Source organism: Pseudomonas sp. UBA5706, assembly GCF_002419965.1.
GTDB lineage: Bacteria > Pseudomonadota > Gammaproteobacteria > Pseudomonadales > Pseudomonadaceae > Aquipseudomonas.
This window is the reverse complement of the sequence record NZ_DIHC01000011.1, coordinates 226,493-283,643: the sequence shown is the minus strand read 5'-3', so window position 1 is coordinate 283,643 and position 57,151 is coordinate 226,493. Positions and strand designations below refer to the sequence as shown.

General features: G+C 60.8%; 53 protein-coding genes (2 of these 53 cut by a window edge). 33 read left to right on the top strand and 20 right to left on the bottom strand.

Going from position 1 to position 57,151, the window contains the following annotated elements:
• On the top strand, window positions 1–159 hold the 3' end of the coding sequence (locus B3I26_RS07045; RefSeq protein ID WP_296256417.1) for a transglycosylase SLT domain-containing protein. 1,263 nt of this gene lie to the left of the window's left edge; the window shows 159 of its 1,422 coding nt (coding positions 1,264–1,422); its start codon lies off the left edge, out of view; it ends in the stop codon at window positions 157–159.
• A gap of 320 nt (window positions 160–479) precedes the next feature.
• Window positions 480–797, top strand: a complete 318-nt coding sequence (locus B3I26_RS07040; protein WP_296256415.1) for a class I SAM-dependent methyltransferase — start codon at window positions 480–482, stop codon at window positions 795–797.
• Window position 798: 1 nt separating this feature from the next.
• Here B3I26_RS07040 and B3I26_RS07035 read toward each other — a convergent pair whose 3' ends face one another.
• Entirely contained in the window at window positions 799–1,722 is a 924-nt protein-coding gene (locus B3I26_RS07035) for a hypothetical protein (RefSeq protein ID WP_296256413.1), read from the bottom strand.
• Between the two features lie 403 nt (window positions 1,723–2,125).
• Between B3I26_RS07035 and B3I26_RS07030 the strand changes: the two genes are divergently transcribed.
• On the top strand, window positions 2,126–2,596 hold the full coding sequence (locus tag B3I26_RS07030) for a RidA family protein (protein ID WP_296256411.1): 471 nt from the start codon (window positions 2,126–2,128) through the stop codon (window positions 2,594–2,596).
• Window positions 2,597–2,628: 32 nt separating this feature from the next.
• On the opposite strand, the gene B3I26_RS07025 is transcribed toward B3I26_RS07030, so the two are convergent.
• Window positions 2,629–3,531, bottom strand: coding sequence for a LysR family transcriptional regulator (locus B3I26_RS07025; RefSeq protein ID WP_296256409.1), 903 nt, complete (start codon window positions 3,529–3,531; stop codon window positions 2,629–2,631).
• Between the two features lie 98 nt (window positions 3,532–3,629).
• Between B3I26_RS07025 and B3I26_RS07020 the strand changes: the two genes are divergently transcribed.
• On the top strand, window positions 3,630–4,811 hold the full coding sequence (locus B3I26_RS07020) for an aspartate aminotransferase family protein (protein WP_296256408.1): 1,182 nt from the start codon (window positions 3,630–3,632) through the stop codon (window positions 4,809–4,811).
• Between the two features lie 105 nt (window positions 4,812–4,916).
• Here the strand turns inward: B3I26_RS07020 and B3I26_RS07015 are convergent, their stop codons facing one another.
• On the bottom strand, window positions 4,917–6,155 hold the full coding sequence (locus tag B3I26_RS07015) for a M20/M25/M40 family metallo-hydrolase (RefSeq protein ID WP_296256406.1): 1,239 nt from the start codon (window positions 6,153–6,155) through the stop codon (window positions 4,917–4,919).
• Window positions 6,156–6,333: 178 nt separating this feature from the next.
• Between B3I26_RS07015 and B3I26_RS07010 the strand changes: the two genes are divergently transcribed.
• The 7 genes from B3I26_RS07010 to xylB all read left to right on the top strand — a co-directional run bounded on the left by B3I26_RS07010 (window position 6,334) and on the right by xylB (window position 16,427).
• Window positions 6,334–8,697, top strand: coding sequence for a DNA polymerase II (locus tag B3I26_RS07010; RefSeq protein ID WP_296256405.1), 2,364 nt, complete (start codon window positions 6,334–6,336; stop codon window positions 8,695–8,697).
• Between the two features lie 345 nt (window positions 8,698–9,042).
• Window positions 9,043–9,843, top strand: coding sequence for a class D beta-lactamase (gene blaOXA / locus B3I26_RS07005; protein WP_296256402.1), 801 nt, complete (start codon window positions 9,043–9,045; stop codon window positions 9,841–9,843).
• Between the two features lie 381 nt (window positions 9,844–10,224).
• The gene (locus B3I26_RS07000) at window positions 10,225–11,787 is read left to right on the top strand and encodes a sugar ABC transporter ATP-binding protein (RefSeq protein WP_296256400.1); all 1,563 of its coding nucleotides are present in this window, start codon (window positions 10,225–10,227) and stop codon (window positions 11,785–11,787) included.
• 113 nt (window positions 11,788–11,900) lie between these two features.
• Complete coding sequence (locus B3I26_RS06995; protein ID WP_296256399.1) at window positions 11,901–12,893, top strand: ABC transporter permease subunit; 993 nt, start codon at window positions 11,901–11,903, stop codon at window positions 12,891–12,893.
• Between the two features lie 54 nt (window positions 12,894–12,947).
• Window positions 12,948–13,889 carry an ABC transporter substrate-binding protein gene (locus tag B3I26_RS06990; protein ID WP_296256397.1) on the top strand — a complete coding sequence of 314 codons (942 nt, stop codon included), beginning with the start codon at window positions 12,948–12,950 and terminating at the stop codon, window positions 13,887–13,889.
• Window positions 13,890–13,915: 26 nt separating this feature from the next.
• A complete protein-coding gene (locus B3I26_RS06985; protein WP_296256396.1) occupies window positions 13,916–14,914 on the top strand; it encodes a LacI family DNA-binding transcriptional regulator in 999 nt (332 codons plus the stop codon).
• A 28-nt stretch (window positions 14,915–14,942) separates the two neighbouring features.
• Window positions 14,943–16,427 carry a xylulokinase gene (gene xylB, locus B3I26_RS06980; protein WP_296256394.1) on the top strand — a complete coding sequence of 495 codons (1,485 nt, stop codon included), beginning with the start codon at window positions 14,943–14,945 and terminating at the stop codon, window positions 16,425–16,427.
• Window positions 16,428–16,572: 145 nt separating this feature from the next.
• On the opposite strand, the gene B3I26_RS06975 is transcribed toward xylB, so the two are convergent.
• The 3 genes from B3I26_RS06975 to B3I26_RS06965 form a co-directional block, all read right to left on the bottom strand.
• A complete protein-coding gene (locus B3I26_RS06975) occupies window positions 16,573–16,836 on the bottom strand; it encodes a hypothetical protein (protein WP_296256392.1) in 264 nt (87 codons plus the stop codon).
• A 324-nt stretch (window positions 16,837–17,160) separates the two neighbouring features.
• On the bottom strand, window positions 17,161–17,505 hold the full coding sequence (locus tag B3I26_RS06970) for a hypothetical protein (protein WP_296256391.1): 345 nt from the start codon (window positions 17,503–17,505) through the stop codon (window positions 17,161–17,163).
• 78 nt (window positions 17,506–17,583) lie between these two features.
• Complete coding sequence (locus B3I26_RS06965) at window positions 17,584–18,489, bottom strand: LysR substrate-binding domain-containing protein (RefSeq protein WP_296256389.1); 906 nt, start codon at window positions 18,487–18,489, stop codon at window positions 17,584–17,586.
• 121 nt (window positions 18,490–18,610) lie between these two features.
• On the opposite strand from B3I26_RS06965, the gene B3I26_RS06960 reads away from it, so the two are divergent.
• The 5 genes from B3I26_RS06960 (at window position 18,611) to B3I26_RS06940 (ending at window position 22,732) form a co-directional block, all read left to right on the top strand.
• A complete protein-coding gene (locus B3I26_RS06960) occupies window positions 18,611–19,735 on the top strand; it encodes an NAD(P)/FAD-dependent oxidoreductase (RefSeq protein ID WP_296256387.1) in 1,125 nt (374 codons plus the stop codon).
• Window positions 19,725–20,051: a (2Fe-2S)-binding protein gene (locus B3I26_RS06955; RefSeq protein ID WP_296256385.1), complete on the top strand. Its 327-nt coding sequence runs from the start codon at window positions 19,725–19,727 to the stop codon at window positions 20,049–20,051. The genes B3I26_RS06960 and B3I26_RS06955 overlap by 11 nt, the downstream gene beginning before the upstream one ends.
• On the top strand, window positions 20,044–21,468 hold the full coding sequence (locus B3I26_RS06950; RefSeq protein WP_296256383.1) for an NAD(P)/FAD-dependent oxidoreductase: 1,425 nt from the start codon (window positions 20,044–20,046) through the stop codon (window positions 21,466–21,468). The genes B3I26_RS06955 and B3I26_RS06950 overlap by 8 nt, the downstream gene beginning before the upstream one ends.
• Complete coding sequence (locus B3I26_RS06945) at window positions 21,465–21,821, top strand: RidA family protein (protein ID WP_296256381.1); 357 nt, start codon at window positions 21,465–21,467, stop codon at window positions 21,819–21,821. The genes B3I26_RS06950 and B3I26_RS06945 overlap by 4 nt, the downstream gene beginning before the upstream one ends.
• A gap of 134 nt (window positions 21,822–21,955) precedes the next feature.
• Window positions 21,956–22,732: an ABC transporter substrate-binding protein gene (locus tag B3I26_RS06940; protein ID WP_296256379.1), complete on the top strand. Its 777-nt coding sequence runs from the start codon at window positions 21,956–21,958 to the stop codon at window positions 22,730–22,732.
• Between the two features lie 200 nt (window positions 22,733–22,932).
• Here the strand turns inward: B3I26_RS06940 and B3I26_RS06935 are convergent, their stop codons facing one another.
• On the bottom strand, window positions 22,933–23,613 hold the full coding sequence (locus B3I26_RS06935; protein ID WP_296256378.1) for a GntR family transcriptional regulator: 681 nt from the start codon (window positions 23,611–23,613) through the stop codon (window positions 22,933–22,935).
• A 283-nt stretch (window positions 23,614–23,896) separates the two neighbouring features.
• Between B3I26_RS06935 and B3I26_RS06930 the strand changes: the two genes are divergently transcribed.
• From B3I26_RS06930 to pstB, 7 genes are all read left to right on the top strand, one after another.
• A complete protein-coding gene (locus B3I26_RS06930) occupies window positions 23,897–24,721 on the top strand; it encodes an enoyl-CoA hydratase/isomerase family protein (RefSeq protein ID WP_296256376.1) in 825 nt (274 codons plus the stop codon).
• Window position 24,722: 1 nt separating this feature from the next.
• Window positions 24,723–25,916, top strand: coding sequence for a CaiB/BaiF CoA transferase family protein (locus B3I26_RS06925; RefSeq protein ID WP_296256374.1), 1,194 nt, complete (start codon window positions 24,723–24,725; stop codon window positions 25,914–25,916).
• 62 nt (window positions 25,917–25,978) lie between these two features.
• Complete coding sequence (locus B3I26_RS06920) at window positions 25,979–27,286, top strand: MFS transporter (RefSeq protein ID WP_296256372.1); 1,308 nt, start codon at window positions 25,979–25,981, stop codon at window positions 27,284–27,286.
• Between the two features lie 323 nt (window positions 27,287–27,609).
• Window positions 27,610–28,629, top strand: coding sequence for a phosphate ABC transporter substrate-binding protein PstS (gene pstS, locus B3I26_RS06915; protein WP_296256371.1), 1,020 nt, complete (start codon window positions 27,610–27,612; stop codon window positions 28,627–28,629).
• Window positions 28,630–28,696: 67 nt separating this feature from the next.
• A complete protein-coding gene (gene pstC, locus B3I26_RS06910; protein WP_296256370.1) occupies window positions 28,697–29,692 on the top strand; it encodes a phosphate ABC transporter permease subunit PstC in 996 nt (331 codons plus the stop codon).
• Window positions 29,689–30,567, top strand: a complete 879-nt coding sequence (pstA, locus tag B3I26_RS06905; protein ID WP_296256368.1) for a phosphate ABC transporter permease PstA — start codon at window positions 29,689–29,691, stop codon at window positions 30,565–30,567. Before pstC ends, pstA begins: the two co-directional genes overlap by 4 nt.
• Window positions 30,567–31,346, top strand: a complete 780-nt coding sequence (gene pstB / locus B3I26_RS06900) for a phosphate ABC transporter ATP-binding protein PstB (RefSeq protein WP_296256366.1) — start codon at window positions 30,567–30,569, stop codon at window positions 31,344–31,346. The genes pstA and pstB overlap by 1 nt, the downstream gene beginning before the upstream one ends.
• 131 nt (window positions 31,347–31,477) lie before the next feature.
• Here pstB and B3I26_RS06895 read toward each other — a convergent pair whose 3' ends face one another.
• The gene (locus B3I26_RS06895) at window positions 31,478–32,407 is read right to left on the bottom strand and encodes a LysR family transcriptional regulator (protein WP_296256365.1); all 930 of its coding nucleotides are present in this window, start codon (window positions 32,405–32,407) and stop codon (window positions 31,478–31,480) included.
• A gap of 312 nt (window positions 32,408–32,719) precedes the next feature.
• Between B3I26_RS06895 and B3I26_RS06890 the strand changes: the two genes are divergently transcribed.
• The 4 genes from B3I26_RS06890 to B3I26_RS06875 all read left to right on the top strand — a co-directional run bounded on the left by B3I26_RS06890 (window position 32,720) and on the right by B3I26_RS06875 (window position 36,684).
• Window positions 32,720–33,520, top strand: a complete 801-nt coding sequence (locus tag B3I26_RS06890; protein ID WP_296256363.1) for an SDR family oxidoreductase — start codon at window positions 32,720–32,722, stop codon at window positions 33,518–33,520.
• 22 nt (window positions 33,521–33,542) lie between these two features.
• Window positions 33,543–35,363, top strand: coding sequence for a glycoside hydrolase family 15 protein (locus tag B3I26_RS06885; protein ID WP_296256491.1), 1,821 nt, complete (start codon window positions 33,543–33,545; stop codon window positions 35,361–35,363).
• Between the two features lie 14 nt (window positions 35,364–35,377).
• A complete protein-coding gene (locus B3I26_RS06880; RefSeq protein WP_296256361.1) occupies window positions 35,378–35,587 on the top strand; it encodes a DUF2945 domain-containing protein in 210 nt (69 codons plus the stop codon).
• 365 nt (window positions 35,588–35,952) lie between these two features.
• Complete coding sequence (locus B3I26_RS06875; RefSeq protein WP_296256359.1) at window positions 35,953–36,684, top strand: Ig-like domain-containing protein; 732 nt, start codon at window positions 35,953–35,955, stop codon at window positions 36,682–36,684.
• Window positions 36,685–36,905: 221 nt separating this feature from the next.
• Here the strand turns inward: B3I26_RS06875 and B3I26_RS06870 are convergent, their stop codons facing one another.
• The 5 genes from B3I26_RS06870 to B3I26_RS06850 all read right to left on the bottom strand — a co-directional run bounded on the left by B3I26_RS06870 (window position 36,906) and on the right by B3I26_RS06850 (window position 42,923).
• Window positions 36,906–38,333 (bottom strand): DUF2723 domain-containing protein, encoded by a 1,428-nt coding sequence (locus B3I26_RS06870; RefSeq protein ID WP_296256357.1) that lies wholly within the window; start codon window positions 38,331–38,333, stop codon window positions 36,906–36,908.
• A gap of 75 nt (window positions 38,334–38,408) precedes the next feature.
• Window positions 38,409–39,395, bottom strand: coding sequence for a lysylphosphatidylglycerol synthase transmembrane domain-containing protein (locus B3I26_RS06865; RefSeq protein ID WP_296256355.1), 987 nt, complete (start codon window positions 39,393–39,395; stop codon window positions 38,409–38,411).
• On the bottom strand, window positions 39,392–40,132 hold the full coding sequence (locus tag B3I26_RS06860) for an SDR family oxidoreductase (RefSeq protein WP_296256489.1): 741 nt from the start codon (window positions 40,130–40,132) through the stop codon (window positions 39,392–39,394). The genes B3I26_RS06865 and B3I26_RS06860 overlap by 4 nt, the downstream gene beginning before the upstream one ends.
• Before the next feature lie 11 nt (window positions 40,133–40,143).
• On the bottom strand, window positions 40,144–41,460 hold the full coding sequence (locus B3I26_RS06855) for an FAD-binding oxidoreductase (RefSeq protein WP_296256353.1): 1,317 nt from the start codon (window positions 41,458–41,460) through the stop codon (window positions 40,144–40,146).
• The gene (locus tag B3I26_RS06850) at window positions 41,457–42,923 is read right to left on the bottom strand and encodes a UbiA family prenyltransferase (RefSeq protein WP_296256351.1); all 1,467 of its coding nucleotides are present in this window, start codon (window positions 42,921–42,923) and stop codon (window positions 41,457–41,459) included. Before B3I26_RS06850 ends, B3I26_RS06855 begins: the two co-directional genes overlap by 4 nt.
• A 307-nt stretch (window positions 42,924–43,230) precedes the next feature.
• Here B3I26_RS06850 and norR point away from each other — a divergent pair, with 307 nt between their 5' ends.
• Window positions 43,231–44,790 (top strand): nitric oxide reductase transcriptional regulator NorR, encoded by a 1,560-nt coding sequence (gene norR / locus B3I26_RS06845; protein WP_296256349.1) that lies wholly within the window; start codon window positions 43,231–43,233, stop codon window positions 44,788–44,790.
• A 130-nt stretch (window positions 44,791–44,920) separates the two neighbouring features.
• Here the strand turns inward: norR and B3I26_RS06840 are convergent, their stop codons facing one another.
• Entirely contained in the window at window positions 44,921–46,357 is a 1,437-nt protein-coding gene (locus B3I26_RS06840; RefSeq protein WP_296256347.1) for an MFS transporter, read from the bottom strand.
• 114 nt (window positions 46,358–46,471) lie between these two features.
• Here B3I26_RS06840 and B3I26_RS06835 point away from each other — a divergent pair, with 114 nt between their 5' ends.
• Complete coding sequence (locus B3I26_RS06835) at window positions 46,472–47,791, top strand: Nramp family divalent metal transporter (protein ID WP_296256345.1); 1,320 nt, start codon at window positions 46,472–46,474, stop codon at window positions 47,789–47,791.
• Between the two features lie 132 nt (window positions 47,792–47,923).
• Here B3I26_RS06835 and B3I26_RS06830 read toward each other — a convergent pair whose 3' ends face one another.
• Window positions 47,924–48,382, bottom strand: a complete 459-nt coding sequence (locus B3I26_RS06830) for a DUF2214 family protein (protein ID WP_296256344.1) — start codon at window positions 48,380–48,382, stop codon at window positions 47,924–47,926.
• Between the two features lie 183 nt (window positions 48,383–48,565).
• Window positions 48,566–49,507, bottom strand: coding sequence for a D-alanyl-D-alanine endopeptidase (pbpG, locus tag B3I26_RS06825; protein WP_296256342.1), 942 nt, complete (start codon window positions 49,505–49,507; stop codon window positions 48,566–48,568).
• Between the two features lie 278 nt (window positions 49,508–49,785).
• Here pbpG and B3I26_RS06820 point away from each other — a divergent pair, with 278 nt between their 5' ends.
• Window positions 49,786–50,346, top strand: a complete 561-nt coding sequence (locus tag B3I26_RS06820; protein ID WP_296256341.1) for a hypothetical protein — start codon at window positions 49,786–49,788, stop codon at window positions 50,344–50,346.
• Between the two features lie 133 nt (window positions 50,347–50,479).
• On the opposite strand, the gene B3I26_RS06815 is transcribed toward B3I26_RS06820, so the two are convergent.
• Both B3I26_RS06815 and B3I26_RS06810 read right to left on the bottom strand, forming a co-directional pair.
• Window positions 50,480–50,662: a hypothetical protein gene (locus B3I26_RS06815; RefSeq protein ID WP_296256339.1), complete on the bottom strand. Its 183-nt coding sequence runs from the start codon at window positions 50,660–50,662 to the stop codon at window positions 50,480–50,482.
• Window positions 50,663–50,991: 329 nt separating this feature from the next.
• Window positions 50,992–51,336, bottom strand: coding sequence for a hypothetical protein (locus B3I26_RS06810; protein ID WP_166595264.1), 345 nt, complete (start codon window positions 51,334–51,336; stop codon window positions 50,992–50,994).
• A gap of 224 nt (window positions 51,337–51,560) precedes the next feature.
• Between B3I26_RS06810 and B3I26_RS06805 the strand changes: the two genes are divergently transcribed.
• Complete coding sequence (locus tag B3I26_RS06805) at window positions 51,561–52,373, top strand: shikimate 5-dehydrogenase (RefSeq protein ID WP_296256336.1); 813 nt, start codon at window positions 51,561–51,563, stop codon at window positions 52,371–52,373.
• 1,246 nt (window positions 52,374–53,619) lie between these two features.
• Here the strand turns inward: B3I26_RS06805 and B3I26_RS06800 are convergent.
• A complete protein-coding gene (locus tag B3I26_RS06800; protein WP_296256334.1) occupies window positions 53,620–54,297 on the bottom strand; it encodes a YceH family protein in 678 nt (225 codons plus the stop codon).
• Window positions 54,298–54,414: 117 nt separating this feature from the next.
• On the opposite strand from B3I26_RS06800, the gene B3I26_RS06795 reads away from it, so the two are divergent.
• Together B3I26_RS06795 and B3I26_RS06790 are read left to right on the top strand one after the other, a co-directional pair.
• The gene (locus B3I26_RS06795) at window positions 54,415–54,924 is read left to right on the top strand and encodes a DUF1993 domain-containing protein (protein WP_296256332.1); all 510 of its coding nucleotides are present in this window, start codon (window positions 54,415–54,417) and stop codon (window positions 54,922–54,924) included.
• Between the two features lie 206 nt (window positions 54,925–55,130).
• Complete coding sequence (locus B3I26_RS06790; RefSeq protein ID WP_296256330.1) at window positions 55,131–56,294, top strand: MFS transporter; 1,164 nt, start codon at window positions 55,131–55,133, stop codon at window positions 56,292–56,294.
• Here B3I26_RS06790 and nhaR read toward each other — a convergent pair.
• Window positions 56,284–57,151: the 3' portion of a transcriptional activator NhaR gene (nhaR, locus tag B3I26_RS06785; RefSeq protein WP_296256487.1), read on the bottom strand. It continues 29 nt past the right edge of the window; 868 of the gene's 897 nt are visible here — the last part of the coding sequence; the start codon falls outside the window, past its right edge — the gene reads right to left on this strand; its stop codon occupies window positions 56,284–56,286. The genes B3I26_RS06790 and nhaR overlap by 11 nt on opposite strands.

Below are 57,151 nucleotides of genomic sequence, written 5' to 3'. Positions count from 1 at the left end.
AATCAGTGGTTCTTTCAGGTCGAACGCGTGGCGATGGAGCAGGCGGGGATGAACGTGGTCAGCTACGTGAACAGTGTGAACAAGTATTATCTGGCGTACGACCAGGAGCGCAGTTCACTGGAGAGTCCTTCGACACGCAAGGTGGCCTCAAGAGATTGATCGATGCTTTCCGGGCATTCCCTGCAGCGCACCAATGCCTGACGGGTGCCCGACGCGTCAATGACGCATAGCGGTCGAGCACCGGCTTATCCCATATGGCGCAAGAATGATCATCCGCTGCTGTCGCTTGGCGGACGATCACCCCGCCAATTGACAATTCCCCTTCGGCTTCTCTACGATGCCGCTCATGCGCCGATTTAAACAGCTACTTGCGGGGCGCCGGATGTCGTCGAGAACGTCACCGAAATACCGCTAAAGCGCTGGTTCGGTGTTGCCTCTCGCCGCTGCCCAGCGCAACACTGAGGCAGAGAAAACGCACTATGAGCAGCAACCCCAGTCCGCGCCCCCTCGTTCGTCTGGCTCCCATTGCCAGTCAATTCAACCGTAGCAACCCGAAAATTCTCCTGGGCGGTGCCCATCAGCCGACGCTGCTGCGCTATCTCGACGGTTGGCCCCGCCGCCAGCACGGTCCTCATGCGTTCCTCATCCGGTTCATCGATGTCGACGAATCCCTTGCCGGCTTTGCCAACGACCAGTTTGACCTGGCTGTGATCCAGGCGCCGTCCGCCGAGCATGCCGAAGGGGTGATCCGGCACCTGACGCGCATCGCACGCCAGGGTTTGATCACCCGTTGCTAAATCAGCGGCGTGTCGGTTGCAGGTGTTCGTCAGGATGGCTTAGCTTGCGAGCGCCTCGAAGCTCGTTGGCATGTCGACAATTGGCGATCAAATGGCTGCGCAGTGACCAGTCGGTATTGATGATGTAGAAATTCTGGATATAGCTGTTCTCGTCGACCGATTCGAACCATTGATCAATCTTATGACTCAAGTCGCTCGGGGTATGGAAGGGCAGCGAATATTTCGCGCACTGCACCGCCTGCAGGTAAAAAGGCGCTTTGTGTTCTTTGGACACGTCATCGACGAAGGTTTTGAGGGTGTTGGTATTGAACAGGTTCTCGCCGGGCCAGCGCTGGGTGACGCCGTCCCACCCCAGCTCTTCGACGCTGCTGGAGTTGTAAGCGACCACCACATTTCTGCCCGGCTGATGCTCCCAGATCTGCCCGAGCGTCCAGTGATGCATGTCAAACGGAATGACCCGGCCTCCTAGTTCATTGAACACCTGCGCCTGCAGTTGCGCATGGGCCTGATCGGTGAACCCCTCGAACTGATGAAAATCCAGAATAAGAATTTCCCGGGCCGCGGTGCCGTCGCTTTCCAGTTCAGCGAAAAACGCCCGAACGGCTTCGACGATGTCGACCGCGACCGTTCTGCCAGAGCTTGTCAGGTGGAAGAGTTGGAAGCGGGCGGGGTCGCCTTCCGGATAGTTTTCGTCAACGGCGATTCGCAGGTCGAGCACCCGGATGCCGTGACGAAGTTGCTCCAGTGGCGAAACGTCCTGAGCGTACTCTTGAGGTACGCCGAAGTTGGGCGATTGCTTGTCGCTGCCCGAGTTGTGTGAGCCTGGCAGGATCAGTTCGTCAATCCGCAGATGCTCAAGGTTAGGGGTCTGGGCCATCCATTGAAGATGAACGGGCGCGTCGGTGTTGCCTTGAAAGGTAGTCATTTAGTCAGTCCTTGACGTAGTGAAGGCGCGTCGCTGCAAGCGTGCGCCGGGCATTCCTTGCCCTGAAACTCGTGGAACAGAGTTGCCTCAACTCCGCCTGGGGTCAACTCGATATCGCAACACGCATCGTTACTGGATGTTGTGTAGCGGCCTTTGCGCAAACCTCCTGTGGGATGAGCCGTTTGCCCCTGGCCGCTGAGCCCAACGGCTTGTCCAAGGGGTTGTCATTCGCGAGCGCCGGGCATGTCCAACTTCAACGCATTTGATTAGGGTCAATGACTTTACACAGGAGGCGTTAGGCGCTATCTGTGTCTGCCAATACCCTCCAGCCCGTTACGGATTACGGTGTAGGAATCTCTGGGCGTGAATTCCTCAGTTCACGCCCTCAATGCAAGGGCCGGCTATGTCGTGTGATTTACGTTTCAAACAGGCGTGTGAGCAGTCTGGTTATGACGTTGATGGCGAGATCAAGATCGGCGGCAACTATGTGCCCCTGGTTCGCCACGAAGATCAGGTCTACATCAGCGGCCAGATTCCGCGAGTGGGCGACACCGTCGTGGTCACCGGGCGCGCAGGTGCCGATGTGTCTCTGCAGCAGGCGCAATTGGGCGCAAAAATCAGTGCGCTACGCGCCCTTGCCTTGTTGCAACGCAGCCTGGGCAGCCTCGACAGGGTCAAGCGAGTGCTGCGCATGACGCTGTTCGTGCAGTGCACCGACAGCTTCACCCAGCAGAGCGAAGTCGCGGATGGCGCCTCTGAGTTGCTGTTTTTCGTGTTCGGCGAGGTCGGGGCTCATACCCGTAGCTCGGTAGGGGTGTACCAGTTACCGAAAAATGCGACGGTGGAGCTGGATCTGATTGCGGTGGCTGGGTAGAAGCGGCCGCGTAGTGCGGCGCAGCAGCACGGTCATTTTCCCCAGGCTGCCAACGCGCTCTGCACAAAGTGACGGACCTTGGGCAACCGGTAACGATCCTGCGGGTATAGCAGCCACATGGGTCGACTGGGAGGCTGGTAATCCTGCAGCAGTGGCACCAGGAGCCCGGCCTTTAGATCCTCGCTGATCAGCACATCCGGCAACATTGCCACGCCCATGCCCGCCAGTGCTGCCTGCCGCAGTGCTGGCGAACTGTTGACGATCATCGGGCCGGACACCGGAATTTCCGTCACGCCTTGTGGACCGGTCAGCTTCCATAGCTTGTCGGCGGCCCGCCAGTCGTCGCCTGCGGAGTAGGCGAAGGCCAGGCAATGGTGATCGCGCAGATCATCGGCGATTCGCGGTGTGCCGCGACGTTTGAGGTAATCCGGGGAGGCGCAGATGGTCAGGGTGTAGTCCTGCAACGGCCTGGCAATCAGCGCCGACGGCTCGGGAATCCCCAGGCGGATCGCCGCATCGAAGCCGTGCTCGATCAGGTCCATCAATTGATTGCTCAGCACCACCTCGACCTTGAGTTCTGGATAGCGCTGGGTGAAGTCGCTGAGCATGGGCGCCAGGCGTTCGGCGCCGAATGCAGGCGGCGCGGTGAGGCGCAGGGTGCCGCTGGGTTGGGTCTGGGCGTGTTCTGCCATGCGCTGCGCATCGTTGACCAGCCCCAAGACTTCGACACAGCGGCGATAGTACTGCAGGCCGAACTCCGTCAGGTTCTGGCGACGCGTCGTACGCTGTAACAGGCTCACGCCCAGACGTTGCTCCAACGCCTTGAGGTGGTTGCCGACCATGGTTGTCGACATTTCACACTGGCGTGCGGCGGCGGTCAGGCTGCCGGTTTCCACTACTTTCACAAACACCGCCATTGCCTGAAAAACGTCCATTATCAAGCTCTGCTTTAAAGTCACTGAAGAAAGTCGATCTTTATACAGTAAAAGCCGTTAACCATACTGCTGCCATACCCTGTGATGGAACTACGGACATGACCGCTGCCTGCCTGATGAATACCTACATACCGCTGCCCTTGAGTTTCGTCAGAGGCGAAGGTATGCAGCTTTGGGACGAAACCGGGCGTCAGTACCTGGACGCGGTGGCGGGGATCGCGGTAACGGGCGTCGGTCACAGCCACCCGTGGATCGTCTCGGCGATCACCGAGCAGGCCGGGTTGCTGTTGCACACTTCCAACCACTACCGGATCGACTGGCAACAGCAGCTGGCGGGCAAGTTGACGCGGTTGTCGGGGCTGGAGCAGGCGTTCTTCAATAATTCCGGTGCCGAAGCCAACGAAACGGCGCTTAAACTCGCGCGGCTGTACGGCTGGGCCAAAGGCATCGAGCGACCGCTGGTAGTGGTCATGGAGAATGCGTTTCACGGTCGCACCCTCGGCACACTTTCGGCCAGCGACAACGGGACCGTGCGCCTGGGTTACCAAGCGATGACCGAAGCATTCGTCAAAGTGCCGTTCGGCGACATGGATGCCATCAAGCAGGCAACCCAGGCCCATGGCGAGCGCATCGTCGCGGTGATGCTTGAGCCGGTTCAGGGCGAAGGGGGCGTGAGCGTACCGCCAGCCGGTTACCTGAAGGCGTTGCGTGCGCATTGCAGCGCCAATGCCTGGTTGATGATGCTCGACGAAATCCAGACCGGCATCGGTCGCACCGGGCGCTGGTTCGCATTCCAGCACGAGGGCATCGTACCGGACGTCATGACCCTGGCCAAGGCGCTGGGTAATGGCATCCCGATCGGCGCATGCCTGGCATCGGCCGAAGTGGCGCGGTTATTTACCCCTGGCAGCCATGGCAGCACTTTCGGCGGTAATCCGCTGGCGTGCCGGGTGGCCTGTACGGTGCTGGATATCGTTGAACGACAGGGCCTGCTGAACAACGCTGCAGCGCAGGGCGAACGGCTCCTGACACGCCTGCGCGATGAACTGGCCGGGCATCCGGACGTGGTGCAGATTCGTGGGCTGGGGTTGATGGTCGGCATCGAGCTGATCAGGCCGATTCGCGACCTGTGCCTGGCGGCTGCACGGGACCATGGCGTGCTGATCAACATCACGCGGGGTCAGACGATCAGGTTGCTGCCGCCGTTGATCATCGGGGAGAAAGATGTCGAACGGATCGTGAATGCGGTAGTGGGCGTGTTGGGCAACAGGGTGACATGATAATCCCCGTTACCTTCCTGCCTGCCGGCGGTTGCGATGCTCATAACATCACCGCCGGCCAGCCATGCTGATGCAGTAGACCGCTTTGCGCATGGCCTCATCCGTTCACTTTGAACCCGACAACTGCATGATCATCGCCACCGTCAGGTACAACCTCGGCGCAATACTCGACAGTTCCGCGTATTCATCATCGGCGTGCAGCCCGGCGCCGACCACGCCCATGGTTTCCAGCACGGCGGGTTTCTGGCTGTCCGGCACATAGGCGTAGCCCGCGTCAGTGCCGAAGCGCATGGCGATCGGTTCGAGGCGGCGGCCAATCTTGCCGTAGAGGGCCTGCGCGGTTTTGGCGAGATCTTCGGTGGCCGGATTTCTTACCAGCGGCGGACGGCCCTTGTCGAGGCGGAAGGTCACCTCGGTGCCATCGATCAGCTTGTTTTGCACGATACGCTGACCGTCGGCCAGCACCCGGTTCGACTCGCTGAGGTCCGAATAGCGCATATCGCCTTCGGCCGCAGCGCTGGCCGGGATGATGTTGCGCTTTTCGCCGCCCTTGAGCAGGGTCCAGTTCACCGTCGTACCTTTGGCCTGGCTCCCCAGATTCTTGAGCTGAACCAGTTGGTGCGCCAGTTCCATGGCGGCGTTCCTGCCAGCTTCCGGGGCGGAGCCTGCATGGGAGGACTTGCCCTTGACGTCGACGAACACCCCATTGATGCCGTTGGTGGCGACGGTCACGGCGTCCTTGTCCGGCGGCTCGTAAGAAAAAACGTAATCATGCTTGCGCGCAAGCTCGGCGATGATGCTCTTTGAACCTGCAGAACCGGTTTCCTCATCCGGGTTGAACAGCACCGTGATGGTGCCGAAATCCTTGAATTCCTGATCCTGCAGCAGTTTCAGCGCGTGCAGCACCATCGCCACGCCACCCTTGGCATCTGCTACGCCGGGGCCGTAAGCGCGATCACCCTCCACGCGCCAGGGCCGCTTGGCAGCGGTACCCGGGCCGAACACCGTGTCGTAGTGAATCATCAGCAGGAAGGTCTTGGTGCCATTGCCCTTGATCGTGCCGACGATGTTGTCCCCCGCCGATGGCGTGGCCGGGGTGGTTTCCACTGTCGCCCCCAAGGCCTTCAGACGCTCGACCAACACTTCGCTCACGGTCTTGAGTCCCGGCGCCTGACCGGTGCCGGTGTCGATGTCCACCAGTTGCTTGACCGTGGCCAGATACGGCTTCTGTTCGGCTTCGGCTTGTTTGAGCAATTGTTCGGCGGGCAGTTCGGCCGAGACGGCCAGTGAGCAGAAGAACGCGGCGGCAACGGCGGTCGCCAGGGAAGTACGTCGAACGAGCATGCTGGATCCCTCAGAAGGTGTGCGAGTGATGTTCTGATAGTCGACGAGTTGGCATGGTTCCCCCAAGCGCTGTCTTCAGTCTTTCCTTCGGTGTGGTCAGGTGCAGCAGACAGCGGGCTTTCCCACGCCGATCGCCGTAGAATCGTGCCTTGAAAAACGAGTTTTCGAGGTTGCAGCGGTGGATTTACAGCAGGGTTTTGTCCTGACCCGACATTGGCGAGACACGCAAGCGGGCACCGAGGTCGACTTCTGGTTGGCGACCGACGACGGCCCGCGGCACGTGCGCCTGCCATTGCAGATATCCACGGCGTTCATTCCGGCGCAGCACCGCGAGCGCGCCGAAGCGGTGCTGCGTCAAGAGAAGGGCGTGGAACTCAAGACGCTGCAGCTGTGTGACTTCCGTCACCGACCCGTGCTGGGCCTTTACACTCATCAGCACCGCCAGTTGATGAACCTGGAAAAGGACCTGCGTCAGGCCAGTGTCGATGTCTATGAAGCCGACGTGCGTCCGCCTGAGCGCTACCTGATGGAACGTTTCATCACCGCGCCGGTGTATTTCAGCGGCACGCCGGATGCCAGCGGCGTGTGGCTGGACGCGCAAATGAAGCCTGCTCCGGGCTATCGTCCGCAGCTTAAACTGGTCTCCCTGGACATCGAAACCACCGAACGTGGCGAGCTGTATTCCATCGCCCTGCAAGGCTGTGGCGAACGCCAGGTGTACATGCTCGGGCCGGCCAATGGTGACGCCTCACAGGTCGACTTCAAGTTCGACTACTGCGACAGCCGCGGACAGTTGCTGCAAAGGCTCAACGAATGGATGGCGCTGCACGACCCCGATGCGATCATCGGCTGGAATGTGGTGCAGTTCGACCTGCGCGTCCTGCACGAGCATTCCCGGCGGCTGAACATCCCGTTGCAGTTAGGGCGCGATGGCGAGGCGATGGGCTGGCGCGAGCACGGGGCCCGCAATAGCCATTTCTTCGCATCGGTCGCCGGGCGCTTGATCATCGACGGCATCGAGGCCCTGCGTTCGGCCACCTGGAGTTTCCCCTCGTTCAGCCTGGAAAACGTCTCGCAGACTTTGCTGGGCGAAGGCAAGGCCATCGACAATCCTTACCAGCGCATGGACGAAATCAACCGCATGTTCGCCGAGGACAAGCCCGCGCTGGCGCGCTACAACCTAAAGGACTGCGAGCTGGTCACGCGGATCTTCGCCAGGACCGAACTGCTGACCTTCCTCCTCGAACGCGCCACCGTCACCGGTCTGCCAGCGGATAGAAGCGGTGGCTCGGTGGCAGCGTTCGAGCATCTGTACATGCCGCTGATGCATCGCAAGGGGTTCGTCGCGCCTAACCTGGGCGAGCGCATGCCTGAGGCCAGCCCTGGCGGTTTCGTCATGGATTCGCGTCCGGGGCTATACGAATCGGTGCTGGTGCTGGACTACAAAAGCCTGTACCCGTCGATCATCCGCAGCTTTCTCATCGATCCGGTGGGGCTGATCGAAGGGCTCAGGCACCCGGATGACAGCGAGTCGGTGGAAGGCTTTCGTGGCGCACGTTTCTCCCGTACCCGTCACTGCCTGCCGGCCATCGTCGCGCGGGTGGCGCAAGGGCGCGAGGTAGCCAAGCGCGACGGCAATGCACCGCTGTCCCAGGCGTTGAAGATCATCATGAACGCCTTCTACGGCGTGCTGGGCTCCAGCGGCTGCCGCTTCTTCGATACGCGGCTGGCGTCGTCCATCACCCTGCGCGGGCATCAGATCATGCGCCAGACCCGCCAACTCATCGAAGCCCAAGGTTACGAGGTGATTTACGGCGATACCGATTCCACGTTCGTTTGGCTCAAACGGCCCCATGGCCAGCAAGAGGCCGCGCAGCTCGGCAAGGCGTTGGTCAAAGGCGTCAACGACTGGTGGCGTGAGCACATACGTGACGACTATGGCTTGGAGAGTGCACTGGAATTGCAATTTGAAACCCACTTCAAACGCTTCCTGATGCCGACCATCCGCGGCGCCGAGGAGGGCAGCAAAAAGCGCTACGCCGGGTTGGTCACCCGCGCCAATGGCGAAGATGAAATGGTCTACAAGGGCCTGGAAGTGGTACGCACCGACTGGTCGCCACTGGCGCAGGATTTCCAAAAGGAATTGTACCTGCGCATCTTCAATAACCGGCCCTACCAGGATTACGTGCGCGACTATGTGCGTCGCACCCTGGCCGGGGAAATGGACGACCAGCTCATCTACCGCAAACGCCTGCGCCGGCCGTTGGACGACTACGAGCGCAACGTTCCGCCCCATGTGCGCGCCGCACGCATCGCCGACGACTACAACCGCCAGCACGGCCGCCCGCTGCAGTACCAGAATCGCGGCTGGATCAGCTACGTGATCAGCGTGGTCGGCCCCGAACCTCTGGAAGTGCGCAGCGCCCCCATCGACTATGACCATTACATCAGCCGGCAACTGCAACCGATCGCCGACGCGATCCTGCCGTTTGTGCAGGACGATTTCGGCACGTTGATTGGCGGGCAGATGGGGCTGTTTTGAGCCAGCTTGGTAATGGAACAGGGCGTCCGACCGGCACCTCACACCCCTACGCTTCCTGGCACCGGCAGTGTCTGGCAAGGCCGTCGGCGGGCATCAGGGCGGACAGGCTTGCGACGTATGCGTTAGCAGAGCGGCAGTGATTAACATTGACGTCCACTCCACACGCAGGAATAGGCACGATCCGTATGTCTATGCGATGGACATGCTGACGCGGTTGGCGAATCAGATCATGGAACTGCGGCGGCCTGATTGGACGCCCGCTTAACGACGCAAGGCGTGTTTGGTGTGATGAGCCCGTGGATACTGCGGGACCATTGACGACCCAATCTGAAAGGACCCGAATGAATGTGGATATATAAATCGCTCGTCGTCATCGGTTTGCTGGGGTCGTTGCTACCCCGTGCGCAGGCTGCTCCAGTTTGCACGCTGGTCAGCAACGTGAAAACAGGCGTTATTCTTCAGCAGGTTGGCACCTGCTCACAGCGGGTAACACTTGCTTCTACGTTTAAGCTGGCGATCAGCTTGATGGGGTTCGATTCCGGTTTTCTCCAGGATAAGCACACGCCCGTCCTGGAATATAAAGCCGGCGAGCCAGACTGGGGCGGTGCGAACTGGCGACAGCCAACCGATCCTGCGAGATGGATAAAATATTCGGTTGTCTGGTATTCGGGACGAATCACGCATGCGCTGGGAGCCCTGCGGGTAGAAAAGTACGCGCGTTCATTCGAGTTTGGTAATGCGGATCTATCAGGTGATCCAGGCAAATCCAACGGGCTTGATCGCGCGTGGATCAGCTCCTCGTTGAAAATCTCCCCGCTGGAGCAACTTCGCTTCCAGGAGAAATTGGCCAGAGGTGACCTGCCAGTCAGTGCCAAAGCGCTCGCAATGACATCCCATATATTCCTGGTCGATGCCCGCCCGGAGGGATGGGAAATTCACGGGAAAACGGGCACTGCCTTTCCCCGAAATGCTGACGGTGTAAGTGATGAGGCGCACGGGTACGGTTGGTTTGTAGGATGGGCAAAAAAAGGAGATCGCGTCTTGGCCTTTGTTCAGCTTGAGCAAGACGATGAGCCTCATAGCGTGGCTGCGGGGGTGCGAGTAAGAGACAAGTTCCTCAGTGAATTTCCTCAATTGGCGCAATGAGGCCCTTGTGAATTTACCTGCTCACTCTGCGTCCAGGATTAAGCCTTGTCTGTGCGGACGGCCAGCGGCGATCAGGCGCCATGGCGCTGGAACTGCCGACCCTCGTTGATCAATACGGTCTGAGATTACGGCCCGGCACTGGAAAGAGTCTGCGGATCGACGTTTTGTCGGGTTTGCGTCGGCGCAAAAAGCAAGCGCTTGCGTGAATCGATTCAGCTGGTCTAGAGTGTTTCACAGCATTTCCCGAGCGTCGCCCGCAACGAGGCGACCCCAACATAAGAACAAGAACTCGGAGATACCCATGCACAGCTCATCCGCTGTACCGTCCCCTGTTTTTCCTGTGCCCGGCGCGCCACGCCTTGCCGCTTCGGACACTCTTCGATGAGTGCCGCCCTTGCCGAACACCCCTTGCCCGTGCTGGAAATGAACGCTATTTCCAAGACCTTCAATGGCCTGCGCGTGCTGAAAAATGTTGCCCTGAAAGTGTATGCCGGTGAAGTCCATGCGCTGATGGGTGAGAACGGCGCCGGCAAATCGACGCTGATGAAAATTCTGTCGGGTGCGTATCAGGCCGATGCCGGGGGCGAGATTCTCATCGGTGGGAAAAGGCTGGTGGCGTTCGATCCGCTGACGGCGAAAGCCGAGGGCATCGCGGTGATTTATCAGGAGTTAAGCCTGTGCCCGAATCTCAGCGTTGCCGAGAACATTTATTTGGGCCGCGAGCTGCGGCGCGGCTGGAGCATCGATCGCAAGGCGATGGAAGCCGGTTGTGTCGAGGTGCTCGTGCGTCTGGGGGCGGATTTCAGACCATCGACCAAGGTCAGCGTGCTGTCGATCGCTGAGCGCCAACTGGTGGAAATTGCCCGCGCGTTGCACGCCAGGGCGAAGATCCTGGTGATGGACGAGCCGACCACACCGCTGTCATCAAGAGAGACCGACCGGCTGTTCGCATTGATCAAGCAGTTGCGAGACCAGGGTTTGGCGATCATTTACATCAGTCACCGCATGGCGGAAATCTATGAGTTGTCCGACCGGGTATCGGTGCTGCGCGACGGCGAATACGTCGGCATGTTGCAACGCGACGGACTGTCGGCGGATGCGTTGGTGAAGATGATGGTTGGCCGCGACCTGTCCGGGTTCTACAAGAAGGAGCACGCGCCTTACGACCCCGGCGCGGTGGTGATGCGCGTGCAGAACATGGCCGATGGCAAACGAGTCAGACCTTGCAGCTTCGAGCTGCATGCCGGCGAAGTGTTGGGCATCGCCGGGTTGGTCGGGGCAGGGCGGACCGAACTGGCGCGGCTGATTTTCGCGGCCGACCCGCGCACCTCCGGAACCCTGGAGGTGGCTGGCAAAACCGTTTCCGAACTGCGCAGCCCGACCGACGCCATCGCTGCGGGGGTGGTTTACCTGACTGAAGATCGCAAGGCTCAGGGCCTGTTTCTCGACATGAGTGTGCGCGACAACATCAACGTTTGTGCCTGTGTGCCGGACGCCCGTGCCGGTGGTGTGCTGGACCGTGTTCGTGGCGCGCAGCGGGCCGTGCAGGCGATTCGTTCGCTGTCGATTCGCGTCGCCTCGGGCAAGGTCAACGTCGGCGCGCTGTCCGGTGGTAACCAGCAGAAAGTCCTTTTGGCGCGTTTGCTGGAGGTCAAGCCTCATGTGCTGATCCTCGACGAGCCCACTCGTGGTGTGGACATCGGCTCGAAGTCCGAGATTTACCGGATCATCAACGAGTTGGCCAAGGCCGGCGTCGGCATCGTGGTGATTTCCAGCGAGTTGCCGGAAATCATCGGCACCTGCGATCGCGTGCTGATCATGCGCGAAGGGCAATTGGTGGCCGAGGTCGGCGGGGCGTCGGGGCAGGCGATTTCCCAGGAGCGGATCATCGATCTGGCGACGGGGGGCGCGCAGGCGCAGTCTCTGGCGTTCGGGGCTTCGTAGCGGTTCGGCTTGCTGGCGGTGGCCTGTTCAGCGTCGCCATTGTCGGCGGGCCGGACTGCTACAGGAATCATCCGAGCACTTTTTTTCAATAACAAAAACAAGGACCTCAGGTCATGAGTCTGCCCCTGGAAAACTCGCCCACCGTGGCCGTCGTCAGCAAGCGCGAGCGTGTACGTGAACTGATGCGCACCATCGGCATGCTGCCCGTTCTGATTCTGTTGCTGGTGGGTTTTGCGCTGATGACCGACAGCTTCATGAGCTGGCAGAACCTGTCGATCATCACCCAGCAAGCCTCGGTCAATGTGGTGCTCGCCGCCGGCATGACCTTCGTGATTCTGACTGCGGGCATCGACCTGTCTGTGGGGGCGATTCTCGCCGCCTCCGCCGTGGTGGCCTTGCAGGCCTCGATGTCACCGCAATGGGGCATGCTCGGCATCGCCGCCGGGGTCGGTTTCGGGTTGTTGCTGGGCCTGGTCAATGGCGGTTTGATCGCCTTCATGCGCCTGCCACCGTTCATCGTCACCCTCGGCGCGCTGACGGCGATGCGCGGGTTGGCGCGTTTACTGGCCGACGACAAAACCGTGTTCAACCCCGACCTGCCCTTTGCCTTCATCGGTAACGATTCGGTGCTCGGCGTGCCGTGGCTGGTGATCATCGCCGTGGCCGTCATTGCAGTGTCCTGGTTCATCCTGCGCCGCACCGTCATGGGGGTACAGATCTATTCGGTGGGCGGTAACCCGGAAGCCGCGCGCCTGTCCGGGATCAAGGTGTGGAAAGTGCTGCTGTTCGTCTATGCCGTTTCCGGTGCGCTGGCGGGATTGGGCGCGGTGATGAGTGCGTCACGGCTGTTTGCGGCCAACGGCTTGCAGTTGGGGCAGTCATACGAACTGGACGCCATCGCGGCGGTAATTCTGGGCGGCACGAGTTTCACCGGGGGTGTCGGCACCATCGGCGGCACCCTGATCGGCGCCCTGATCATTGCGGTGTTGACCAATGGCCTGGTGCTGCTCGGCGTCTCGGACATCTGGCAGTACATCATCAAGGGCATCGTGATCATCGGCGCGGTGGCGCTGGATCGGTATCGTCAGTCAGGTGCACGCACTTGAGTGGGGTCTCGTGTTTCAAATAATCGCTCAAACAATAATCACAAGAGAGAAAGCATGAACGTTAAACGCACATTTCCTGTTGCGGTATCCCTGTGCCTGGCGGCGCTGTTGTCCCAAGGCGTGGCGGCCCGTGAACTGAAAGCGGTGGGCATCAGCCTCGGTTCGCTTGGCAACCCGTATTTCGTGACCCTGGCCGACGGCGCCAAGGCTAAGGCACTGGAAATCAACCCCAATGCCAAGGTCACCTCGGTGTCCGCCGATTACGACCTGAGCAAACAGTTTTCGCAGATCGACAACTTCATCGCCGCCGGCGTGGACCTGATCCTGATCAACGCCGTGGACCCGAAAGCCATCGCCTCGGCGATCAGGAAAGCCCAGGCCGCAGGCATCAAGGTAGTCGCGGTCGATGTCAGCGCCGCTGGCGTGGATGCAACCGTGCAGACCGATAACGTCGAAGCCGGCAGGCTGGCGTGTCAGTTCATCGTCGACAAGCTTTCCGGCACGGGCAACGTAATCATCGAAAACGGCCCGCAGGTGACGGCGGTAACCGATCGGGTGACGGGCTGCAAAACGGCCTTCGCTGCGGCGCCGCAGATCAAGGTGTTGTCCGACGATCAGGACGCCAAGGGTTCGCGCGACGGCGGCCTGAATGCGATGCAGGGCTACCTGACACGCTTCCCGAAAATCGACGGCCTGTTCGCAATCAACGACCCGCAGGCCATCGGCAGCGACCTGGCGGCCAGACAGCTCAAGCGCAGCGGCATCGTGATGACCTCGGTCGACGGCGCGCCGGACATCGAGCATGCCTTGAAATCCGAATCCTCGATTCAGGCTTCGGCCAGTCAGGATCCGTGGGCCATGGCCCAGCAAGCGGTGGTGATCGGCAATGACCTGCTCAATGACAAGAAACCGGCCGAGGCGGTGACTCAGCTCACGCCCAAACTGATCACCCGCGACAATATCGGCTCCTATACCGGCTGGTCGAGCAAACACTGAAACGCAGGGAAGGAGGCGTAAACGCGGTGGTCAAGATGGAGGACGTGGCGCGACGGGCGCATGTATCGACGTCAACGGTGTCCCATGTGCTCAACGGCACGCGTAATGTCAGTCCGCAGACCCTTGAAGCCGTGCAGCAGGCGGTCAGGGAGCTGGGTTATATCCCCAACACCCTGGCGCGCTCGCTCGCCCGTTCGCGCACCAACACCATCGGCGTGGCGATTTCGGCGTTATCCAACCACTACTTCAGCGAGACCGTTCACGCCATTGAAACCGAGTGTGCGCGCCACGGCATCATGATGTTGTTCGTTGATACCCACGATGATCCCGAACAGGAACTGCGAGTGGTCCGGGCCCTGCACCACCGGCGGGTCGATGGTATTTTGCTGGCCCCTTCCAGCGACCCCGAACGGACGGCGCTGGCCTACCTGCAGGCCAACGCCATCCCCACGGTGCTGGTGGACCGGCTGGCAGCGGACGGCTTCGATCAGGTGGGGGTGGAAAACCGCGAATCGACCCGGCAATTGGTCGCCCACCTGATCGGCCACGGCCATCGGCGGATCGGCATGATCGCCGGGCGTCGGGGTTTGAGCACCACCGAAGAACGCATCGAGGGCTACCGGCAGGCGTTATCACAGGCAGCGCTGGTGTTCGACCCGGCGCTGTTGGTCCACGGTGAGTCCAACAGCGAGTTGGCGCGGCTGGCCGCTTCCACGCTGTTGGCGTTGCCGAACCCACCCGGCGCGATCCTGGCGGCCAACAACCTGATGACCATCGGCGCCATGCAAGCGTTGCGAGAGGCCAGCGTTGCCGTGCCGGAGCAGATGGCCCTGGTGGGTTTCGACGATTTCGACTGGGCGGATTTTTTCCTGCCGCGGCTCAGTGTGGTCGCCCAACCGGTGCAGGCGCTGGGTGCGCGCGCAGTGCAATTGTTGCTGCAGCGTATCGCCAGCCCCGACGGAACACGGCAATCCGAGCGACTGGCGGCTACATTGCGCATACGAAATTCATGTGGATGCCCGTGAAGGGCTTGCTGACAGGAATCCAAGCGATATGAGCCAAGCTGTTTCCCTGGGCATCGACCTGGGCACCTCGGAACTTAAAACCATTTTGCTCGACGCAGCAGGCACGGTGCTGGCCCAGGCCGGGGCGCGGCTGACGGTTTCGCGTCGGCAGCCCGGTTGGTCCGAGCAGAATCCTGCCGACTGGTGGCGGGCCTGCGCAGACGCGCTGGGGCAGTTGCGCAGCGAGCACCCGCAGGCCTGGAAGCGTATCCAATGCCTGGGCTTATCCGGGCAAATGCACGGCGCCGTGCTGTTGAATGGCGCGGGGCAGATTCTGTATCCGGCCATCCTTTGGGACGATTCGCGGGCGGTAGCGCAGGCTGAACAGTTGAATCGCGACTTCCCTGATTACCCCCGGATCACTGGCAGCTTGGCAATGGCCGGGCTGACGGCGCCGAAGCTGTTATGGCTTCAGCAACACGAGCCTGAAGTGTTTGCCGGAATCGACTGCGTGCTGTCGCCCAAGGACTACTTGCGGCTGCTGCTGACTGGCGAGCGGATCAGCGACATGTCCGATGCCGCCGGTACGCTGTGGCTGGATGTGGCGCGGCGTCAGTGGTACGAGCCGATGCTGCGCGCCACCGGGTTGCACCTGGGACAGATGCCCAGGTTGCAGGAGGCCGACCAACTGTCCGGCAGCCTGATCACAGGGGTCGCGCAGTTGCTCGGGTTGCCTGCGGGCCTGCCCGTTGCTGCCGGTGGCGGCGACAATCCGGTGTCAGCGGTGGGCATCGGCGCGGTCAATGCAGGCGATGCATTCGTGACGCTGGGCACCAGCGCGGCCATCGTCGCGATCACTGATCATCCGGCGGGCAATCCGTCCAGTGCGGTGCATGGGTTTTGTCACGCGTTGCCTGAGCGCTGGTACACCATGGGCGCGATGCTCGCAGGGGCCAGTTGCTTGCGCTGGGTGTCGCGGCTGTTGGGGCAAACGGATGAGCAGGCACTGCTGGACCTGGTGTGCAGGGCGCTGCCGCCCGACCAGCCTGTCGCCACGACCCTGCCGTTGTTTTTGCCCTATCTGGCCGGCGAAAGAACCCCGCACAATGACCCTCAACTGCGCGGTGGATTCATGGGTCTTGGCCACGACAGTACGCCCGCGATGCTCGGCTATGCAGTGCTGGAGGGCGTGGGCTTCGGCTTGCTGGATGCCATGAACGCCGTGCTCTCGGCCGGGGCCAGGGTCAACGCCTGCGCGCTGGTGGGCGGCGGCGCCCGCAGTGAATATTGGGCGCAGTTGCTGGCCAACATTCTGGATCGCGAAGTCTATACGTTGCAAGGCAGTGAGCTGAGCGCCTGCATCGGCGCGGCAAAACTGGGGCTGATGGCCATCGATCAGGGGCAGGGTGTATGGCCCCACGGGATGCCGATCAAGGCGCGGTATCAACCGATGGCATCAATGCAACCGGGCTTGCAGGTGCGCTACGCGAAGTTTCGAGGGCTGTTGTCAGCCGCGCAAGGGTTGCACGGCTAAGCAGCGTCAACGCCACGGGTGCCTGGCGTTGCCGGACAGCTCACAGGCTTCGCCGCGTTGACCAGCAGCGCCTCCAACGTTATAGCTCCAGGCGAGTCGAAAAAGCGCCGGCCTTGGACATCCATCAGCCATAGAGGTCGATCGATCAATGCACAGCCCATGAGCGTGGTGCCGGGGTATGGCTGAATTTGGAAATGCCCTTGACCCAGAAGCGCCGATGGGAGGTCTGATCCGGTGGTAGCAAGGGTTTGCTGGACCACTGGTGATGACGCTTGGACTCTTCGCGATACGCCTTCCATTCCATCGCCTCGGCCGTGTCCTTGGCTGCGCGTTCATTGTCAAACCAGCCGAGAACGGAAACTTCGCCCTGATCGCGGCCATGCTCTACCAGCAGAAAAATGTTGTACATACCTGCGCCTTTCGTTCATCGATTTCGGCCCGAGCGTGGGACCTTACTGATGGCTTATCGGCAGTTTGCGGGGATAATTTAGCGTCCTGCAGGCATGCGTTAATCAAGGGCGCCGAATTCCAGAGCGGCAGCCGCCTGGGGGCGAGGTAACGAGTCAAGAGGCGGGTTTACGCAGGACGGGAGCAGCAGGGCATCGATGATCGAAACGCCTCAGGCTGATGAAGGGCAATGTTGGGTTCACAAATGACTGCGGGAGCGAATTCGATCGCTCCCGCAGTAAAGGCTTTGGTTCTAACCGGGTGGGGTCAGGCCACCTCTATGCGATTATTTACTACCGCTGGACCCACCCGCACCGCCGGCGCCGGCGCCTTCGCCACCGCCGCCACTGCCGCCCATCCCTTTACTGTTGCTCATACCGCCGCCTTCAGCAGAAGACCCATTGCCATTGGCGCTACCCATGCCTTCGGTGCCTGGGAGGGAGCTGCTGCCTGCGCCGGTTTTCGGGGTGCCGTCAGTGTTCGGGCCCTGGCTGCTGTTACGCGGGCCGGTGGTGTTGGAGCTGTTGGTGCCGACTGGATCGGTCGGGCCGGTTGAACCTGCGAATGCGGAGCCAGTGGCTACAGCAAGCAGGCTGGCTAGAGTCAGGGCAGTCAATTTCTTAGTGATCATGATGTGAATCCCTTTTCTGTCGTGGATACACATTGGTCCGCCAGCCTGGGGAACTGGTGCCCTCTTACCGACAGACGGTCAAAAGCGATAGGCGTCGGGCACGTGGCGGGCGATGAACGCCTGGGTGTGTTCGAGAAAGGCCACCTGCAGCTTCGAAGCAGGTCCATGCACCGGCAACAGCATGCTGAAGTCCATTTCGATCGCAGGCTCGAAAGCCTTGAAAACGAGCCCGGTGCCGCGATGGTTGACCGCGCTCAGCACATCCACCAGCGCCACGCCCAAGCCATGTTCGACGAATTCGCACATGGGTTGCGACAGCTGGGTTTCCAGGCGCAATTCCCGCTCGACGCCATGGGCCGCGAATAGCGTATCGATCTGCTGCCGTGAGCCGATCGAGTGCGGGTAGGAAATGAACGCTTCATCGCGCAGGTCTTCGGGCACGATGACCGGTTTCTCGCACAACCGGTGACCCGCAGGCAGTGCGCACAGCATGCGGGTTGCCAGCAGCTTTTCCGAACGCGGGCTGGGGTAGGTGTTGGGCAGCACGATGATGCCCAGGTCACAGCGCTGGCCCACCACCAGATCGATGACTTCCGAGGACGAATGCACCACGAGCGAGATCTGCACGCCGTCATGCTCAGCCATGAACGCGGCGATCACTCGAGGCATGAACACCAATCCCATGGCCGGGGCGCAGGCGATTTGCAGCGACCCTCGCTTGAGGCTGCGGATGTCCTGCGCGGTCCGCGCGATGCGCTCGACCCCCACCAGCGAACGCTGCACTTCCTGATACAGCGTCATTGCTTCGGCCGTGGGCTGCAGTCGACCTTTGACCCGGTCGAAGAGGGTAAAGCCTATGTCCTCTTCAAGGCTGGCAATCAGCCGCGTCGCTGCCGGTTGCGAGATGTGCAGCATTTCAGCGGCGCGAGTAACGGTCTGGCCGAGAATGACGGCCCTGAAGGCTTCGAGCTGGCGCAGATTCATTTAGCGATTCCATAACAAAAAGACATGGCTGACAGAAAATAAAGCATTTTTCACAGCCGCGACAGAGCCACTAGCATCGAAGTTATCGGGGCTTATTGGGCGGCAGGCCAAGAAATGAATTATGCACAAGACTGATTTGATTGTGGTTGGCGGCGGCTTGGTAGGTATGTCCATTGCGTATGGGCTGGCCATGCAGGGGCGTCAGGTGACGGTGCTCGACGAAGGGGACGATGCCCTGCGCGCTGCTCGCGGTAACTTCGGCCTGCTCTGGGTGCAGGGCAAAGGCTATGGCAATGCACCTTACGCCAGTTGGACTCGACGGTCCGTGGCGCTGTGGCCGCAATTCAACGCTTTGCTGCAAGCCGACACTGGTATCGATGTGCATCTGCGCCAACCCGGCGGGTTTCAGTTGTGCCTGAGCGATGAAGAACTGGCCGAAGAAACCCGCCGCTTGGCCTGGCTGCACGAGGCGTTCGACGGTGACTATCCCTACCAGCTGCTTGACCCCGAGCAGCTCAAGGCGCGCCTTCCGGGCGTTGGTCCGGGTGTGGTCGGCGCCTGCTACACGCCGATGGATGGCCATGTCAATCCGCTCAAGCTGCTGCGCGCGCTGTACGCCGCTTGTCAATCGCGCGGGGTCGAGATCGTCAACGGCTTGCGCGTCGAGACAATCGACCGGCGCGCCAGTGGCTTCGAGCTGCGGGCCGGGGCACAGCGCTTCAGTGCCGGACACCTGGTGCTGGCTGCGGGGCTGGGCAACCGCCCGCTCGGCGCGATGCTGGGTCTGGACGTGCCGGTGCGGCCCAATCGCGGTCAGATTCTGGTCACTGAGCGGCTGCAACCGTTTTTGCATTACCCAACCACTTACGTGCGCCAGACCGACGAAGGCACGGTGCAACTGGGCGACTCGCTGGAGGCCGTGGGGTTCGACGATCGCACCAGCGGTGCGGTGATGTCCGAAATCGCCGCTCGCGCCGTGCAGTGCTTTCCGCGTCTGGGCGAGGTGCGCATGGTGCGTGCCTGGGGCGCATTGCGTGTGCTCAGCGCCGATGGCTACCCGGTCTACGAGGCCGTCCAGGACAGTCCCGGCGCGTTCGTCGTCACCTGCCACAGCGGCGTTACGCTGGCGGCTGCCCACGCATTGCGTCTGGCGCCGTGGATCGCCGGGCAGGCGGAAGAACCCGGGATAAAAACATTCAACCTGGCCCGGTTCGACGGCAAGAGCGAGGTGGCCTATGCCCACTGAAGCGCTGTTCCGACCTTTGCAACGGGCACAGCATGACGTGCAGATCGAATTTGAAGGTGCGCCGCTGACGGTACCCGCTGGCGTCTCACTGGCGGCTGCCTTAATGACCCATGACCTTGGGCATACCCGTGAAAGCCCGGTCAGCGGCAGGCCTGGCGCGGCCTACTGCATGATGGGCGTGTGCTTCGAATGCCTGGTGGAGGTCGACGGTCAGGCCAATTGCCAGGCGTGTCTGATTCAGGTCGCCGAAGGCATGCGTGTTCGGCGTCAGCGCGGTGCGCGGGATCTGTTGAGGGGAGGGCAGGCCGATGAATGACTCGCGGGTTGACGTGATCATCATTGGCGCTGGCCCCGCAGGCATCAGTGCAGCGCTGCAAGCCTCGTCCCTTGGACTGGCGGTGGTGCTGCTGGACGAGCAGAGCAGCCCCGGCGGGCAGATCTGGCGCAATGTCGCCCAGGCAGACGCACGCACTCGCCAGGTGCTGGGCAGCGACTACACCGCAGGGCAAAAGCTGGTCGAAGCGCTGCTTGCCAGCGACGTGCGCTATCAGCCCAATGCGGCGGTCTGGCAGGTGACCGAGGAGTGCCGCGTGCACTTTTTGCTTGAGGGCAAGGCGCGTGTGCTGCAGGGGCGTCAGTTGCTCATCGCCACAGGTGCCATGGAGCGTCCGATGCCGATCCCCGGCTGGACGCTGCCGGGTGTAATGACCGCAGGCGCGGGTCAGATCCTGCTCAAGGGTGCCGCGCTGGTGCCACAGGGCCCGGTGATCCTGGCCGGGTGCGGGCCATTGCTGTACCTCTTGGCGGTGCAATACCTGCGTGCCGGAATTCGCGTCCAGGCGTTGGTCGACACCGGCGCGCTGCGTGACCTGTTCAGCCATTGGCGTCAACTGCGCCAGGCACTTGCGGGCTGGCGAGACCTGCTCAAGGGTGTGTCGTTGCTGGCAACGCTCAAGCGGGCTGGCGTCAGGCATTACCGCGGCGCGCGCCAGCTGCGGGTGCAAGGTGGGCAACGTGCCGAAGCGTTGTGCTTTGACAGCGAAGGCCGGTCGCACACGCTCGGGGCTGCGCTGATCCTGCTGCATCAGGGCGTCGTGCCGAGCACCCACATCAGCCAGGCCCTGCGTGCCGAGCACCAGTGGAGCGAGCAACAGTTGTGCTGGGTTGCCCGCCGCGACAGTTGGGGCGAAACCAGCCTGCCGGGGATTTTCATCGCCGGTGATGGTGGCGCAATCGGCGGCGCCAATGCCGCCGCGACCGAAGGGCGTCTGGCGGCGCTGGCGATCGCTCGTCGATTGCAGAAAATCGATGATTCAAGCCTGCAAACCCTTGCCAAGCCTTGGCGCCGCCTGCTGCGCAAACAATGTGCGGCGCGGCCGCTGATCGACGCGCTGTACCGTCCCCACGCGCAGAATCGCGTCCCCGAGGACGGCACCATCGTCTGCCGCTGCGAGGAAGTGAGCGCCGGGGCCATTCGCGGTTACGTCGACCTCGGCTGCCTGGGCCCCAATCAGACCAAGGCCTTTGGTCGCTGCGGCATGGGGCCGTGTCAGGGCCGTCAGTGCGGTCTGAGCGTCACGGAAATCATCGCCGAGCATCGCAATGTCCCGCCGGCGCAGGTCGGCTACTACCGCATTCGCCCACCGCTCAAGCCGATCACCCTGGCGCAGCTGGCCAGCGAACTTGAGTTTGAGTCATCCACATCCTCAACCCCTCAAAGGAGCCCGACATGAGCACCTCGATCCACCGTATCGAAAGCAACCCGCGCCTGAGCCGCAGCGTGGTTCACAACGGCGTGGCCTGGCTGGCGGGTATCGTCGCCGCCGATTGCACCCAGGACATTCGTGGCCAGACCCGTCAGGTGCTGCAACGTGTCGACGAACTGCTGGCCGCCTCAGGCAGCGACAAGGGCCGGCTGCTCAGCGTGCAGATCTGGATGAAGGACATGACCGCCGATTTCGCCGGCATGAATGAAACCTGGACCGCCTGGGTCGATGCCGCGCAAACCCCGGCACGCGCCACCTGCCAGGTGATGTTCGATGACCCTGAAATCCTGGTGGAGATCATCGTCACCGCCGCCGTCTGATTTTTGCTGCAAGGGCAGGGCGCCGTTCGCCTGCGCATAGAGCGCCCACCCGCTGTTCACATTGCTGCTGCCATAACGGGCGCGACCCTTATGAGGGGTTCGCCCGACTTGAACAACATCGTCCGGAGCCATGCATGAACATCAGAAATCTCGTCACTACGTTGGGCCTGGCCACAGCGCTTGCCTTTAACGCTCATGCCGCCGATGCGCCGCTGAAGCTAGGCATTGAAGCCGCTTACCCACCCTTCGCCTCGAAAACCGCGGACAACCGCATCGTCGGTTTCGATTACGACATCGGCCAGGCGCTCTGCGCTGAAATGAACGTGCAGTGCGTCTGGAAGGAGAACGAGTTCGACGGCCTGATTCCGGCGCTCAAGGTGAAGAAGGTCGATGCGATCATCTCGTCGATGTCGATCACCCCAGAGCGCATGAAATCGGTTGACTTCACCCACCGCTACTACCGCATTCCGGCCCGCCTGGTGGTGCGCAAGAGCAGTGGCATCAGCGACATTCCCGCGCAGCTCAAAGGCTTGCGCATCGGCGTGCAGCGCGCGACCAACTTCGAGCGTTACGTCACCGACAAATTCGTCCCGGCGGGTGCGCAGATCGTCAGCTATGGCTCGCAAAACGAAGTATTCCTTGACCTGCTCGGCGGGCGGATCGACGCAACCATGGCCAGCTCCGTAGCCATCGACGAAGGCCTGCTGAAAAAGCCGGAAGGCAAGGACTACGCCTTCGTGGGGCCGGCATTCACTGAAGAGCAATATTTCGGCACCGGGATCGGCGTGGCCGTGCGCAAGGGCGACCCGTTGCAGGAGCGCTTCAACCAGGCGCTGGCGGCGATTCGGGCCAACGGCACCTACGAGCAGATCGAGCGCAAGTACTTCGATTTCGATATCTACGGGGACTAATCAAACGCTGCCGCTGCGGGGCGGAGGTTTCTCCGTGGGTGGGAGGCCAGCGTGCTGACGACCGGTCGGGTACCGGCACCAAAACCAGGCACCTTGGTAGACCCGACAGACCGCGTGCCTGGTTTCGCCTGCGCTTCGCACCAGGTCGGCGGCGTGCCAAGCTCCTACGCCCTGTGGGCGAACGCTGGACCGTGCAGCCCTCACGCCGAGCGCTGCACGCTCACGATCCCGTGCTCCAGCATTGTCGCCAGGAATACGTCGATCTTGTTACGCAGGTGGTCCTCCATCAGCGCACGCAGTTTTTTGCTCTCGCCTTTTTTCAGATAGACCAGCATCTGTTCGTGTTCGGTCACCGCTTGCAACCAGCGACCGGGGGTTGGCGTCAGGCGCTTGCGTACGTGGCGCAGGCGGGCGTTAAGGTTGCCGAACATCTCCGACAGGACCTGATTGTCGGCCACGGCGAGGATTTTCAGATGTATGGCCTGGTTCAACTCGAAATAACCCGGCAGATCCCGCTGTTCGTAGCTTTGGCGCATTGCTGCCTGAAGCCGTTCGAGTTCGGCAATGTCCGAGCCGGAAATCTTCTGGCAGGCCTGCTCACCCGATAATCCCTCCAGGGCGGCCAGCAAGGTGAGCATGTTTGCGGCCTCATGGAGCGTGACGCTGGCCACCTTCGCGCGTCGGGTCGCGGAAATTTCCACCAGTCCTTCACGGGCCAGCATCTTGATCGCTTCACGCAAGGGTGTGCGTGACACCGCCAGTGCTTCGCAGAGGGCGCGTTCGGACAGCGGAGCGCCGGGTGCCAGTTCGCCGCTGATGATCCGCTCGCGCAGTGCGGCGTAGGCCGCTTCGTTAATATTCGTTGCAGTGATCTCGGACATCCTTAAATCCCCATCGGTATCCCATAAGAAGCGCGTAAGCCTCCTATCGTCGTAGATGCGATTATCCGTGGGATCGTCATTTTTATCCATTGGCGCACCCAGCATGCGACGTCCTCCTTTAAAAACAGCCTATTTCACTGGTTACGGAACGTCGCGCATGCCTTCCCGGAATCGGTCATACCTTAAAAAAATCTTGCATGGAATCTCGCGATCGCTATATTTGGGATTCCAAAAATATAAAACGGTATCCCAAATACCGTTCATAACAAGAGAAGGAACAGCCATGAACACCCCCGCGTCATCCGCCATCGCCCCCGCCGCAGCGCACCCGGCACCGCCGGTGTTGCTCGAACGCGACGGTGCGCTCGCCATTGTCATTCTTAACCGGCCCCACAAGCTCAATGCGACCACGATGCCCATGTGGCAACTGCTGGAAGACACTATCAGCGCGTTGGACGCCGATGACTCGGTGCGCTGCATCATCATTCGTGGCGCGGGCACCAAAGCCTTTGGTCCGGGCAACGACATTTCCGAATTCGAAACCCATCGCAGCAATGTCGAACAGGCGCGGCAGTACGGACCCGTCATGCACGGCGCACTGCGCGCGATCGCACGATGCCGGCATCCGCTGGTGGCGATGATTCATGGCATTTGCGTTGGCGGCGGGCTGGGAATCGCATCACTTTGCGATATTCGTATCTGCGGGGAGTCCAGCCGTTTCGGCGTGCCGGTCAGCAAGCTGGGGCTGGCGATGTCCCACGATGAAATGAGTGGACTGATGCGCATCGCCGGCCCCGACGTCACGTTGGAGATTTTGCTGGAGGGACGCGTATTCGACGCCGCCGAAGCGCTGCATAAACGCATCGTCAGCCGCGTGGTGAGCGATGCCCGGGTAGAGGAGCAGGCGATGATCAGCGCGCGTCGTATCGCCGACGGCGCGCCGCTGGTGGCGCGCTGGCACAAACGCTTCGTGCAGCGCTGCATCGACCCCACACCCTTGAGTGCCAACGAGTACGACGAGGCGTTCGATTGCTTCGGCACCGAGGATTTCCAGATCGGCTATCAGGCCTTTCTCGCCAAACGCACACCTGTTTTTGGAGGCAACTGATATGGCTGGTCCACTGCAAGGCATGAAGGTCATCGAGCTGTCGCACATCATGTCCGGCCCCATCTGCGGAATGATGCTGGCTGACATGGGCGCCGACGTGATCAAGGTCGAGAAAATGGATGGCGATGACTGCCGCCGATTCGCGCCGATCCTGGAGCACGGTGAATCCGCCTCGTTCATGATCCTCAACCGCAACAAGCGCGACATCGCCCTGAACCTCAAGACCGACGCAGGCAAGGACGTGCTGCGACGCATGCTGGCTGACGCCGATGTAGTCACCGAAAACTACCGTAAAGGCACCATGGAAAAGCTCGGGCTGGGCTACGACGCGCTGAAGGAGCTCAACCCCGGGCTGATTTACTGTTCCGTGTCCGGTTATGGACGCACCGGCCCTTATGCCGACAAGGGCGGTTTTGACCTGATTGCCCAGGGTCTTTCAGGTCTTATGAGCTCCACCGGCGAGCCGGGGCAGGCCCCGATCAAGGCCGGTTCACCGATTGCCGACATCAACGCCGGAATTCTCGCAGCGCTGGGTATCGCGGCAGCGTACGCCCACAAGCAGAAGACCGGGCTGGGGCAGGTGGTCGACACCTCGTTGCTGGAAGCAGGCTTCCAACAGATGTACTGGCCCGCCGCGAACTATTTTTCCGAAGGCGTGATCCTGCCGAAGATGGGCTCGGCCAACTCCACCAGCACACCGTATCAGGCGTTCAGGACCCAGGACGGCTGGATCAATATCGGCGCCGCCAATCAGGGCAACTACGAACGCCTGTTGCAGGTGCTGGACGCGCCGCACATCAGCGACGACCCGCGCTTCGCCAGCAATGTGCTGCGCATGAACAATCGCCAGGCGCTGGTTGAGCTGATCACCGAATGCCTGGTGCAGGACACCACCGATAACTGGGTCGCACGGCTGGACGTCGCCGGGCTGCCGGTGGGCGCAGTGCTGGATATTTCCCAGGCGGTCGAGCACCCGCAGATTCTGGAACGGGAAATGATCGTCGAGACGCATCACCCGGTCACGGGTTCGGCACGCAGCATCGCCTTGCCGATTCATTTTTCCGAAACCCCGAAACAGGTCAATCGCCCGTCGCCCCTGCTGGGCGAGCACACCCTGGAAATCCTCGCCGAGTATGGATATGACGCCACGCAGATCAGCGAGCTGCGGCGTGAGGGCGCGATTCTGGCACTGTGACCCCAAGCCTCATCCAGCGCATTAGTGAACAACTACAAAAAAAGACACTGAGGACCGCAACCATGAAAGGGCTAAAGATCAAGGCGACCACCACCGTGCTGGTGATGCTGTGCCTGATGTACTTCATCACCTATGTCGACCGGGTCAACATCAGCACCGCGGCCAGTCAATTCAGCGCCGAACTGGGGCTGAGCAATACGCAGCTGGGCTTTATCTTCTCTGCGTTCGCCTATCCCTACGTGATCTTCCAGTTCATTGGCGGCTGGGTGAGCGACCGCTTCGGTGCCAAGCGTACGCTGGTGGCGTGTGCCTTTATATGGGCCATCGCGACGGCGCTTACCGGCATGGCGGGCGGCTTCGTGTCGCTGGTGCTGGCGCGCTTGCTGCTGGGGTTGGGGGAGGGCGCGACCTTTCCTGCGGCAACCAGCGCGATGGCGTCATGGGTGGCCAAGGACAAACGTGGCATGGCACAAGGCATCACGCATTCGGCGGCGCGCCTGGGCAATGCCGTGGCGCCGGTGCTGGTGATGGCGTTGATGAGCGCCTACGACTGGCGTTTCGCGTTTTACCTGCTGGGTGCACTGAGTTTCGGCTGGCTGGTGCTGTGGTGCGTCACGTACACCGAGAAACCGGCCGATCATCCGCGCATCACCCAGGACGAATTGCGCACGTTACCCGCGCCGAAGATTCACCCCAAGGACATTCCCGGCACATGGGCACGCCTGTACAAACGCATGCTGCCGGTCTCCAGCGTGTATTTTTGCTACAACTGGATTCTCTGGCTGATGCTCAGCTGGATGCCGTTGTACTTCATGCACAACTTCAACCTGAATATCAAAAGTGCTGTGATTTTTACTTCCGGCGTGTTCTTTGCGGGCGTCGTGGGCGATCTGGCAGGCGGGATGATCAGCGACCGGTTGCTGCGCCGTACCGGTAACCTGCGCTGGGCGCGTAGCTACATGGTGGCCACCTGCATGGCCTTGACCGGGCTGTCGCTGATTCCGGTGCTGATTCTCCACGAGCCAATGTATGCCTTGCTGTGCCTGGGCGCGGCCATGTTCTTCAATGAAATGACCATTGGCCCCATGTGGGCGATTCCCATGGACATCGCCTATGACCGCTCCGGCACTGCCAGCGGGATCATGAGCGGCACCGGTTTCACGGCTGCGATCGTCAGCCCGGTCCTGGCGGGATACCTCATCGATCAGAGCGGCAATTGGAATATTACCTTCCTGGTGTCCATCGGCATCATGGCGGCGGGGGTGTTGTTGACGTTCACAATGAGGCCGGAAAAACCGTTCACCGCCGACCTTAAGGCAACGCCGCAAAATGTCGAAACACAAGAAACGCTGGAGCCGATCCCAAAATAGAATGGACCCTGACGTGTGTGTGGCCGTGCGGCTTGTCAGCGGTATCAGGTGCAAGCGGGCGGCCGCGTAAACCCACAATCAAACCATCGCCTGCCACCGTGATGTGGCGCATTGATATTAAATTATCAACACCGGATAACCCCCGTTTTCTCCAGTGAAAACGGGGGTTTTGCCGTTACCGGTCGTGAACGATCACCTAGAAAAGTCGCTGATTTTTCGCGCTGTCTAAAGACTGTCATCAAACAGAAATGTTTCCGGTTTTAAATCTGCCTCGGGTCTTCAACTGCGACCACACCCACCCATTCTCTTGTTGAGGTATTGCCGTGAATCTGCTGACAAAAACTCGCCTGTCACTCCTGCTGGCTTCGATGTGCCTGACCGGAATGGCACACGCTACGGACGTCACGGGTGCGGGTTCAAGCTTCGTTTTTCCCGTCATCTCCAAATGGGCTACCGATTACAGCAAGAGCACCGACACCAGGATCAACTACCAGTCCATCGGCTCGGGCGGTGGCATCGCCCAGATCAAGGCCGCGACCGTTGACTTCGGCGCTTCGGACGCTCCTCTCAGGGCTGAAGACTTACAGGCAGGCGGCCTGGGCCAGTTCCCTAGCGTGATCGGCGGCATCGTTCCGGTCATCAACGTCGAAGGCATCGAAACCGGCAAACTGGAACTGACCGGCAAGGTCCTGGCTGACATCTTTCAGGGCAAGATCACCAAGTGGAACGACCCGGCGATCGTCGCCCTGAACAAAGGCCTGACCCTGCCGGCCACCGCCATCACCGTGGTGCACCGTTCGGACGGTTCGGGTACTTCCTTTAACTTCACCAACTACCTGGCCAAGGTTAGCCCTGAGTGGAAAACCGCCGTCGGCGAAGGTTCGGCCGTGCAGTGGCCGGTCGGTGTGGGCGGCAAGGGTAACGAGGGTGTCGCTGCCTACGTGAAGCAGATCAAGGGTTCGATCGGCTACGTCGAATTTGCCTACGCCAAGACCAACAACATCGCTTTTGCCAAGCTGGAAAACGCTGCAGGCAAAGTGGTCGAGCCTAGCGCCAAAGCGTTCGCCGCTGCGGCCGCGACCGCCAAATGGGAAGACGCCAAGGACTTCAACCTGATCATGACCAACGCCCCGGGCGCTGAGGCATGGCCTATCACTGCAACCACCTGGATCATCATGTACAAGCAGCCGAAAAACGCCGAGAAGAGCGCTGCTGCATTTGAGTTCTTCAAGTGGTCGCTGGAAAAGGGCCAGGCTCAGGCCGAGTCGCTGGACTACGTCCCTCTGCCGAAGGAGCTGGTCAGCAAGATCGAAGATTACTGGAAAACCGAGTTCACCAAGTAACGACGTTATCCGGCTTACCCCTGTCATCGAGCGCTCGGTGACAGGGTTTCTTTGCGAGTGGAACCCCATGACTGAGAACACCCACTATATGCCCGCTGCCGTTACGGACATGACGTCCGAGAGCGACAAACGCGCGGCCCGCGATCATCGGCACGACGCCTGGTTCCGGCGCGCGATGCTGGGAGCGGCTATGTTGGTGCTGCTATTGCTGGCCGGTATCGCCGGTTCGACACTCTGGGGCGGCGCCCTGGCGTTCAAGACCTTTGGATTCGAATTTCTTACCAGTACCGAATGGGATGCGGTCACCGGCCACTTTGGCGCGTTGGTACCGATTTACGGCACCTTGGTGACCTCCTTTCTCGCGCTGCTGATCGCCGTTCCGGTGAGCTTCGGCATCGCGATTTTTCTGACTGAAGTGGCGCCGCCCTGGTTGCGGATGCCGATTGCTTCCGCCGTTGAACTGCTGGCGGGTATTCCCTCGATTATCTACGGCATGTGGGGACTGTTCGTCTTCGGCCCGTTCATGGCGCAAAACATGGCTCCCTGGATCAACGACAACCTGGGCGCCTTGCCCGTGATCGGCCCGGTGTTCCAGGGCCCGCCACTGGGTATCGGCATGCTCACGGCCGGCATCGTGCTGGCGATCATGATTACCCCTTTCATTACCTCGGTGATGACTGAGGTGTTCCGCAGCGTACCGGTGGCGCTCAAGGAGTCGGCCTACGCGCTGGGCGGTACCACGTGGGAAGTGGTCTGGGACATCGTCCTGCCTTATACCCGTTCGGCGGTGGTCGGCGGAATCTTCCTGGGGCTGGGCCGCGCGCTGGGTGAAACCATGGCCGTGACCTTCGTGCTGGGTAACGCCCATCAGTTCTCGGCCTCGCTGATGATGCCCAGCAGCTCGATCGCCTCGGTGATCGCCAACGAGTTCAGCGAGGCCTACACCGACCTGCACCGTTCTTCGCTGATTGCCCTTGGCTTTTTGCTGTTTGTGGTGACCTTCATCGTCCTGGCGATTGCCCGTTTGATGTTGTCTCGCCTATCGCGCAAGGAGGGTCTATGAGTCAGCCCGATAACCAGAACCTGTACCGCGCCCGCGCGATCAAGAACATGATCGCGCTTGTCCTTAGTTGCGGCGCGACGGCCTTCGGCTTGCTGTGGCTGGTGTGGATTCTGCTGACGACCGTGATCAACGGTTTCGAGGCGCTGAACCTGCGCCTGTTCACCGAGATGACGCCGCCACCAGGTTCCGAAGGCGGCCTGGCCAATGCCTTTTACGGCAGCGTCCTGATGTCGGGCATCGGCCTGTTGATTGGCACCCCGATCGGCCTGATGGCCGGTATCTGGCTGGCCGAATTCGCCCGTCACTCGAAGCTGGGCAACGCGGTGCGCTTCATCAACGACATTCTGCTCTCGGCGCCTTCGATCGTGCTGGGGCTGTTTGTGTATACCGCGGTCATCCTGCCGGTCAGTGCGCTGACCAACCACCAGGTGGGTTTCTCGGCCATCGCCGGTGCCCTGGCTCTGGCCCTGCTGGTGATCCCGGTCGTGGTCCGCACCACCGACGAAATGCTCCAGTTGCAACCTTCGACCATGCGCGAAGCTGCGCTGGCGCTGGGCGTACCGCAATGGAAACTGACCCTGCAGATCGTCCTGCGTGCCGCCAAGGCCGGGGTCGTGACCGGTGTGCTGCTGGCACTGGCGCGCATCACCGGGGAAACCGCGCCGCTGCTGTTCACCGCCTTCGGTAACCAGTTCTGGAGCAGCAACGTGCTCAAACCCATCGCGAGCGTTCCCGTGGTGATCTTCCAGTATGCGATGAGCCCGTTCGATGACTGGCATTCCCTGGCCTGGGCCGGCGCCTTGATTCTGACTTTGTTCGTACTGTTGCTGAGCCTCAGTTCCCGTCTTCTCCTTTTGCGCAATAAGGCGTCCTGATGAACAACCTTTCCCTGGCCGACGAAAAAACCAAAATCCAGGTCCGCAACCTTGAGTTTTTCTACAACGGCCATCGTTCGCTGAAGTCGATCGACATGAGCATCCCCGAGAAGCGCATCACCGCGATCATCGGTCCGTCAGGTTGCGGCAAGTCGACCCTGTTGCGGGTGTTCAACCGGATCTACTCGATGTACCCCAAGCAGGAAGCCAAGGGAGAAGTGATCCTCAATGGCGAAAACATTTTGGCACCCGGCTATTCGATGAACCGGCTGCGCAGCCATGTAGGTATGGTCTTCCAGAAGCCCGTGCCGTTCCCCATGTCGATCTACGACAACATTGCCTACGCGGTGCGCCACCACGAAAAACTGTCCCGTCGCGAGATGGAGGAGCGTGTGGAAGAGGCCCTGCGCGGCGCTGCCCTGTGGGATGAGGTCAAAGACAAGCTCAAGCAAAGTGCGCAGAGCCTGTCCGGCGGTCAGCAGCAGCGTCTGTGCATTGCCCGTACCATTGCCCTGCGTCCGCAGGTCCTGTTGCTCGACGAGCCGACTTCAGCGCTTGATCCGATCTCCACCGGCCGCATCGAACAGCTGATCACCGAACTCAAGGAGCAGTTCACCGTGGTCATCGTCACCCACAACATGCAGCAAGCGGCCCGATGCTCCGATTACACCGCCTTCATGTTCATGGGCGAACTGATCGAACACGGCGACACCGACACCCTTTTCACCAAGCCGTCCAAGACCCAGACCGAAGACTACATCACCGGTCGCTTCGGCTGAGTTGCGACGCCACGGCGATGATCATGTCTTTATCGATCGAACATCGGCTATAGCAGTCGGGCTTGCCTGCGGTGGCGATTTCATAACCGCCGCCGCAGGGCAGCCGTGCTGCTACAGCGCCACGGTGCGATTCAGATCGGCACTGGGGCAACGGTGATTTCGGCCCCCATGTATTGCTCCAGTTTCTTGCGCAACCAACGCTCCGCAGGGTCGGTGTCCATCACACTCAACCAGACCATCGACAACTCCAGGTTCGGCGTGATGAACGGCAGCGGCTCGCCGCGCAGCAATCCCGCTTTGCTCATCGCCAGCGTCAGGTGATCCGGCAGGTTACACAGCAGATTGGTGCCCGCCATCAGGGCCGGCAACGTGCTGTATTGCGGCACCGACAGCACCGCCTGACGCTTGCGTCCGATGGCCGCCAGCCATTCATCGGCGAAACTGGAAATGTTGGCCACGTGCGAGACCACCACATGGGGGCGCGTACAGTATTCATCGAGCGTGATCGGCTCCGGCGAAGCATCGGCGCGTACCACCATCGGCTGCACGCTACGCAGCAACTTGCGCTTGGCGTTGGCTGGCAGTTCGCGGGTCATGCACACGGCGACGGTAATCTCGCTGGACATGAGCAATTCCGAGATATTCCAGTAGTTGACCTGCTTGATGACGATCACGATGCCCGGCGCTTCCTCGCGAATGTCCCGCAGCAATGACGGCAACAGGCTGTACTCGACGTCATCGGACAGGCCGATGCGGAAGGTCATGTCGCTGCTGGCCGGGTCGAAATCACGGGTCAGGCTTAAGGCCACGGACATCGCGTCCAGCGCGGGCGACAGGTGATGGATGATCTCGTTGGCCCGCGCTGTGGGTTCCATGCGGTGTCCCACGCGGATGAACAACGGATCGTTGAACAGTGCCCGCAAGCGATTGAGGGCCGCACTGATGGTCGGCTGACCCAGGAACAGTTTCTCGGCGGCACGGGTAACGTTGCGCTCTTGCATCAAGGTCTCGAACACCACCATCAGGTTGATATCGGCCTTGCGCAGCTCGTTGCGATTCATAACTCGTCCCCGTTACCCGACATGCCCGGCCCTGCTTGTGAAGAAGATGGCGAAATGATGGTCGACAGTTTATGGATCGGCGTTGCCAGCCGTCCAGCGTAACCGAATGTTTCGCGGACTGGTTGGTTAATGCGCCGAACACTGACCTCTGTAGCCATCCGGCGTACTGGCGGTATCGATGTCAGACCCGCCTTCGCCGGTAAGCTGGACGGCTACAGGGCGTCGTTGACACCGCGACGCCTTATCCCCGCTGAACTTCCGGCGCGCCGCATCAGTCATCATCTAAACGCTCACCATGAGGCTCGACATTCCATGCAGATTTCCTTGAAAGGCCAGATCGCGCTGGTGACCGGCGCCAGCTCCGGCCTCGGTTTTGGCGCCGCACGAGGGCTTGCCGCCTGCGGTGCTGCGGTGGTGATCAACTACCACTCCCAGCCTGAACCTGCGCAGAAACTGGTGGACGAAATCCTCAAGGCGGGTGGCCAGGCGATTGCCGTCGGCGCTGACGTCTCGAAGGAAGAGGAGGTCGAAAGACTGTTCGCCGAGACCATCAAAGCCTTTGGCAGGCTGGATATCCTCATTGCCAACTCCGGCCTGCAGAAGGATGCGCCGATTGCCGAACTGAGCCTTGAGGACTGGAACACGGTCATTAACGTCAATCTCACCGGCCAGTTTCTCTGCGCCCGCGCGGCACTGCGTCAGTTCGCCACGCAGCAGATTCGGCCAGAGATTTCCCGCGCGCTGGGCAAGATCATTCACATGAGTTCTGTGCATCAGGTCATTCCCTGGGCCGGTCACGTCAACTACGCAGCCTCCAAGGGCGGGGTGGATCTGCTCATGCGCAGCATCGCCCAGGAAGTCGGCGAGCAACGCATTCGCGTCAACAGCATTGCGCCGGGTGCGATTCGCACGGCCATCAACACCAAAGCGACCTCCGGCGATGCTGAGCAGCAACTGTTGAAGCTGATCCCCTATGGCAGGGTCGGAGAGGCTGAAGATGTAGCCAATGCCGTGGTCTGGCTGGCCTCCGACGCGTCCGACTATGTGCATGGCACTACCTTGTTCATCGACGGCGGCATGAGCCTGTATCCGGAGTTTCGCAACAATGGCTGAACCCATCCGCACCACCGGCGGCATGCCGCACGATGAAGCGCAAAACGCGATCGAGCATCACGGCATCATCGGCGATATGCGCAGTGCCGCGCTGGTGGCTGACACCGGCAGCATCGACTTCTGCTGTTGGCCCGATTTTGACAGCCCGAGCATTTTCAGCGCGCTGCTCGACACGCCGGACGCCGGCATCTTTCAACTGGCGCCATGCCTGCCCGATGCGCGCCGCCAGCAGCTTTACCTGCCTGAAACCAACGTGCTGATGACCCGCTGGATTGCCAGGGATGCGGTGGTCGAGGTCACGGACCTGATGCCCATCGCCGACGAAGTCGATGACTTGCCGAGGCTGGTACGCCGGATTCACGTGCGCCATGGCACCACCCGGGTGCGCATGCTCTGCCGGGTGCGACACGACTACAGTCGTGCTGAAACCCGCGCCGTGATGGATGGAGCTGATGTGCGTTTCGAGGCGCAGGATCAGCCGCCCCTTCGCCTATGTGCCACCGTTGACCTGCAGCTCGACGATCAGGCTGCGGTGGCCGACTTCGAGATGAAGCAGGGCGACATCGTCGAGTTCATGCTCGGCGGTGCTGACGATCACAAGGTCAGGGCCACCCAGTGCGATGACGACCTCAAGAAGACGGTGCACTATTGGCAGCACTGGAGTCGTCATTCCCATTACCAGGGCCGCTGGCGCGAAGTGGTCAACCGTTCCGCATTGGCGCTCAAGCTGCTGACCTCGCGCAAACACGGCGGAATTGTCGCGGCGGCTACTTTCGGGTTGCCGGAAGAAGAGGGCGGCGCGCGCAACTGGGATTATCGCTACACCTGGATCCGCGACGCCTCGTTCACCGTCTATGCCTTCATGCGCCTGGGTTATACCGAGGAAGCCAATGCCTTCATGAAATGGGTGCGCGAGCGCATGGGCGACTGCTCTGACGAATCGACCAAGCTCGGCATCCTGTATTCGCTGGCTGGCCGTGAAGAGTTGCCCGAAGAAGAGCTCACGCACCTTTCAGGCTATCGCGGCGCGACCCCGGTACGCATCGGTAATGAAGCCTACAAACAGACCCAGCTGGACATCTACGGCGAACTGTTGGACGCGGTGTATCTGGCCAACAAATACGGTGAGGCGATCTCCCACGATGGCTGGAAGAACACCACGCGGTTGGTCAACGAGCTGTGCGATAACTGGCGCAGCAGGGACGTCGGGATCTGGGAGATGCGCGGCGACGACAAGCATTTTCTGCACTCGCGCCTGATGTGCTGGGTGGCGCTGGACCGGGCGCTGCGTCTGTCGTTCAAGCGCTCGCTGCCCGCGCCGTTCGAGCGCTGGACGAAGGAGCGCCAGGCGATCCATGACGATATCTGGGACAACTTCTGGGACAAGGACCTTGGTCACTTCGTCCAGCACAAGGGCAGCAAGAACCTCGACGCGTCGATGCTGTTGATGCCGTTGGTACGCTTCGTCGGCGCCAGCGACCCCAAGTGGCTACAGACCCTGAAAGCCATTGAACGCACGCTGGTGCGCGACGGCATGGTCTTTCGTTATCGCAATGACGACGAGTACGGCGATGGCCTGGACGGTGAGGAAGGCGCATTCGTGGCATGTTCGTTCTGGTACGTCGAATGCCTGGCCCGGGCAGGGCGCGTGGAGCAGGCGCATCTGGAGTTCGAACAACTGCTGCGTTACGCCAATCCAGTGGGGCTGTACGCTGAAGAATTCGACACCCACGGGCATCATCTGGGCAACACGCCTCAGGCCCTCAGTCACTTGGCACTGATCAGCGCCGCCACCTTCCTGGACCGCAAACTCGGAGGCGGTCAGACCCTCTGGCAGCCCTGAACAGGAGAACGAACATGGCCCATGCATTCAAAAAAGGCGATCACGTACGCTGGGATTCGGATATCGGCCATGTCGTAGGCGTCGTGATCCGAGTTCACACCCAGGATATCGAGTTCATGGGCCGCCATCGCCCTGCCTCTAAAGAAGCACCTCAGTACGAAGTCAAAAGTGACAAGACCGGGCATTTGGCGCTGCATAAGGAAGGGGCGCTGGAAAAGGCATAACCGGTTGCAATAAAGCTTTAATGGATTTTCGGTCGATAAATTCGTCCGTACTGTGTTTTCTCAGCGTTAATCTTGTCTACGGGTCCGTGGTTATGACTCCGAATGTGCCGGTAGGCGTCGCGACTGTAAGCGAACGCGGTGTTCTCGTTTTTGCAGGGTAATGAACCGTCCCCGTGGAGCGATTAATAGATTTATTCGGCCTAACCATTATCGCGAAGAGCAATTAAGGGTCTTAACTAATTGTTTTCACTGGTTTAAATAGATCGTGTATTTTCAGTGCGCTCCCCGAAGGGTAAAGAAGTCTGGATTAGGTTGCTCGCGTCCATGCTACTGTAACTCTTCACCGTCTTGCAGGATCAACTGAAATGAGCAACTCATCAAGGACAAACACGAACACCCAAGATGCCGGCCAAGTAGAGACGCTGGATCAAGTAGAGGTTCTGGATAATGGTGTTCGGTTAGGATGGGCGGATCTGGTCAATGGGCAGTGGAGTTACCCAGTTTCGGGACTTTCAGTCGGAGGCCACAGCCTGACGGGGAGATACATGGGTGAAATTTCGCCACCCTGGACGTTTATTATCGCGGATAAGGTGGATGTTGATGACTTTGAAGATGCCCCAGAAGGGTCTTTCTTTTGGCTTCCACGACCCCTATACCAAATAATCGGTTCGTATGAAGAGACCCCTGGAAGTTGGGGGTTCAATACTAAGGAGATTGTGGATCATCCCGAAGTTTTGCCCGGCATTGCGGGAAAAAAATTAATAGTGGGAATACGTACCAATCTAAATAATAGCGCTTTGAGAACGCTGGAAATCGACTTGATCTTTAACGCTTCTTACTCCGTCGTGTCTTTCGCATGTCAACTATACTATTATAGGGCTGTCGCAGATCATAGGGTCGATGCCATGACTGAGCAAGACGTTGTTGTCGCGAGTGAAGACTTCACTCGATGGCCCAGTGACACAGTTCGGGATTTCACTCTGGGCGTGCGAGGGTCGAAAATCATTAAAAAGCTGCGGTTTAAAATGTCGATATCTCCGCAAGATGCAATTAGTGGCGCACAGGTAAAGCTGGACAATCTAAGAATGACACCGTAATTCAGGCCTGTATGCCTGTATGCCTGTATGATCGGTGGTTATGCCGGCGTGGCGGCTAAGTGAGCAGGCGGCTCAAGCGAGTTGAAATTCAAACTATACTTGTCGCCGCTGGCATGCCGGTAAGTAATCATTCGTTTCCCCATCGCAGGGGACGTTACTATGAGGAGATGCGGGAAGACGCTGCGCCCGAAATGGATGCGCCGCTATCTCGCACTATCAGGTTACTTCGCTCGCAACTCATACCCCACTGGCAACGTCTCCAACGTAAACCGATCGGCAATCTTCCCGCAGTAACTGGTGCGCGCCAGGTACGCCCCGGGTCCATTGAGGTACTCGTCAATGTTCGCAACTTCGTCACACGACTCGAACGTACGCCCCTTGAGCAGACCGCTGGCCTGTGCCGAGCGCAGTGCGCCGTTGGGGGTCCAGTCGGCGATGATCAGCGCGCCCTGCGGGACAGACTTTTCGTAGCTGCGCACGAATGCTTCGGCGGAGCGGTCGCTCAAATAAGGGGCCATGAAGTAGTGAATATCATCGCGGAACGGCAGTGGCTCCTTGTGGATCGGCAGTTGAATGGCGCCACTGGCGTAGACCGCAAACACCGCCAGGATCAGCACTGGCGCGGTAAGAGGGGATGCATTGACCAGCCCTGCAGCATTGCGGGGCAGCAACGCTTGTAGCTGGATCACGCCGATGATGCTCAGAAGCACTGCGCCGGGCAGGAAGAAGGTGAAGCGGTCGGTGACGTTATAGGACACCGCGAAAATGAAGTTCATCATCGCCGCAGCCCATAGCACGCGCAGGGTCGGGTTTTTCGGGAACAGCAGCAGGCCAACCAGTTGCGGCCCGATCAACGACAGTAACAGCAGCACCACTGAGTTTTTCTCGTGCCAGATTTCGTCGAAGCGAAACAGTGAACTCTGCCAGCTTTGTTCGGTGGTGCGGTCAGGGATGCCGATCAGGTAGCGGTGGGCGATGTCGAGCAGCCCCAGGCCGTTTTGCATTTCGTTAAGGATGCCGGGAATGGCCACTGCGAAACCGAGGATGAAGCCGGGAATAGTGACTAGAATCCGCGCCTTGTGCTGCCACAGCAATTGCACGTAGAGCGGGAACAGCACGATGAAGGTCAGTTGATGAATCGCCGCAGCGAGTCCGGTCAGCACGCCGATCAGAAACAGCGCAGGGACCACGCCCAGGTGCGGCTTGTCGCGGAACTGGACCATGTAGGCCAGCGTCACCAGCACGGAGTGCAGCACGTAGACTTCAGCCTTGGTCGAGACCCAGAACACGCAATGACACAGCACGGCAGCGGCGACTGACAGCAGGGCCTGCTGGGTCGTGGCCCCGGCGCCTTTGGCCAGTCGATACACCGCCCAGCCCAATGGAATCAGCAGCAATGAGTTCATGAAGCTCAGCACGTAAGGCCCGAAGCCTGCAAACAATGCGGTACTCATGAACAGGTAAAGCGGGTGGTCGAGCGGGCCCAGGGTCTGGCTGAAATACTGGCCCTGGGAGGCGTCGGCGAGAAACATGCCGTTGTCCATCCACTGGATGGGGCCGCTGGAAGCGAGAAAACTGCCAACGATCGCTCCGATTGCCAACAGCAAGGGAATCAAAATCGATGCCCGGTTACGTACGACTGCCACCATCAACTGCACTCCTGTCTCTGTTCTGCGAATGAAGCGGTGCGCTCACGTTTGCGCACGCCAAGCTTGCTTGTGAAGTTACTGCGCCGTTTGCCCGTGGGGTGCGGCTTCGCCCTTGAGCTTGAACAGCATCACCGCGCCGATGGCTACGGCAAACCACAGTGTGGCCAGGCGAATCAGCACCGTCGCGGCGACGGCATCGGCGCTGTTCATGCCTTTCCAGACCAGCAACCCGACCATCACTGCCTCGGCGCCGCCCAACCCGCCCGGCATGAAACTCACCGCACCCGCCAGCATGGCCAAGGCGTAGACGAACACCGCGAAGGCCAGCGGAATGTCGGCGCCCATCCATTGCAGTATCCAGTCGAAGGCCAGCGCTTCGGCACTCCACGCCACCACGCTGAGGGCGGTCAGGCCCAGCATCAGGCGCAAACGATGACACTGCTGGGCATGCACCAGCACTTGCAGCAGATGGCGCAGCAACCCGATGAGCTTGCCGCCCTCGCCAGGCACCATCGCCGTCAAACGTTCCAGCAGCCGACGTTGCGACAGCACCAGCAGACCGGCCAGCACCAGGCTGATGCCGACCACGATCATGGGCATCGCTTCGGGGTACAGCGACAGGCCGAACAGCGTCAGCAGCACTACGGCAAACAAATCCGACAGCCGCTCGCTGAAGAACGCCGCGAAGCTTTGCGGGTAAGGCACGCCCCACCGTTTGAGCAACACACCGCGCAAGGCTTCGCCCGCCTTGCCGGGGGTAGTGGTCAGGGCGAAGCCGGCCAGATAGATGCTCAGGCTAGGGCGCCAGGGCATCGGGTGGCCCAGCACCTTGAGGTAGGTCTGCCAGCGGATGAAGCGCAGCCCGTAGTTCACCGACGACATGAACAGGGCGATGAGGATCCCGACCACGCCGACCTCGCTCACCGCTGCGCCCACCGCGTGCCAGCCACCCCACAGTGAAAACCCCAGATAGCCCAGCGCCGACCCCACCACTGACAGCACCACGGCCCGGTAACGCCAGCCGGACAGATGATCCTGCCCGTTCGAAACGTCGGGGTTCACAGGTTCAGCCTCTTGAACAACGGCTGCGGGATCGAGCGGATGATCAGCATGATCAATGCCCAGAACCCCGGCGCGTAGAGGGTCGGCACCTTGTTGGCGATGCCCTTGACGATACGCTGGGCGACCTGTGCCGGTTGGGCCAGCAAGGCGGCGGGCAGCGACAGGCCCTGGGTCATCGGCGTGTCGACGAAGCCCGGCTTGATCGTGGTCACGTGCACGCCAACCTTGAACAGGCGCGCCTGCAAGCCTTCGCAATAGGTCGAGACTGCAGCCTTGGCGCTGCCGTACAGGTAATTGGAAGGGCGTCCGCGATCGGCGGCCACCGAGGAAATGATCGCCAGGCTGCCACAACGCTGGATCTCGAACTGCATCGCCAGCACGGTCAGCAGGGCGATCACCGAGGTGCAGTTGTTGGCGAACTCGCGCAGGGCGAGGTTGACGTCGCGCTCGCAGGCTTTCTGGTCCGGCAGGGTGCCGTGGGCAATCAACGCGATATCGATCTGGCCCAACGCGGTGAGGCAGCGGCCGAGCATCAGGGGGTGAGCATCGATGTCATTGGCGTCCATTTCGTGCAGGGTGACGTTGTGCGCGCCGCGGGCTTTCAGGTCGGCCGCGGTCTGCTGCAGTTTGTCGACGTTGCGCGCAACGAGGAAAAAATCGCTGCCCTGAATCGCCCACAGGCGGGCGCAGGCCGTGGCGATAGCCGATGTTGCGCCGATGATCAGCACTCTTTTCATAGCGGTTGTGGTCATAGCAGCACGCGGCTCCAGAAACGGGACATCAGAGAGGGATCGCGCAGCGCTTCCAATCGCTCCCAGGCGGGGTACGCCTGGCGAAAGTCCGCGCCGCTCATATGGGCATCCTTGGCCGGATACAAGCGGCCCCCCGCAGCACGGACGATGTCGTCCAGTCGCGGGAATACTACGTTCTGCAGGTGTTCGCTCTGCGGGAAGTCCAGGGCCAGCGACGTCCCCGGCATCGGAAACGACAGCAGGCCCGGCGAGCGCACATCGCCACAGCGCTTGAGCACTGCCAGAAACGATCCTTGCCCGGCGTCGGCAATAGCGCGCAGCAACTCACCCATCGCCGCTTCGGCATTGGCGCTCGGGATCACGCATTGATACTGCTGAAAACCCCGGCGACCGTAGATGCGGTTCCAGTGCAGGATGCGGTCCAGCGGATAGAAAAACGGTTCATAGGCGCTGCGCCCGGATTTGCGCAGGCTCGGCTGCACCCGCCAGTACAGGTTGTTGAAGGCACTGAGCGAGAGCCTGTTGACCAGCGACACCGGGGGCGTGAGCGGCACGCTCAACTTCGCGCTGCGCCCGACGTCCAGCGAGCCGTACCGGGCGTGATCACCGACGATGAACACGCCACGTCCGGTCTCGGCTCCCTTGGCCAGGCAATCGATCCAGGCCACGCTGTACTCGTGCTGCGCATCCAGTTCGTCAGACAGCGCGAAGAATTCGGCAAGGTTGTCGAAGCGCACGGTAGTGGTGTCGATCTGGCTGGCACGGATCGGCATCAATTGCAGTTGCGCCCAGTGAATGACCCCGGTCAAGCCCAGGCCGCCGATGCTGGCCGAGAACAACGAAGCGTTGACGTCCGGGGCGCAGACCGCCTCCGGCTGGCCATGGCGCAGCAGGCCGAAGCTGAGCACATGCCGGCCGAACGTGCCACGCACATGATGGTTTTTGCCGTGCACGTCGTTGGCGATGGCGCCACCCACCGTGGCGAACTGGGTCCCCGGCGTGACCGGCAGGAACCAGCCCTGGGGGATGGCGACGCTCAGGACCTCGGCCAGGGTGATGCCGGCCTCGACCTTGAGCACACCGGTGGCCCAGTCGGCCTCGATCAGCCGATCCAGCGAGCGCATGTGCAGCACCTGATCGCTGGCCGCCAGGCAACTGTCGCCATAGCTGCGGCCATTGCCGTAGGGCAGGCTGCTGCGGTGATCTTCAATCACCCGGTCCAGATGGGCGGGAAGGTCGTCAAGCCAGACGCAGCTGTGACCGCGCTGCGGCCTGTGGGGAAAGCGTCCCCAGGAATACAAGGGTGCATTCATGCGGCGATCCAGAACATCAGCAGGAACACCGCGCCGATCAACTGACTGGTGCGATCACGAATGGCGAATACCACCGGGTCTTCGTTCATCTGCCCGCGGTGGGTCAGCATCCACACGCGAGTGACCCAGAACAGCAGCAGCGGGCAAGCCAGCCAGATCACGTGAGGCGTCACGTACAGCGACGTGGTGCTGGCGTCCTGGATGTACAGCGCCAGGACCATCACCGCCAGGTAACCAGAGGACGCCCCGAGCGAGGCGATCATGTCCAGGTCTCCGGGGTAGTAGCCGCGACCGCGGGCGACGGTGTTGACCTCACGGACCCGGGCGTCGCGCAGTTCGGCGTAGCGCTTGACCATGGCCAGGCTGAGGAAGATGAACATCGAGAACGCCAGGATCCAGAAGGTCAACGTCAGGTTGAAGGCGGCGACACCGGCGATGATGCGAGCGGTATAGAGCATCGCCAGGGCGATCACGTCCCAGGCCATCAGCCGCTTGAGCTTCAGCGAGTAGGCCAGGGTCAGGCCGTAGTAGGCCGCCATGACCGCCGAGAACTGCCAGGGCAACAGCAGCAGTGCCGAGCCGAAGGCGGTGATCAGCAGGGTCGGGACCAGAATCAGCCCGGCCTTGATCGACAGGCGGCCGCTGGCGAACGGTCGGTTGCATTTGCTCTTGTGGTGGCGGTCGTCGCACAGGTCCAGCAGGTCGTTAAGGATGTACACGCTGGAGGCGCAAAGGCCGAAACACAGAAAGGCGAAGACGCCGTCGCGCATCAGCTCAAGTTGGGCCAGACGATGCGAGGCCAGCAACGGCACGAAAATCAATGCGTTTTTCAGCCACTGATGCATGCGCATTGCCTTGCGCCAGTCACGAAGGCTGGCGGTGTTGCTGTGAATGGTCGGTTCGACCCGGGTCATGGCCTTGACCCGAAACTCGACCCCCGAATCCGGGTTCACGACATAGGCCTGTCGGGACACTTTCCAGATCGGCAGGTCATCCTTGGAGTTGCCGATATAGTCGAAGCCGCCCTCACCGTAATGATCAACCAACAGGTCACGTTTGTTATTGCCCGACAAGTTGCGATGGGCGTCGGAGGCCATGACCAGGTCGAACAACTGGAGGTGCTCGGCGATGCGTTCGGCCAGGCTGACATGACTGGCAGTGGCCAATACGATCGTCCGTCCGGTGGCTTTTTCGGCCTGGATCAATTCGATGATCTGCGGGTCGTAGGGCAACACCGAGACGTCGATTTCCGTCGCCAGTGCCAGGCCTTCCTTGAGCGCGGCCTTGCCCTTTAACAGCCAGTTGAAAACGCTGAATACCTGCAACGGTTTGCTTCTGACGAAGGCCATCGCGGTCTCCATCAGCAGGTCCGAACGCAACAAGGTGCCGTCCAGGTCGACGACCAAAGGTGGGACCGTCAAGGGGGGGACAGTTTCTTGAACTCGTCCCTGAATTCCAGCCATGTCGAATGCTCCTCTTGGTATCGACCTGACTATAAACAAAAATATTTTTTAACAACTTTATATAAATTAAAGGCTTCCGCCGCCGCCGTCGGCCACTTGGCGTCAGAATAAAACAGGGAGTTGGCGGCGCAACGGGCCAATCTTTTCCTGAGGGCTGAAACAACCGGCGCCGGTTAATTGGCGACTGACTAATGACTCTCGAGCGGATGCCTTTGCGCAAAGGCCAAGGTGTGAGCCATTGTGAGGGTGACCTGCCAAGGCGTCATAATGACCTGGTTTTATGCCTGCGAACCTGCTCTGGAGCCTTATGACCCACCCCTTGTTATTGGCGCTGGTGCCCCTGGTGGCCGATCTCTCCCGTGAGTTGCCGGATGACGAGCGTTATCGCCGGCTGCTGCATTCGCTGCGCCAGTGGCTGCCGTGTGACGCGGTGGCCTTGCTCAAGCTCGAAAACGACGTGCTGGTGCCGTTGTCGGTGGAGGGGCTGAGCCCTGACACCCTGGGTCGGCGTTTCCGGTTGGGCGAGCATCCGCGGCTGGACATCATCGTGCAGAACCGCGAACCGACGCGGTTCTCTACTCACTGCGATCTGCCGGACCCCTACGACGGCCTGGTGGAGGGAGTACACGGCGATCCGGAGGTTCATGACTGCCTGGGTTGCCCGCTGTTCGTGCAGGACCAACTCTGGGGCCTGATCACTCTGGATTCGCTGGACCCGTCACGTTTCGACGGCGTCGACCTTGGCAACCTGCTGGCATTCGCCAGTCTTGCGGCAGCGACGGTCATGGCCAGCGAACGGATCGATCATCTGGCCCGCAGCGTTGAGGATCAGCGGCAACTCGCCGAAATCTACAAGCGCGCGGCAGGAGGTCGTGGGCCGCGGGAGCTGATCGGCCAAAGCCCTGTGCATCGGCGCCTGCAGGAGGAAATCCAGCTCGTGGCCAGCAGTCCGCTGACGGTGCTGATCACCGGGGAAACCGGGGTCGGCAAGGAACTGGTGGCCGAAGCCATTCATCTGCAATCGCTGCGGGCGCAAAAGCCGCTGATTAGCCTCAACTGCGCGGCGCTGCCGGAACAGCTGGTGGAGAGTGAGCTGTTCGGTCACATCAAGGGGGCTTTTTCGGGGGCAGTCAGCGGGCGCAGCGGCAAATTCGAACTGGCTGATGGCGGCACGATTTTTCTCGATGAAGTCGGCGAGTTGCCATTGGCGGTGCAGGCCAAATTGCTGCGGGTGCTGCAGAGCGGGCAAATTCAGCGCGTCGGCTCTGATCTGGAACACCGGGTGGACGTGCGGATCATTGCCGCCACTAATCGTGACCTGGTTGAGGAGGTACGCGCCGGACGCTTTCGCGCCGACCTCTATCACCGGCTGAGCGTATACCCGCTGCCGGTATCGCCTTTGCGTGAGCGGGGGCGTGATGTGTTGCTGCTGGCGGGGTATTTCCTCGAGGAAAACCGTGTGCGCATGGGCTTGCGCGGCCTGCGCATGAGTCCCGAGGCACAGAAGCTTCTGCTCGGCTATTCATGGCCGGGTAACGTGCGTGAGCTTGAGCATCTGATCAGCCGCGCAGTGCTCAAAGCATTGTTCAGGCACAGTGAACGTCCGCGTATTCTCACCGTTGAATCGCAGGCTTTGGGGCTGAACGAAGAGGTTCAGCCCCATGCCAAAACTGCCTCGCCGATGGCGCAGGCATTGCCAGCGACCAAGCCGCGCGCAGGACTTAAAGAAGCGGTCGATGGCTTCCAGACGCAGCTGATCAACGATGCCTTGAGTCGCCATCAAGGCAAATGGGCCGACGTTGCCCGTGAACTCAACCTCGACCGCGCCAACCTCGGTCGGCTGGCCAAGCGGTTGGGGATTCGTTAGAAACCCCGGCAAAAACCGTGGGAGCCGGTTGCCTAAGGACTGCGGCTATTGAGTCCCCTATCGGTATCCGCCCCGGCGCCTTCGTTGACGTCCCAACCTCCGGCTTATCCCACAGTGATCGCGTCAGGCCTCACCGATGGGCGATATCCTCCAGCGCCAGATTTCGCGTCTTCGGCCCGAACCCGCCGATGGTAAGCATCACGATCAGCATGCTGATCACAATGAAGGTCAGCACCCCTGGCGTGCCAAAGTGATCGAGGAACAAACCGATCAACAGACTGCTGAACACCGTCGACAAGCGACTGAACGAATAACAGAAACCCACTGCGCGGGCGCGGATGTTGGTGGGGAACAACTCGCTCTGGTAGGAGTGATAGCTGAAGCTGAGCCAGGCGTTGCAAAAGGTGATCATCACCCCGCACACGATCAGTCCCGCCGCCGTGCTCTGTTGCGCGAACAGCGTGCCGAAGATCATCGCCCCCAGCGCCGAGCCGACGATCTGCCATTTGTTCTCGAAGCGGTTGGCAAACTTCACGAACAGCAGCGGGCCGAGTGGGTAGGCGAGGGTGATGATGAAGGCGTAGCCCAGGCTGTGGGTCACGCTGACGCCTTGACCGGAAAGCAACGCCGGCAGCCAGTTGCCGAAGCCGAAGAACCCAATGGCCTGGAACACGTGAAAGACGATCAGCATCAGCGCACGACGCCGATAAGGCGGTTGCCAGATGTCGGCAAACCGACCTTTGCCTTCGATGGTGACGTTGTGGGTTTGCGGCTCGTCCAGCGCTTGGCCATGGTCCTTGACGCAGCGCGCTTCCAGGTCATCCATGATCCTCTCGGCTTCGGCGAACCGGCCATGTTGCGCCAGCCAGCGCGGCGATTCCGGCAGGCGTGAGCGCAACCACCAGATAAACAGCGCGAACACTGCACTGGCAATCACCACCCAGCGCCAGCCGGCGATACCGAACGGGTCCTGCGGCACCAGCCACCAGGACATCAACGCCACCGCAGGCACCGACAAAAACTGCACGAAAAAAGCAAAAGCGAATGCCGAACTGCGCATGCGCTTGGGCACCAGTTCCGACAGATAAGCGTCGATGGTCACCAACTCGATGCCCAGGCCGATGCCCACCAGAAAACGCATGCAGATGATCCCCAACGCGGAGCTTTGAATGCCCATCAGCACCGTGGCCACGGTGTACCAGATCAGGGCGAAGGTGAAGATCGCTCGGCGGCCGAAACGGTCGGCAATCGGGCTGAGCAGGCTGGCGCCGAGAAACAGTCCCAGAAAGGTCGCCGAAGCGAAGGCCGCCTGATCAGAAAAGCCGAATGCGCCTTGCGCGCCGGTAGCGAACACACCGTCGCGAATCAGGCCGGGGCTGATATAGGCGGTCTGGAACAGGTCATACAGTTCGAAGAAACCACCGATGGACAGCAACGCCACCAGCTTCCATATCGTGGCGACGGCGGGCAGGCGGTCGATGCGAGCGGAAATGCTTGCAGCGCGGGCCGGGTCGATCCCATCGCTTGGCGTGGTGGGGTGATCAGAGGTTTGGGAAAGCGCAGACATTATTGTTTTCCAGTGCCGTAGAGCGAGGCATGTTAGAGCTTTTGCAGAGATTCAAGACAAAATATTTCCCTGCGTTTAAGCTTCAGGGCTTATGGCATTCACCTGTGGACTTCAGTGAAATACAAACTTCCTACCACCGCTACCGCCCCATTCTGCCCCTCGGCGGTAACCGATAGCGTCGCGATTCCGGCCAATGCGTCGTTCCTGCGCAAGCTGCTGCTGTTCGTCGGCCCCGGTCTGTTGATTTCGATTGGCTACATGGACCCCGGCAACTGGGCCACGGCCATCGAAGCCGGTTCGCGGTTCGGCTACGCGCTGCTGTTTGTGGTGGTGCTGGCCAGCCTTTCCGGGATGGTCCTGCAGAATCTTTGCTCGCGGCTGGGCATTGCAACCGGTCGAGACCTGGCGCAGTTATCCGCAGAGCGCTATAGCCGCCGCGTGGGCATGGGGCAATGGATCCTGGCGGAACTGTCGATTCTGGCGACCGACCTTGCCGAAGTGCTGGGCGCAGCGCTGGCGTTCCATTTGCTGCTGGGGGTGTCGATCAACACGGGTGTAGCCCTGACAGCCTTCGATACGGTCATTGTGCTGGCGTTGCAGGGCGCCAACTTCCGGCGCCTGGAAGCCATTGTGCTGGGGCTGATCGTGACAATCGCCACCTGCTTTTTTATCGAACTGGTGCTGATCAAACCGTTCTGGCCGGATGTGGTCGCCGGGATTAAGCCCTCATGGGATGTGCTGAGCCATCAGGAGCCTCTTTACATTGCCATCGGTATTCTCGGCGCTACGGTAATGCCGCATAACCTGTACTTGCACTCCTCGGTGGTGCAGACCCGGGTCAACGGTACGTCCCAGGCGAGCAAAGCCAGCGCGATTCGTTACGCGCGGGTCGATACCATTGCCTCGCTGAGCATGGCCCTGGTGATCAACGCGGCGATCCTGATCCTTGCCGCCGCGGCGTTCCATAGCAACGGCCATGCGGATGTGGTGGAAATCCAGGACGCCTATCACCTGCTCGATCCGCTGGTGGGTGGCACCCTGGCCAGCGTGCTGTTCGGTATCGCGCTGCTGGCGGCGGGGCAAAGCTCTACGTTTACCGGTACCATCGCGGGCCAGGTAGTGCTGGAGGGCTTTCTGAACGCCAGGATTCCTTGCTGGCAGCGTCGGTTGATCACCCGGGGACTGGCGTTGATCCCGGCGCTGGTCGGGGTGATCGGATTCGGCGACGGCGCGGTGGGCAAGATGCTGGTGCTTAGTCAGGTGGTTCTCAGCCTGCAATTGCCATTCGCGCTGTGGCCATTGATTCGCTTTACCAGCGACAAACAGCTGATGGGGCCGTTCGCTAACAACGCCGTGACCAAGGTCCTGGCGTGGGGTCTGTTCGGGTTGATATCGGCGGCGAATTTGATGCTGATGTTTTTCTGGGTCAACTGATGGGGCGTCGCTGCCGATGCCCGGCAGATCGACCGATCGCGGTTCGCGGCAAGCTGGGCTCCTGCCCTCCGGGTTAAAGCCGGATTGCGCAGTCTGTAAAAGGCAGCGCCAGGCAAACAGAAGTACGGCGCGTTAACTGAGCAAAATCCCTCGGGCCATGCCCGTCGCCGCAATCACGATAATGACCATCAACGCCGCTTCCATATGGCTGATTCGCGCAAAGCGTCGTGAACGGGAGGTGTCGATGGGTTGTTGCTTCTTGAAAGCGATACGCCACTTGATCAGGGCGAACATAGGCACCACTTCCAGGGCGAGAATGGCGACAAACGCCGTCATCTTCAAATGGAACAACGGCTGATGGAGGTAGTAGAACGAGCCTTTTTCCAGCCCGCCGAACGCCCGAAAGGCGCCGGTGATCAGCAGGATACCCGCCGAAACGCCCCAGATGTTGTCGACCACGAACACGTCGCGAAAGGAGCGCGGATCGTCGGTGCGCAGCCTGCGCAAGGCCCTTCCCCGGGCCAGAACCGCCGCCAGCGCGAACCCGAACGCCAACACATGCAACGCAGCCACTATCCACTTGACGACCATGGTGTAACTCCCCCGAGCGATGTCTGAAGCAAGCTTGAACAGAGCAAGCTTAGCGGGTAGTCAGGGTTATGCGTTGCGGCGTTGATGAAACTTGTTTCGGCACTGACGCTGTCGCAGCACGGCTGCCAGCGGCGACGGACTCAAGGGGCCGCCGCCGTCATATCCGCGCAAAAGCGGCAGGGTTCAATCCGAAGCCTGTAGCCCCTTCTGCTTCATCACCAGATTCTTTTCCTTCTTATACTGCAACGCGACTTCCGGCGCCGGGCCGCTCTTGCCGGTCTCCATCCACAGGCGCATGCGGCTGGCATCGGCGAAGTGGGTGTACTTGCCGAAGGCGTCCAGAATCACCACAGACACCTGACGATTGGCCATGCTGGTCAGCAGCACCAGGCAATGCCCGGCCTGGTTGGTGAAGCCGGTCTTGGTCAGCTTGATGTCCCAGTTGGACTTGCGCACCAGATGGTCTGTGTTGCTGAAGCCCAGGCTGTAGTTGGGCTTGCGGAAGGTCACGGTTTTTTCCTGGGTCGTACTCAGCTCACGCAGCATGGGGTAGTTGCGCGCCGCCAGCGCCAGCTTGGTCAGGTCGCGGGCGGTGGAGACGTTGAACACCGAAAGACCGGTCGGCTCCATGTACACCGTGTGGCTCATGCCCAGCGCCTTGGCCTTGGCATTCATCGCCTTGATGAACGCCGGGTAGCCGCCGGGATAACTATGGGCGAGGCTGGCCGCGGCGCGATTTTCCGACGACATCAGGGTGATCAGCAGCATGTCGTGGCGATTGAGTTCGCTACCCAGCTTGACCCGGGAAAACACGCCTTTCATTTCGGCGGTTTGCGAGATGTCTACCTTGACCATCTCGTCCATTGGCAACTTGGCATCGAGGGTGACCATGGCGGTCATCAACTTGGTTACCGAGGCGATCGGCACGATCACATCCGGGTTGCTCGAATACAGCACCTGACCGGATTGCAGGTCGGTGATCATGGCACTGCCGGAGGCCAGGTGAAGGTTGGCAGGATCGCGGTTCAATGGGGTGGGTTGGTTCGCAAGGACACCGGTGGAAAGTGCCGAGCCTGTAAGTACAAATAATAGGCCGATGAGTGATGTGCGAATTTTCAAGAGCAAAGCTCACTTCAGTGAATGGATACGAGGTGGAAGATCGGACTTTTTTCAAGAACGACAACAACATCGGCGCATTTTAGGAGCATGTTTCTAACTATGTCGATGGGCTGCGCAGGCCCTTTCGTCAATAAAAGCAGACGGTATGGCGTTCGTTCAGGTTAACGATTGCCGGCGCCTGTATTTAAACCAAAGGCTTCGATATTCTTGGCGCTGGCGCCCGCCGTCGATTGGCATTGCGCGCCATTGATGCTTATTACTCAAACCGACCTGGGAGTCGTGCAATGCCGAAGGGTTTTATCAGCAAGGATTATGCGGCGTTGGTCTCTGGTGCGGCGATCGTTGCCCTGCTCCTGCTGGTCGCGGGCCTGTTCGTGCGACCTTCGGACTGGGCGGGCTGGATTCAGGCGCTCGGCTTGATCGTCGGTTTGATGATCGCGATTGCGGTGCCCGCCATCCAGAGGCGCCAGGACCTTGCCTTGCAGCATAAGCAGTTGCGTGACCGGGAGACCGGCTATGCGCGGCGGATACAGTATTTGTGTGGGGAGTTGAGTGAGCTGTTGGCGAGGATTTCGGTCAATCTGCTGCATTTGCGCGCGGCTGACCGGCATCGTTTGCAGCGTGTGCTGGAGGACTACCTGCATCGCCTGTTCGAGTCGCACAAGCTTGATCAAAACGATGATCGGGTAGTGATCGCGCATGAGCTGCGGCTGGTGGCCAACGAGATGATCGAAGAGTTGGAGAGTGGGCGATCCGACCGGGTGGTACTGGGGTCGCTTGAGAAGCGCTTGCAGAAGCTTGCGCATCGGTGTCAGGTCAACGCAACGCTGGCTGAACGGGTTTAATACACCCGGGCCGAAAGGGCGCCCGCCCGCCGGGTTGACTGCTGAAAAACGGGCAAAGAAAACCCGCATCACGGCATGCGGGCCAAACGCAAGTGCGGCGGGAACGCGCTGTTCACGGGAAACGAATACGGACTCAGCTGTCTAGTTTGCGACATTCCAGCTGCTGTGACAGCGCTTGTGCTGCAGGCAAAGATGACAGGGGGCCACTCACCGGCTCACCGTCGTGCATCAAGTACCAGCACGCCAGAAGCCCGCGCTCGCGAAGCTGTGCGGGAACCGCGCTACCCACCACCGACATGATTTGAAGCTTGGTCATAAGTGCCTCCATCAATCCATGGGGGCAACTCAACGGCTTGACCGCAACGGGGAGAAATCACCGTTCTTGATAGTGGTCATTGATAAGTGGCTATCAGGTTGGCGTTGGCGAAAAGACGAGCCTGGAGTTGTATCACACGTAGGGGGATGGCCACTTCAGGCGTGGCGTCTGTCGCCGACGATCATCGCCCGCAGGCTCGGGGCGCTCAGTCTGCATGAGAGCACGTGAGCGAGCCATGCTTCACAAACGACAACCCCGCCTGGTCAGCGGGGTCGATTTATACAAGGGAGCTGCCGATCCAGGACCGGCAGTATAGGGGCAGCCTGTCGTTACCAGCGGCCGCCGCCGTGGTAATAGCCCGGTGGTGGGCCGTAGTAACGGGGTGGGCCGTAATAACGCGGGCCGTACACCACAGGGCGCTCAACCACATAAGCCGGCTGGTAATAAACCGGAGGCGGTGGCGGTGCGTAGTACACAGGCGCGGGCGCTGCGTACACGGGCGCCGGTGCCGCATAGACCGGGCCGGAAGCCACCGCCGCGCCGACCACGCCACCTACGACTGCGCCGATCACTGCCGCTCCACCCCAGCCTGGACCGCCACCATGGGCTTCAGCCTGGCCTGCAAGGGCGAGGGCACCTAACAACAAGGCAACCTTGGGGATGTGACGAATCATGACTGTTCCTCGGTGTTCAGTCCCGTTGTCGCGAGCCTGCGTTACGCTCAGGCACTGCCACGGGATAACTGATCAGACAACGAATTCGGAATATCTGCGAAGCCGTTGCGTAAATTTTGTGTAAGGTATTCGACAACTTTGGTGACAATCGCCGCGTTACACGCGCAAGCAGCTGAATTCTACGCGTTTAACGCGGCGTTAACTAATACCGTTCAGGAGATTTCATGTCCGTGGTTGCAAGCAAGGAAACGTTATTGTGCATGTCCCTCGCAGCACGTCCCGGTAACTATGGCGTGCGCTTCCATAACTACCTGTATGGATTGCTCGGTCTCGATTTCTATTACAAGGCGTTCTCTCCAAGCGACCTTTCGGCGGCCATTGCGGGCATGCGCTCGCTGGGCATTCGTGGTTGCGGTGTGTCGATGCCGTTCAAGGAAGCGAGCATTGCGCTGGTGGATGAAATGGATCCATCGGCCGCAGCCATTGAGTCGATCAACACTATCGTCAACACGAACGGGCATTTGAAGGCCTATAACACCGATTACATTGCCGTGGCGCAGTTGCTCGACACCCACGGTGTCCCACGCACCCGCTTTGCCTTGCGCGGCAGCGGTGGCATGGCCAAGGCCGTGGCCTGTGCCATGCGTGATGCCGGATTCAGCGACGGTTTGATCATTGCGCGTAATGAGCAGGCGGGCAGGGCGCTGGCCAAGACGTGCGGTCTGCAATGGCAATCAGAATTGGGTAGCGAGCGCCCGCCGTTGCTGGTCAATGTCACGCCGTTGGGCATGGCCGGGGATCAAGGCGAGGCGCTGGCATTCGAGGCAGCGGCCATCGAAGCTGCCGACACCGCCTTCGATGTCGTCGCCACGCCGGCACGCACGCCGTTCATCGTTCATGCCGGGAGACATGGCAAGCGGTTGATTACCGGGGATCAGGTCGCGGCGATCCAGGCGTTGGAGCAGTTCATTCTCTATACCGGCGTGACCCCGAGCCAGGAGCAGTATCAAGCGGCTGCGGCATTTGCGCGGAGATGATTGCTCGCGCTGAGTGGGGTTTGACGGCGACCAGCGTGCTTGCTGGACGCGGTCCGATGGCGAGCAGCATGCTGACGATCGTGCGGGCACCGGTAGCAAAGCCTGCGCATGGGGGGTGTCGAGTATACCGCGGTGCCTGATCTTGCTGCCGCTGTGCGGCAGATCGCGGGCAAGCCACGCTCCTACGCCCTACGGGCAGAGACAGATTGCGGGCAACGCACGCGTACGGCCTCGGCAGAAACGGGCGCGGGGGACTTTGTGTTTTTGATTCTGGCCGAAGGCCGTAGGAGTGCAGCTTGCTGACGATCTGCCGAGCATCGGCAGCAAAGCCTGCGCATGGGGGGTGTCGGGTATACCGCGGTGCCTGATCTTGCTGCCGCTGTGCGGCAGATCGCGGGCAAGCCACGCTCCTACGCCCTACGGGCAGAGACAGATTGCTGGCAACGCACGCGTACGGCCTTCGGCAGAAACGGGCGCGGGGGACTTTGTGTTTTTGATTCTGGCCGAAGGCCGTAGGAGTGCTGCTTGCTGACGATCTGCCGAGCATCGGCAGCAAAGCCTGCGCATGGGGTGTGTCGAGTATACCGCGGTGCCTGATCTTGCTGCCGCTGTGCGGCAGATCGCGGGCAAGCCACGCTCCTACGCCCTACGGGCAGAGACAGATTGCTGGCAACGCACGCGTACGGCCTTTGGCGGAGGCAGCTTGCGGGTAAGGCACGCGTACGGCCTTCGGCAGAAACGGGCGCGGGGGACTTTGTGCTTTTGATTCTGGCCGAAGGCCGTAGGAGTGCAGCTTGCTGACGATCTGCCGGGCACCGGCAGCAAAGCCTGCGCATGGGGTGTGTCGGGTATACCGCGGTGCCTGATCTTGCTGCCGCTGCGCGGCAGATCGTCAGCAAGCCACGCTCCTACGCCCTGCGGGCAGAGGCAGATCGCGGGCAAGCCACGCGTACGGCCTTTGGCAGAGGCAGCTCGCGGGAAACGCACGCGTACGGCTTCGGCAGAAACGGGCGCGGGGGACTTTGTGCTTTTGATTCTGGCCGAAGGCCGTAGGAGTGCAGCTTGCTGACGATCTGCCGAGCATCGGCAGCAAAACCTGCGCATGGGGTGTGTCGGGTATATCGCGGTGCCTGATCTTGCTGCCGCTGTGCGGCAGATCGCGGGCAAGCCACGCTCCTACGCCCTACGGGCAGAGGCAGCTTGTGGGGAACGCACGCGCACGGCCTTTGGCAGCGGCAGATCGGTTTCACCCCTCCAGTTTCGCCAGACGCTCTTCCAGCGCCGCGAGCCTTATCTCCAGATCTTCGACGCGCTCCGCCAGCGCCGAGTTGCCGCCACTCGCGCGTTCCGCGGGGTTTTGCCGAGCGGCGAGAATGGCTTGTATATCCGCCGGATCACCCAAGGCGTGCATATAACGGTCTTCCCGCTGTCCGGCCTGTTTCGGGATGAGGACCGCCAGCCCGCGTCCGATCAGGCGCTCCAATTGATGGATCACCGCATCGGCGTCTTCGAAGTCATGCATGCGGTGACTACGGGTCAGCAGCTCGTTGACCGTTTGGGGCCCGCGCAACAGCAGTAACCCGCTGAGGATCAACTGCGCAGGAACCAACTCCAGGGTCTTGTCGACCCGGTGTTCCCAGCGGTCGGCGCGGCTGCCCATCACCAGGCGAGTCAGTTGCAAAGCTTCAAGGGCACGCAGGCTTTGTCCGACCTGGCCAGGAGTCAGGTTCATCACCGGTTCGCGACTGGTTTTCTGGTTGCAAGCCAGCACCAGGGCATTGAGGGTCAGCGGATAGGATTCAGGGTTGGTCGCCTGCTTTTCGACTAGGCAACCCAGAATGCGCACTTCGGTAGTGTTCAGCCGTAGCGCGTCGGCGTCGTTACTGCCAGTCTCGGCGTTATCGGAATCCAGCTCGGTAGCCATGGCCCTTTCCCTAAGCGTTGAAAAGGCTATGAGGGTAGGGGCTCGATGAGGTAAAAGACAAGCAACGTTCGCACACCTCGCATGCCCACTCATGCGATTTACCCTTCAGGAACTGCCATGACTATTTCCTTGTACGCCGCATCGATCCCTGTTTTCAAACAATTGCTCACTGCGCTGAGCGATGTTCTGGCCAAGGGCGAAGCCCACGCCGCCGCGAAAAACATTCAGCCTGACGCGTTGTTGCAGGCGCGTCTATTCCCGGACATGTTCCAGTTGGTGCGCCAGGTGCAAATCGCCGTTGATTTCGCCAAGGGTACCGGCGCGCGTCTCTCCGGCATCGAACCGCCAAAATATGAAGACACCGAGACCAGTTTCGCCGACCTGCAGGCATTGCTGACGAAGGTGCTTGCATTCCTCGACACCGTCACCCCCGAGCAGGTCAATGGTAATGAAGAGCGCGAAATCGTCCTTCGTCCAGGCACTGACAAGGAGAAGCGCCTGAACACCCAGACCTATCTGCTGCACTACTCGCTGCCGCAGTTTTTCTTTCATGTCACCACCGCGTATGACCTGTTGCGCCACAACGGTGTGGAAGTCGGCAAGCGTGATTTCATGGGCAGCTACTGATTCGCCCGTCTGATCGGACGTAGCGCCTGATCCGGGCGCACCTCTGATCCGCGCCGCCGTCCGAATGTTTTCGCACGGCGACGCTGTTTTTCAGGCGACGGGCAGACGATCCCGTCGCACTTGTCTGTTACCATCTGCGCCTCGCTCTGCGTCATCCCGATTGACCGCTCCGCAAGGACTGGTCATTTCGTCGTTTTGGAGATTTCATGTTTTTCCCCATCTACCTGTTGTCGGCCGCCGGATTTACCGTGCTGACCACAGAGTTCGTCATTGTCGGCCTGCTACCTGCCATGGCCCGCGATCTGGCGGTCACCACTCCGCAGGCCGGGCTGCTGGTGACCCTGTTCGCATTCACGGTTGCTTGCTTTGGCCCGTTTTTGACCGCCTACTTCTCAAGATTCGAGCGTAAGCGCCTGTTCATTGCGGTGCTGCTGATGTTCGGTGTGGCCAACGCGGTCGCGGCGTTAGCGCCCAACATCTGGGTAATGGCCGTCGCACGGCTGATACCGGCACTCGGCTTGCCGGTATTCTGGGCTTTGGCCAGCGAGACGGCGGTGGACATCGTCGGTCCCGACCACGCCGGCCGGGCAATCGCCAAAATCGGCTTTGGCATTGTCTGCGCCACGGTGTTCGGCATTCCGGTGGGCACCCTGGTTTCCGACGGGTTCGGTTGGCGCAGTGCCTTCGTGATCCTCTCGGTGGTGGCGTTCGCCAAGGCGTTGCTGTTGTTCGTTTACCTGCCAAGGAGCATGCACAAGGATCAGGCCTCGTTCAGCAGTCAGTTCCGCATCCTGCGCAGCCCGCTGATGCAGGGCCATGTGCTGCTATCGGTGCTGGTGTTCAGCGGCATGTTTACCGCCTACACCTATCTGGCGGACATGCTCGAACGCCTGGCCGGGTTCAACGGCACCGTGGTCGGCTGGTGCCTGATGGGCTTCGGCGCGGTCGGCCTGTTGGGTAACTCGTTGGGCGGTCGGCTGGTGGATCGACATCCGCTGATCGCCAGCCTGACCTTCTGCACTTTCATGATCGTCGGCATGCTGATGGTGGTGCCGAGCATGCAGTCGTGGCCAGCGCTGACCATGGCACTGGCGGTTTGGGGGGTGGCGCAGGCAGCGTTGTTCCTGGTCAGCCACGTCCGGCTCATGAAAGCCGCGCCACAGGCCCCGGCGTTCGCCGCCTCCTTGAATATCGCCGGGGGCAACCTGGGGATCGGCATTGGCGCAATCATCGGCGGTCGGGTCATCGATCACCTGGGTCTGGGCAGCCTGGGCTTCGCCGCCGCCGGGATCATCGTGTTGTCGATACTGCTTGCATTGCTGCTGATGACCGTCAAACCGCCCCGGCAACCTGCACTCTCTAATCGGTGAACAACTGGCGTCGGGCGCCTTCGGTGATGGCGACGATGCCGGGGTGCTTGACCTTGCGCTCGACCGAGATCGCGTAAAACGACTCGGTCACGGCATCGGTCTGGCCAATCATCTGGACGTCGTACTGCTCCATAACCTCGTCGGCAATGACGCTCGGCGCGATGAATACGCCGCTGCCGGATTTGCCGAAAGCCTTCATCAAGGCGCTGTCATCGAACTCGCCGACGATCCTGGGCTGCACGTTCTGCTCGGCGAACCAGCGCATCAGGCGGCTGCGCACCACGGTCTGCTGACCCGGAATCAACAGCGGCGCGCCTTGCATGCCACGGGGAAAGTCCTGGCCATAAGTCGCGGCAAGCGCAGCGGTGGCGAAGAAACTCACACCACACTCGCCCAGTTTCTGGCTGTAACCCTTGATGCCCAGATGCGAAGGCATGGGGCTATCGGAAATCACCAGGTCCAGGCGCTGAATGGCCAGGTCGGCCAGCAGCCGTTCCAATTGGTCTTCGCGGCAGGTAATGCGGACCGGCTCGCTTAAGGCCATGGTCGGTGCAATCAGTCGATAAACGATGGATTTGGGCACTACGTCAGCGACACCTACGCGAAACAGAATCTGCTGCTCATCCGGCTGCGCGCGCAGCAAGGCTTCTAGATCTCCCCCCAACTGGAACATCTGCTCGGCATAGGGCAGGGCGATGCGCCCCATTTCGGTCAGCTCCAACTGACGCCCGACCCGCTTGAACAGCGCCACGCCGTAGGTTTGCTCCAGCAGACTAAGCTGACCACTGATGGTTTGGGGCGTGAGATTGAGTTGCTCGCAGGCGCGCACGATGCTGCCGGTCTTGGCTACCACCCAG

Bases quoted from the DNA above. Each gene is read 5' to 3' on its own strand.
- B3I26_RS07040 (WP_296256415.1), top strand. From the start codon at position 480: ATGAGCAGCAACCCCAGTCCGCGCCCCCTCGTTCGTCTGGCTCCCATT.
- B3I26_RS07035 (WP_296256413.1), bottom strand. From the start codon at position 1,722: ATGACTACCTTTCAAGGCAACACCGACGCGCCCGTTCATCTTCAATGG.
- B3I26_RS07030 (WP_296256411.1), top strand. From the start codon at position 2,126: ATGTCGTGTGATTTACGTTTCAAACAGGCGTGTGAGCAGTCTGGTTAT.
- B3I26_RS07025 (WP_296256409.1), bottom strand. From the start codon at position 3,531: ATGGACGTTTTTCAGGCAATGGCGGTGTTTGTGAAAGTAGTGGAAACC.
- B3I26_RS07020 (WP_296256408.1), top strand. From the start codon at position 3,630: ATGACCGCTGCCTGCCTGATGAATACCTACATACCGCTGCCCTTGAGT.
- B3I26_RS07015 (WP_296256406.1), bottom strand. From the start codon at position 6,155: ATGCTCGTTCGACGTACTTCCCTGGCGACCGCCGTTGCCGCCGCGTTC.
- blaOXA (WP_296256402.1), top strand. From the start codon at position 9,043: ATGTGGATATATAAATCGCTCGTCGTCATCGGTTTGCTGGGGTCGTTG.
- B3I26_RS07000 (WP_296256400.1), top strand. From the start codon at position 10,225: ATGAGTGCCGCCCTTGCCGAACACCCCTTGCCCGTGCTGGAAATGAAC.
- B3I26_RS06995 (WP_296256399.1), top strand. From the start codon at position 11,901: ATGAGTCTGCCCCTGGAAAACTCGCCCACCGTGGCCGTCGTCAGCAAG.
- B3I26_RS06990 (WP_296256397.1), top strand. From the start codon at position 12,948: ATGAACGTTAAACGCACATTTCCTGTTGCGGTATCCCTGTGCCTGGCG.
- xylB (WP_296256394.1), top strand. From the start codon at position 14,943: ATGAGCCAAGCTGTTTCCCTGGGCATCGACCTGGGCACCTCGGAACTT.
- B3I26_RS06975 (WP_296256392.1), bottom strand. From the start codon at position 16,836: ATGTACAACATTTTTCTGCTGGTAGAGCATGGCCGCGATCAGGGCGAA.
- B3I26_RS06970 (WP_296256391.1), bottom strand. From the start codon at position 17,505: ATGATCACTAAGAAATTGACTGCCCTGACTCTAGCCAGCCTGCTTGCT.
- B3I26_RS06965 (WP_296256389.1), bottom strand. From the start codon at position 18,489: ATGAATCTGCGCCAGCTCGAAGCCTTCAGGGCCGTCATTCTCGGCCAG.
- B3I26_RS06960 (WP_296256387.1), top strand. From the start codon at position 18,611: ATGCACAAGACTGATTTGATTGTGGTTGGCGGCGGCTTGGTAGGTATG.
- B3I26_RS06955 (WP_296256385.1), top strand. From the start codon at position 19,725: ATGCCCACTGAAGCGCTGTTCCGACCTTTGCAACGGGCACAGCATGAC.
- B3I26_RS06950 (WP_296256383.1), top strand. From the start codon at position 20,044: ATGAATGACTCGCGGGTTGACGTGATCATCATTGGCGCTGGCCCCGCA.
- B3I26_RS06945 (WP_296256381.1), top strand. From the start codon at position 21,465: ATGAGCACCTCGATCCACCGTATCGAAAGCAACCCGCGCCTGAGCCGC.
- B3I26_RS06940 (WP_296256379.1), top strand. From the start codon at position 21,956: ATGAACATCAGAAATCTCGTCACTACGTTGGGCCTGGCCACAGCGCTT.
- B3I26_RS06935 (WP_296256378.1), bottom strand. From the start codon at position 23,613: ATGTCCGAGATCACTGCAACGAATATTAACGAAGCGGCCTACGCCGCA.
- B3I26_RS06930 (WP_296256376.1), top strand. From the start codon at position 23,897: ATGAACACCCCCGCGTCATCCGCCATCGCCCCCGCCGCAGCGCACCCG.
- B3I26_RS06925 (WP_296256374.1), top strand. From the start codon at position 24,723: ATGGCTGGTCCACTGCAAGGCATGAAGGTCATCGAGCTGTCGCACATC.
- B3I26_RS06920 (WP_296256372.1), top strand. From the start codon at position 25,979: ATGAAAGGGCTAAAGATCAAGGCGACCACCACCGTGCTGGTGATGCTG.
- pstC (WP_296256370.1), top strand. From the start codon at position 28,697: ATGACTGAGAACACCCACTATATGCCCGCTGCCGTTACGGACATGACG.
- pstA (WP_296256368.1), top strand. From the start codon at position 29,689: ATGAGTCAGCCCGATAACCAGAACCTGTACCGCGCCCGCGCGATCAAG.
- pstB (WP_296256366.1), top strand. From the start codon at position 30,567: ATGAACAACCTTTCCCTGGCCGACGAAAAAACCAAAATCCAGGTCCGC.
- B3I26_RS06895 (WP_296256365.1), bottom strand. From the start codon at position 32,407: ATGAATCGCAACGAGCTGCGCAAGGCCGATATCAACCTGATGGTGGTG.
- B3I26_RS06890 (WP_296256363.1), top strand. From the start codon at position 32,720: ATGCAGATTTCCTTGAAAGGCCAGATCGCGCTGGTGACCGGCGCCAGC.
- B3I26_RS06885 (WP_296256491.1), top strand. From the start codon at position 33,543: ATGCCGCACGATGAAGCGCAAAACGCGATCGAGCATCACGGCATCATC.
- B3I26_RS06880 (WP_296256361.1), top strand. From the start codon at position 35,378: ATGGCCCATGCATTCAAAAAAGGCGATCACGTACGCTGGGATTCGGAT.
- B3I26_RS06875 (WP_296256359.1), top strand. From the start codon at position 35,953: ATGAGCAACTCATCAAGGACAAACACGAACACCCAAGATGCCGGCCAA.
- B3I26_RS06870 (WP_296256357.1), bottom strand. From the start codon at position 38,333: ATGGTGGCAGTCGTACGTAACCGGGCATCGATTTTGATTCCCTTGCTG.
- B3I26_RS06860 (WP_296256489.1), bottom strand. From the start codon at position 40,132: ATGAAAAGAGTGCTGATCATCGGCGCAACATCGGCTATCGCCACGGCC.
- B3I26_RS06855 (WP_296256353.1), bottom strand. From the start codon at position 41,460: ATGAATGCACCCTTGTATTCCTGGGGACGCTTTCCCCACAGGCCGCAG.
- B3I26_RS06850 (WP_296256351.1), bottom strand. From the start codon at position 42,923: ATGGCTGGAATTCAGGGACGAGTTCAAGAAACTGTCCCCCCCTTGACG.
- norR (WP_296256349.1), top strand. From the start codon at position 43,231: ATGACCCACCCCTTGTTATTGGCGCTGGTGCCCCTGGTGGCCGATCTC.
- B3I26_RS06840 (WP_296256347.1), bottom strand. From the start codon at position 46,357: ATGTCTGCGCTTTCCCAAACCTCTGATCACCCCACCACGCCAAGCGAT.
- B3I26_RS06830 (WP_296256344.1), bottom strand. From the start codon at position 48,382: ATGGTCGTCAAGTGGATAGTGGCTGCGTTGCATGTGTTGGCGTTCGGG.
- B3I26_RS06820 (WP_296256341.1), top strand. From the start codon at position 49,786: ATGCCGAAGGGTTTTATCAGCAAGGATTATGCGGCGTTGGTCTCTGGT.
- B3I26_RS06815 (WP_296256339.1), bottom strand. From the start codon at position 50,662: ATGACCAAGCTTCAAATCATGTCGGTGGTGGGTAGCGCGGTTCCCGCA.
- B3I26_RS06810 (WP_166595264.1), bottom strand. From the start codon at position 51,336: ATGATTCGTCACATCCCCAAGGTTGCCTTGTTGTTAGGTGCCCTCGCC.
- B3I26_RS06805 (WP_296256336.1), top strand. From the start codon at position 51,561: ATGTCCGTGGTTGCAAGCAAGGAAACGTTATTGTGCATGTCCCTCGCA.
- B3I26_RS06800 (WP_296256334.1), bottom strand. From the start codon at position 54,297: ATGGCTACCGAGCTGGATTCCGATAACGCCGAGACTGGCAGTAACGAC.
- B3I26_RS06795 (WP_296256332.1), top strand. From the start codon at position 54,415: ATGACTATTTCCTTGTACGCCGCATCGATCCCTGTTTTCAAACAATTG.
- B3I26_RS06790 (WP_296256330.1), top strand. From the start codon at position 55,131: ATGTTTTTCCCCATCTACCTGTTGTCGGCCGCCGGATTTACCGTGCTG.